Below are 57,671 nucleotides of genomic sequence, written 5' to 3' on the forward strand. Positions count from 1 at the left end.
CCGACCCCGTCGCTGGGCGGGCCGCTGCTCGTGGCCCAGCGGCCGGCGCGGTCGACAACCGGCCGGTGGAGGCCCGGCCGGACGTGCTCACCTACACCACTGGGCCGCTGCCGGAGCCGGTCGAGGTGGCCGGGCCGGTACGCGCCGAGATCCACGTGCGCAGCGAACTGTCGTACCTGGACGTGTTCGTGCGTCTGTGCGACGTGGACCGGCGCGGGCGTTCCTGGAACGTCTGCGACGGGCTGGTCCGGGTCGAGCCGGGCCGGTTCCCGCGCGATCCGTCCGGTGTGGTCGCCGTGCCGGTGACGCTCTGGCCGACCGCGTACCGCTTCGCGCCCGGGCACCGGCTGCGGGTCCAGGTCTCCGGTGGCGCCCACCCCCGGTACGCGCGCAATCCCGGCACCGGTGAGCCACTCGGCACTGCCGTGACTCTTCGTGCTGGTTGGCGAGAGATTCTCAGCGATCGTGAGCATCCCTCGGGGTTGGAGCTGCCGCTCACGCGGACACCGTCCACAGCGGGCTGATAGTCCAAAAAACCGTCCCTGAGCTGGGCACTTTTGCCTAACCGTGGTTAAGCTCGGAGCAAGTGCCCGGTGCCGTGCAGTTATCCGGCGGGGCGCGTCCGCGGATCACACGCCATCACGCGGTGTGATTGTCGTGCCCTCGCCGGTCATCGATCGGAAGGGGATCTGCCATGACGTCGGCCCCGGCGAACCTGCTGGCCGTCCGGAACCTGTTGCTCACCTATCTCAACGTCGACAAGAAGGCCGTACGCGCCGACGACCTGGAGCCGGCGGAGGTCGGCATCGTCGGCGACCCCAACCACCGGGGCGGCTACCACTGCGGATCCGACCGGGTCGTGACGAACGACTACTCGGTGGTGGAGTCCACCCGGGACCGGTCCGGCCTGACCCTGTACGCGTCCGCGTTGGACGTCGGCACGTTCTCCGTCCGCTCCGGCGGCGGTACGCACAACCTGCGGACGTTCTCCACCTGGATGGTGGCGCAGTGCGTGGCGAACGCGGCCGACACCCGGGACATCCGGGAGATCATCTACTCCCCGGACGGGCGGACCGTGCGCCGCTGGGACCGGCTGGGACGGCGCACCAGCGGCGACAGCAGCCACCTGTACCACACGCATTTCAGCTTCTTCCGTGACTCGACAAAGGCGGGGCGTGACCTGACCCCGCTGTTCCGCCGCTATCTGACCGCGATCGGAATGATCGCCACCGCGAAACCGGAGGACGACATGGAACAGACCGACCGGCTCATCAAGGACACCGGCTCGAAGAACCGCACTGTGGGCGACGTCCTGGCCGACCTGCAGAACCTGCGCAACTGGCTGATCTCGCCGGCCAACACCACCGGGCTGGTCAACCCGCCCATGCCCAACTCGCCGTTGCAGCAGATGCTGGCGATGCTGCGCGCCTGGCCGGCGCTGGTCGCGCAGGTGAACGAGTTGTCCGGCCGGGACTTCACCGACGAGCAGCAGATCGTCTCCGGTGTGCTGGCCGGGTTGCCGCCGGAGAAGATCGCCGAGGCCATCCCGCCGCAGATCGCCCGGGACGTGGCCGACGAGTTGTCCCGGCGGTTGATCGCCTGACGGTCCGGCGCCGCGACCGCGGGGTCGCGGCGCCGTCGGCCGGCGCATTCCGCAAGAGCTGTTGCGCAACAGCTCTTGCGGATGTGAGACTCGGGCGCATGGAACAGCGGACCGTCCGGCAGATCACTGACTCGCGGGTGCTCGCCGCGCTCGCCCACCCACTGCGCCGCCGGCTCATGGACGTGCTCAAGGTGTACGGCCCGTGCACCGTCGGCATGCTCGCCGACCGCACCGACCAGGCGCCGGCGAACGTGAGCCACCACCTCAAGGTGCTGGCCGCCGCCGACCTGCTGGTCGAGGCGCCCGAGCTGGCACGCGACCGCCGGGAACGCTGGTGGCGGCTGCGCGATCGCGGGGTGCGCTGGTCCAACAGCGACTTCGGCGACGACCCGGCGGCCCGGGTGGTGGCCGACGCGGCCAGCTCGCTCAACCTGGAGCGGCACGCCGAGCTGGTCCGCGCCTGGCACGCCGCCCCCGACGAGGCGCACGCCGCGTGGGGAGAGGGGCCGTTCAGCACCGACAAGTGGCTGCACCTGACCCCGGACGAGCTGGCCGAGCTCAGCCGTGAGGTGATCGCGCTGTTCGCACGGTGGGCCGACCGGCCGGCGCCCGAGGACGGGCAGCGCCGCGAGCCGGTCTTCGTGTTCGCCCACGGCGTCCCGAGCCGGCCGTGACCGTCCACCGCGTTCCGGCGCCGTGCGGGAACGCCTTACCGGGACGCCCGTCGTGACCGCCCCCGCGCGCATGTCGGGGCCGGCCGCCCCGACGCGCGGAGGGCTGTTCCGGCACCGCGACTTCCGGCTGCTCTGGACCGGCCACACGGTGAGCGCCGTCGGCAGCAACATGACCGCAGTGGCGCTGCCGCTGGTCGCGGTCGCGGTGCTCGACGCGAGCACGTTCCAGGTGGCGGTGCTCACCGCCGCGGCGTGGCTGCCCTGGCTGCTGGCCGGCCTGCCGGTCGGGGCGTGGGTCGACCGGGTGCGCCGTCGCCCGGTGATGATCGCCGCCGACCTCGCCGCCGCCGCGTTGTTCGCCAGCGTGCCGGTGGCCGCCCTGGCCGGGATGCTCACCGTCGGGCACCTGCTGGTCGTGGCGCTCGGCGCCGGACTGGCCCGGGTCTTCTTCGAGACCGCCGACCAGGTCTACCTGCCCACGCTGCTGCGTCCCGAGCAGGTGCCCGAGGCCAACGCCCGGCTGCACGCCACCCAGACCGCCAGCTACCTCGTCGGCCCGGGACTGGCCGGTCTCGTCGCCCAGCTCGTCGGCGCGGTGACCGCGGTGGCGCTGGACGCGCTCACCTTCCTGGTCTCCGCGCTCTGCCTGCGCCGGATCAGCGCGGTCGAGGCCCGGCCGCACCGGGACGCCGGGACGACGTCGCTGCGCCGCGAGGTCGCCACCGGACTGCGGTTCGTCGTCCGCGACCCGTACCTGCGGGTGCTGACGGTCTTCGGGGCGGCGAGCAACATCGGGCTCACCGGCTACCAGGCGGTGCTCGTGGTGTTCCTGGTCCGCTCGGCCGAACTCCCGGCGGGCCTGGTCGGCCTCCTGATCGGACTCGCCAGCCTCGGCGGCGTGATCGGCGCCGCGCTCGCCGCGCGCCTGGCCCGCCGGATCGGCAGCGCCCGGACGTTGCTGGTCGCCGGCGCTCTCACCGGGCCGCCCGCGCTGCTCATCCCGCTCGCCGGACCCGGCGCTCGCACGGCGTGGCTGGTGCTCGGCGGTGTGCTCGTGAGCCTGGGCGTCGCGATCGGCAACGTGGTCAAGGGCAGCTTCCGGCAGACGTACACCCCGCACCGGCTGCTCGGCCGCGTCACGGTGAGCATGCATCTGCTCAACTACGGCACCATTCCGCTGGCCGCCCTGCTCGCCGGCGCGCTGGGCGCGGCCTGGGGGCCGGGTGGCGCGATCCGGGTGATGACCGCGTGGCTGGCGCTGACCCCGCTGATCCTGCTGGCCGGGCCGCTACGGAGACGGCGCGACCTGCCGGCCGCGCCGTCCTGATGATGCGCTGCGGCGGCGGTCGGAGCCCGACCGCCGCCACCGGCACGTCACTACATCGGACGGACGTTGTCCGCCTGCGGGCCCTTCTGGCCCTGGGTCACCTCGAACTCGACCTTCTGACCCTCGTTCAGCTCGCGGTAGCCACTGCTCTGGATGGCCGAGTAGTGGACGAACACGTCCGGGCCTCCGCCGTCCTGCTCGATGAAGCCGAAGCCCTTTTCCGAGTTGAACCACTTGACCGTGCCGGTTGCCATGCGTCTCTCCCTGTTCAATGCGGGCGAGCGCCGGCCCCGCGGCCGGTGGTCGCCCTGTACCACCCCGACAGTAACCGTCCGGACCGCAATCCGCTGCCGGAAGCGCGCGGCGCGCCCGTGAATACGTGCCGCGCCGGGAAAATGACCCCGGCGCCGGGCGCGGCGCGGCATGCTTGCCCCGATGAGCACGCAGACGGCTCTGGCCGACCTGGAACAGGAGATCGCGGTGCCCGGCGCGGGCCCGGACCGCCTGCGACTGGTCGACACGCCGTTCGTGCCCGAGGTGCGCCTGCACCTGGCCGAGGACGCCATCCTGTGGTGGGCCCGGATGGAGGCCGCCGCCGGTCGGTCGCTGCCGCCGCCGTACTGGGCGTCGGTCTGGGCCGGCGGGCAGGCGCTGGCCCGGCACCTGCTCGACCACCCCGAACTGGCCGCCGGGCGGCGGGTGCTCGACCTGGCCGCCGGATCGGGGCTGGTCGCCATCGCCGCCGCGCTCGCCGGGGCGGACGAGGTGGTCGCCAACGACATCGACCCGTACGCGGTGGCCGCCGTCACTGTGAACGCCCGCGCCAACCGGGTCCGGGTAGCCGCCGACGGCGACGACCTGCTCGACGGCGTCGCGGGCGCCGACCTGCTGGTGGCCGGGGACGTGCTCTACGACGCCGGACTGGCCGCGCGGGTCCTGCCCTACCTGCGGCGCTGCGCCGACCACGGCGTCGAGGTGCTGGTCGGCGACCCGGACCGGGGTCACCTGCCGCCGGGCGGGCTGGAGCTGGTGGCCAGCTACCCGGTGCCGACCACCGAGCCCTCCGTCGACTCCCCGGTACGCCGGGTGCAGGTGCTGCGACCCCGATGACCCTCAGGGATCTCCGGGTCGGGTGTCGGGGGCCACTGGGGGATCATGCCCGATGTGCCGGGTGACCGGCGGGCCATAGCGTGCAGCTCATGAACGATCTCGTGGCCGCCGCCGGTGAGCTGCCCACCACCCTCCTGATGGGTCTGCTGGGCATCGTGATGCTCGCCGACGCCGTACCCCTGATCGGGGTGCTGGTGCCCGGCGACGCGGCGGTCCTCGCGGCGGTCGGGGCCGGTCGCCCGGCCGGCGGGGCCCTGACCGTCGCCGCGGTGGTCACCGGCTGCCTGGCCGGCTGGTCGCTGAGCTTCTTCGCCGGACGGCGCTGGGGCGGGCAGCTGCGGGAGAGCCGGGTCGGCGGCTGGATCGGCGAGTCCCGGTGGACCGCCGCCGAGACGCTGCTGCACCGCGGTGGCGGACGGATCGTGCTGGTGGCGCCGTTCCTGCCGGTGTTCAACGCGCTGCTGCCGCTGGCCGCCGGCGGGCTGCGGATGTCGTACCGGCGGTTCCTGGCCTGCGCGGCGGCGGGGGCGACCGCCTGGGCCGGGCTCTACGTGGCGCTGGGCCTGACCGCGCGGGCGCTGACCGGGCTGCTGCCCGCGGCGCTCAACCCCACGCTGCTGACCATGGCGGTCGGGCTGCTGCTCGCCGGCCCGGTGCTGCTCGCCACCCGGCGCCGCCTGCGCGCGGTCACCGGCTGACCGCGCCCGGCCCGGCCGCCACGGGGGAGGCCGGACCGGGCGTGTTCACCAGCCGCGGGCGCGCCACTGCGGCAGCGCGGGCCGCTCGGCGCCGATGGTGCTGTCCTTGCCGTGGCCCGGGTAGAACCAGGTGTCGTCGGGCAGCCGGTCGAAGAGCTTGGCCTCGACGTCGTCGATGAGCTGCCCGAAGCGCTCCGGGTCCTGGTCGGTGTTGCCGACGCCGCCCGGGAAGAGAGAGTCGCCGGTGAACAGGTGCGGGGTGCCGGAGGGGTCGCGGTAGAGCAGCGCGATCGAGCCCGGCGTGTGCCCGCGCAGGTGGATGACCTCCAGCGCGCAGTCGCCGACCGGCACCGTGTCGCCCTCGCCGAGCCGCTCGGCGGAGATGGGCAGGCCCTCGGCGTCGTCGGCGTGCACGAGCGCGCGCGCCCCGGTCTTGGCCACCACCTCTTCCAGCGCGACCCAGTGGTCCATGTGCTGGTGCGTGGTCACCACGGCGGCCAGCCCGCCGTCGCCGGCCAGCTCCAGCAGGCGCGGCGCCTCGTTCGCGGCGTCGATCAGCACCTGCTCGCCGGTGGCGTTGCAGCGCAACAGGTAGGCGTTGTTGTCCATCGGGCCCACCGACAGCTTGGTGACGGTGAGCCGGTCGAGCTCGCGCACGGCCGGCGGCCCGCCGGGCGTGACGTCTCCGGTGTAGGTCATGACGATGTTCAGATCCATTCCGGTGGGTTGGGCAGAGGGCCGTCGGGGTCGACGGTGAGCAGCTCGCCCGCGCCCCGGCCGGTCAGCCAGGCGGCGAGTTCCGGCGCGGGGCCGGTGACCGTGGGCGCCCCCTCGGGGTCACCCACGACGAGTTCGGAGGCCGCGCCGTCGAAGCGCAGCACCATGGCCGGCGCGGCCGGATTGCCGGACAGCCCGGTCACCACCTTCGTGCAGCAGCCGCTGGGCGAACGCCTCCGGCCAGTCCGCCGGAAGGTAACCGGCCGCCAGGTCGACGTGGTGGACCTCGACCTCGCGCAGCCGGCCCAGACCAGCATCGCCGCCGGCCAGGGGCCGCGCCGGGTCTGCACGGTGGCGCCCCAGGCGTCCACGGGCATCGCCGCGACCGCCGCGTCGAAGCGCTGGCCGCTGCGGCGTACGTCGTCGAGCAGGTCGGCCGGACCCCGGTCGGCGCCGGCGTCGATGTCGGCGGCGCGGGCCTGCGCCGAGGCGTACATCGGGATGTCCTCGCCGGTGCGCGCGGAGGTGAGCAGGTTGACGAACCCGTCGGCGTTGCGGGCCAGGTGGGTGAGCACGTGCGCCCGGGACCAGCCCGGCAGCAGCGAGGGCGCCGCGACGTCCGCCGCGGTCAGGCCGGACACGGTACGCAGGAGACGGTCGTTCGCCTCGGCCAGCGGGCCGGTCAGCAGCAGGGGGTCGGTGGTCATCGCGTTCTCACGGTTCGACACTAGCGGGCCCGGGCAGGGCGCGCCGCCGGGGAAATCGCTTTCGGCGCGTCGGCGCGGCACCTACCGTCGGGGCCGACGACCTGGGCCGCCCGGTCCGCGTCGTCGCCAACGCGGCACCGGGAGTCGGAGAGGAGGTGGTGTGCATGCCGGTCGCAGCGCGTGTGTTCCACCACGTATCCCTCGACGAGACCAAAGATGACACCATGACTCTCGACCTGACCGCCCTCGGCTGGGACGTCTGTTGTGGGCCCACCTCGACCGGCGCGCCGACAACGTTCCCGGGCGGGTCGCCCGAGTTGACCCGGAGCGTCTGCACCGTGCTGAGCCACCAGGAGCCGGTGCGGGCCCAGGCTCGGCGGCGCCGTGCTCGCCGCCGCCGCCCGTGACCTGAACGCGCTGCCCTGCGCGGGCGACTGGGTGCTGCTGTCCACCTGGCCGGACGGCCCGGTCACGGTGGAGGCGGTGCTGCCGCGGCGTACCGCGCTGGTGCGCCGTACCGCCGGCAAGGACGCCACGGCCAGGTGCTGGCCGCCAACCTCGACGCCGCCGCGGTGGTCGAGCCGGTGCACCCGGAACCGGACGCCGCACGGATCGAACGGCTGCTCTCCCTGGCGCACGAATCCGGGGCGCAGCCGCTCGTCGTGCTCACCAAGGCCGACCTGGCCGCCGACCCGGAGGCGGTGGCCCGGCAGCTGGCCGACCTCGCGCCGGGCGTGCCGGTGCTGCCGGTCAGCGCCGAGCGGGGCGCCGGCCTGGCGCCGCTGCGCCGGTTCGTCGGCCCCGGGCGCACGCTCGGCCTGCTCGGCCCCTCCGGCGCCGGCAAGTCGAGCCTGGTCAACGCGCTGGCCGGGGCGGACGTGATGCGCACCCAGGCGATCCGCCGCGTCGACGGCAAGGGCCGGCACACCACCACCTGGCGGTCGCTGGTGCCGCTGCCGGGTGGGGGAGCGGTGCTGGACACCCCCGGCGTACGGGCGGTCGGCCTGCTCGACGGCGCGGCCGGCCTGGACCGTGCCTTCGCCGACATCGCTGAACTGGCCGCCGGCTGCCGGTACGGCGACTGCGCCCACGATGCCGAGCCGGGCTGCGCGGTGCGCGACGCGCTGGAGGACGGCGCGCTGCCGGTGCGCCGCTGGGAGAGCTGGCGCCGGTTGCAGCGGGAGATCGAGTACGAGGGCGGCCGGCGCGCGGCCCGGCTGGCGGCCGAACGGCGGGGCGGCTGGCGTGGCGGGCGGCGACGTACCGGGCGTCCGGCGCCGCCCCCGGCACCCGGGGCATTCTGAACCTGCGCGAGCCGGTCGGGTGGGCGTGGGTGGTTCCCGCCCGACCGGCCTGAGCTGGGGGAATGTTCGCGAGACGGAAGTTGTCATACGTCGGGGCTAGAGTTGCCGAGGCGTCTTCTCTGCGCCCCGACAACCTGTGAAAACCACCCAGACCCGGCGTCTGGTGCACAGATCCGCCTCATATTCTTCTTCCGGGAGCACACGCACCGTGGCCGACCGACTGATCATCCGTGGCGCGCGCGAGCACAACCTGCGTGACGTCAGTCTCGACCTGCCCCGGGACGCCCTGATCGTCTTCACCGGGCTGTCCGGTTCGGGCAAGTCGAGCCTGGCGTTCGACACCATCTTCGCCGAGGGGCAGCGCCGCTACGTCGAGTCGCTGTCGTCGTACGCCCGGCAGTTCCTCGGGCAGATGGACAAGCCCGACGTCGACTTCATCGAGGGCCTCAGCCCCGCCGTCTCCATCGACCAGAAGTCCACCTCGCGCAACCCCCGCTCCACCGTCGGCACCATCACCGAGGTCTACGACTACCTCCGCCTGCTGTTCGCCCGCATCGGAGAGCCACACTGCCCGATCTGCGGCGAGCGGATCTCCAAGCAGAGCCCGCAGCAGATCGTCGACCGGGTCCTCGCCATGGCCGAGGGCACCCGGTTCATGGTGCTCGCGCCGGTGGTGCGCGGCCGCAAGGGCGAGTACGTCGACCTGTTCGCCGAGCTCCAGGCCAAGGGCTACGCCCGGGCCCGGGTCGACGGCGTGGTGCACCCGCTGACCGAGCCGCCGAAGCTCAAGAAGCAGGAGAAGCACACCATCGAGGTGGTGATCGACCGGCTCAGCGTCAAGCCGAGCGCCAAGCAGCGGCTGACCGACTCGGTCGAGGCCGCGCTCGGTCTCTCCGGCGGCCTGGTGCTGCTCGACTTCGTCGACCTGCCGGAGGACGACCCGGCCCGGGAGCGCCGCTACTCCGAGCACCTGGCCTGCCCGAACGACCACCCCCTCGCGATCGAGGACCTGGAACCCCGGGTCTTCTCCTTCAACGCGCCCTACGGCGCGTGCCCCGAGTGCACCGGCCTGGGCACGAAGAAGGAGGTCGACCCCGAGCTGGTCATCCCCGACCCGGAGCGCACGCTGCGCGAGGGCGCGATCCAGCCGTGGGCCACCGGGCACAACCTCGAATACTTCCTGCGGCTGCTGGAGGCGCTCGGCGAGGCCGAGCACTTCGACATCGACACGCCGTGGCGGAAGCTGCCGTCGCGGGCGCAGAAGACGATCCTGCACGGCTCCGACGACCAGGTGCACGTGCGCTACCGCAACAAGTACGGCCGCGAGCGCTCCTACTACACCGGCTTCGAGGGCGTGGTGCAGTGGATCGAGCGCCGGCACACCGACACCGAGTCGGAGTGGTCCCGGGAGAAGTACGAGGGCTACATGCGGGACGTGCCCTGCGCGGCCTGCGGCGGCGCGCGGCTCAAGCCCGAGGTGCTCGCGGTCACCCTGGCCGGCAAGAGCATCGCCGAGGTCTGCAACCTGTCCGTGGGTGAGGCCGCCGACCTGCTGGCCGGCATCGAGCTGACCGACCGGCAGAAGATGATCGCCGAGCGGGTGCTCAAGGAGATCAACGCCCGGCTGAAGTTCCTGCTCGACGTCGGGCTGGACTACCTCTCCCTGGACCGGCCCGCCGGCACGCTCTCCGGCGGCGAGGCGCAGCGCATCCGGCTCGCCACCCAGATCGGCTCCGGCCTGGTCGGCGTGCTCTACGTGCTCGACGAGCCGTCGATCGGCCTGCACCAGCGCGACAACCACCGGCTCATCGAGACGCTGCTGCGGCTGCGCGGGCTGGGCAACACGCTGATCGTGGTCGAGCACGACGAGGACACCATCCGGGTGGCCGACTGGATCGTCGACATCGGCCCGGGCGCGGGCGAGCACGGCGGCAAGATCGTGCACAGCGGGTCGGTGCCGGCGCTGCTGGACAACACCGAGTCGGTCACCGGGGCGTACCTGTCCGGGCGCAAGTCCATCCCGACGCCTGCCGGCCGTCGCCCGCAGACGCCGGGCCGCGAGCTGGTGGTGCACGGCGCGCGCGAGCACAATCTGCGCAACCTCACCGTGAGCTTCCCGCTCGGCCAGCTCATCGCGGTCACCGGAGTCAGCGGCTCGGGCAAGTCGACGTTGGTCAACGACATCCTCTACACGGTGCTGGCCAACCAGATCAACGGCGCCCGGCTGGTGCCCGGCCGGCACACCCGCATCACCGGCCTGGAGCACGTGGACAAGGTCGTCGGCGTGGACCAGTCGCCGATCGGGCGTACCCCGCGCTCCAACCCGGCCACCTACACCGGCGTCTGGGACCACATCCGCAAGCTCTTCGCCGAGACCACCGAGGCCAAGGTCCGGGGGTACGGCCCGGGCCGGTTCTCGTTCAACGTGAAGGGCGGGCGCTGCGAGGCGTGCTCCGGCGACGGCACCATCAAGATCGAGATGAACTTCCTGCCGGACGTCTACGTCCCCTGCGAGGTGTGCAAGGGCGCGCGCTACAACCGCGAGACGCTCGAGGTGCACTACAAGGGCAAGACTGTCGCCGAGGTGCTGGACATGCCGATCGAGGAGGCGGCCGAGTTCTTCTCCGCCATCCCGGCCATCCACCGGCACCTCCGGACGCTGGTCGACGTCGGCCTCGGCTACGTGCGCCTCGGCCAGCCCGCGCCGACGCTGTCCGGCGGTGAGGCGCAGCGCGTCAAGCTCGCCTCCGAGCTGCAGAAGCGCTCCACCGGCCGCACCGTCTACGTGCTCGACGAGCCGACCACCGGCCTGCACTTCGAGGACATCCGCAAGCTGCTGATGGTGCTGGAGGGGCTGGTCGACAAGGGCAACACCGTCATCACCATCGAGCACAACCTCGACGTGATCAAGACGGCCGACTGGCTCATCGACATGGGCCCCGAGGGTGGCCACCGGGGCGGCACGGTCCTCGCCACCGGCACGCCGGAGGAGGTCGCCGAGGTGCCGGAGAGCCACACCGGGCAGTTCCTGCGGCCGATCCTCAAGCTCGACGGCAAGGCCAAGGGCGCCAAGGCGGCCACCAGCCGGGCGGCCAAGGCCAACGGCAACGGCGGCGCCAAGCCGCGGGCCCGCAAGGTGCCGGCCGCGGCGCGCTGACCGACGTCCTCCATGCGATGCCCGGTACGTTGACGCGCCAGTATGAACCGTGCCCCACGCTGGTGCGTGTTTCCGCAGTAAGCCGAGAGAAAGGCCGGATATGAGTGATGATCAGGCGTTGACCCGACCGGTCACCCAGAGCCGCCGTGCCCTGCTCGCCGGAGCCGGGGCGGTCGGCGCGGCAGTGGTGCTCGCGGGCTGCGGCAGCGACGACGAGGCCTCGCCCGGGCTCGCCCCGACCAGCGGCGGCCCGCCCGGCCCCACCGCCACCGGGGACGCCGGCGGCGGCGACCGGGCCGGCAGCAACTCCGTGGCCCGCACCTCGGACATCCCGGTCGGCGGCGGCGCGGTCTTCGCCAGCCAGGGCGTGGTCATCACCCAGCCCGAGGCCGGCCAGTTCAAGGCGTTCGACCCGATCTGCACGCACCAGCGCTGCCCGGTGTCGAACGTCGACGGCGGCACGATCAACTGCACCTGCCACAACAGCCGCTTCTCCATCGTCGACGGCTCGGTGAAGGGCGGCCCGGCCACCAAGCCGCTCGCCGCGAAGGACATCACCGTCGACGGCGACCAGATCCGCCTGGCCTGACCACCCGCCGCGCCCCCGGTCACCCGGGGGCGCGGCGGCGGCCGGGTGTCAGGGGTGCGGACTAGGCTTGACAGCGTGGCTGACCCCTCGACGTACCGTCCCGCGCCCGGCACCATTCCGGAGTCGCCAGGGGTCTACCGCTTCCGCGACGGCACCGGCCGGGTGATCTACGTCGGCAAGGCGCGCAACCTGCGCAGCCGGCTCAACTCCTACTTCGCCGACCCGGTCGGCCTGCACCAGCGCACCCGGCAGATGGTCTTCACCGCCGAGTCGGTCGACTGGATCACCGTCGCCACCGAGGTCGAGGCGCTCCAGCAGGAATACACCTGGATCAAGCAGTACGACCCGAGGTTCAACGTCCGCTACCGCGACGACAAGTCGTACCCCTATCTCGCGGTCACCCTCGACGAGGAATACCCCCGGTTGCAGGTGATGCGGGGCGTGAAGCGCAAGGGCGTGCGCTACTTCGGGCCGTACTCGCACGCCTGGGCGATCCGCGAGACGCTCGACCTGCTGCTGCGCGTCTTCCCGGCGCGGACCTGCTCGTCCGGGGTGTTCAAGCGGGCCGGGCAGGTCGGCCGGCCCTGCCTGCTCGGTTACATCGGCAAGTGCTCCGCGCCGTGCGTCGGCAGCGTCACCGCCGACCAGCACCGGGAGATCGTCGACGGTTTCTGCGACTTCATGGCGGGCCGCACCGACACCATGGTCCGCCGGCTGGAGAAGGAGATGCTCGACGCCAGCGAGCAACTGGAGTTCGAGCGGGCCGCCCGCCTGCGCGACGACGTCGCGGCGCTGCGCCGGGCCATGGAGAAGCAGACCGTGGTGCTCGGCGACGGCACCGACGCCGACGTGGTCGCCTTCGCCGACGACCCGCTCGAAGCCGCCGTGCAGGTGTTCCACGTCCGCGGCGGCCGGGTGCGCGGCCAGCGCGGCTGGGTGGTGGAGAAGACCGAGGAGCTGAGCACCGGCGACCTCGTGCACCACTTCTGCACCCAGGTGTACGGCGGCGAGCAGGGCGAGGCCGACGTGCCCCGCGAGCTGCTCGTGCCCGAGCTACCCGGCGACGCCGACGCGCTCGCCGACTGGCTCTCCACCCGCCGGGGCAGCCGGGTGTCGCTGCGGGTGCCGCAGCGCGGCGACAAGCGGTCGCTGCTGGAGACCGTCGAGCGCAACGCCAAGGACGCGCTGGCCCGGCACAAGCTCAAGCGGGCCGGCGACCTGACCACCCGCAGCCAGGCGCTCGACGAGATCGCCGACGCGCTCGGCATGAACACCTCGCCGCTGCGCATCGAGTGCTACGACGTCTCCCAGATCCAGGGCACCGACGTGGTCGCCAGCATGGTCGTGTTCGAGGACGGGCTGCCCCGCAAGAGCGAGTACCGCCGCTTCATCGTGCGCGGCGCCACCGACGACCTGTCGGCCATGTCCGAGGTGCTGCGGCGGCGCTTCGCCCGCTACCTCGACGCCCGCGCCGAGACCGGGGAGCTGGGCGAGGAGACCGCCTCCGACCCGGACCGCCCCGGCATCGACCCGACCACCGGGCGGCCGCGCAAGTTCGCGTACCCGCCGCAGCTCGTGGTGGTCGACGGTGGCCCGCCGCAGGTGGCCGCCGCCGCGAAGGCGCTCGCCGAGCTGGGCATCGACGACGTGGCGCTGTGCGGGCTGGCGAAGCGGCTGGAGGAGGTGTGGCTGCCCGACGACGAGTTCCCGGTGATCCTGCCCCGCACGTCCGAGGCGCTCTACCTGCTGCAGCGGGTCCGCGACGAGGCGCACCGCTTCGCCATCACGTTCCACCGGCAGCGGCGCTCCAAGCGGATGACCGAATCGGCGCTGGACAACGTCCCCGGCCTCGGCGAGGTACGCCGCAAGGCGCTGCTGCGGCACTTCGGCTCGCTGAAGCGGCTGTCGTCGGCCACCGTGGAGGAGATCACCGAGGTGCCCGGGGTGGGCAGGCGTACGGCCGAGGCGATCCTGGCCGCGCTGGACGGCTCCACCGACGCCACCACGGCCGCCCCCCGTTCCTGACCCTTCGCCTGCTCGCGCCTGCTCGCGCTGGTCGCGCCTGCCGCCGTGGGCCCCCGGCCGCTGTCCAGCGTGCGTCAACAAACGCCCGTTGTCCGGCCCGCCGGCCCGCCACCGCCGTCGCGTGCCGTGGGTGGAACGCTGTGGGTGTCTCGGGCTGCTTTTGACACCCATGCCGCTCCAGTCGCCGTCGCCAGGTGCCTCGGGTGGAACGCCATGGGTGTCTCCGCCCGCCTTTGACACATACGGCGTTCCAGCCAATGCCTGTTCCCGGTGGGCGGAACCGTCCACCTTGCAGTTCGTGCCTAACGTATGACCGCTTTGTGAGGCTTATCCGGGGGCCGACTGCAAGGTCTGCCGTGCGCGTGCACCGCGAAGGCGCCGCCCAGCGCGCCCTGGGGCCGGTGTCCGGTTTGCCGGGGTGGCGCGTTGTGGTCGGCGCCATGCCCACGGCGGAATCCGGGGTGGGGTGCAGGCGTTGTACATGGCTGACCGCCCAGGCGCCAGGGCCGAGCGCTCAACCCGGTCCGCCCGGCGCCACGGGTCAGGTCACGGGAATCGCCCCGGCCCGGCCGTCGTTACATCCCCCGACGACGAGCACCCCCGCCGGCGGGAATGACCCCGGCCCGGTGGTCGTTACATCCCCGAGCCGCGGAGCAGCCCCTTTCGGGTCGCCCGCGCGCCAGCCCGCTCGACGGGCACCCCCCAAGACTTTCCCCCTTCGCGGCACCCCTGCCGCGTATCCCCCATTTCAGGGAGGCAACCATCATGGCTACCACTCTGCTGCGCAAGACCGTTCTGACCGCTGCCGGTGTCGTCGCCACCGCCGGTGGCATCGCCGGCCCCGCGATCGCCGCCCACGCTGCCCCGGCCGAGAAGGCCGCCATCGTCGCCGACCGCAAGAGCGGTCATGGCGAGCGTGAGCTCGACGTGCGCTACGAGGCCCAGCCCAACTTCTACTTCTGCGGCCCCGCCGCCGCCCGCAACGCGCTGAGCGTGCAGGGCAAGAACATCGACGTGCACGCCATGGCCCGCGAGATGGGCACCACCGAAGCCGGCACCAACTCCATCAACGACATCACCCCGGTGCTGAACAAGGAGACCGGCGCCAAGGACGCCTACAAGTCGGTCGAGATCAGCACCCCCAAGGCCGACGACAAGCAGACCGACAAGCTGCGCGCCGACGTCGTCAAGACCGTCGACGCCGGCCGTGCCGTGGTCGCCAACATCGCCGGCACCGCCACCGACACCGACGGCACCACCCACTCCTTCGAAGGCGGCCACTACATCAGCGTCATCGGCTACCGCGACGACGGCAAGACCGTCACCATCGCCGACAGCGCCGACCCCAACACCGCCACCTACCGGATGAGCATCGACAACCTCGCCGACTGGATCGCCACCCGCGGCTACAGCACCAGCTAAGACCAACACCGCCGCACCCATGGCTGCAGAGCAAGAACAGGCAGCACGCACACCGGAAGGGCCCGACCCCCACCACAGGGGGTCGGGCCCTTCCGCGCGTACGTCAGGACTCGGCGAGGACGGCCAGGATCGCCTCGCCGTACTTGGCGAGCTTGTTCTCGCCCACCCCGCTGACCCGGGACAGTTCGGCCAGGGAGGCGGGCGGCTCGGCGGCGATCTGCCGCAGCGTCGCGTCGTGGAAGATGACGTACGCCGGGACGCCCTGCTCCTTGGCGGTGGCGGCGCGCCACGCGCGGAGCCGCTCGAAGACCGGCGCGGCGGCGGGGGAGAGGTCGGCGACCACAGTGGCCGCGCCCCGGGGCTTGGCGGACCGGCCGGCCGCCGGCCGCTCCGGCTCCTTGCGCAGCGTGACCGTACGGCGGCGGCCGAGCACGTCCGCGCTGGCCTCGGTCAGCGCCAGCGTGCCGTAGTCGCCCTCGACGGCGAGCAGACCCTCGGCGAGCAGTTGCCGCACCACGCCCCGCCACTCGGTCTCGCGCAGCTCGGTGCCGATGCCGAACGTGCTGAGCGAGTCGTGGCCGTACTGGTCGATCTTGTCGGTGTGCTTGCCGAGCAGGATGTCGATGCTGTGCCCGGCGCCGAAGCGCTGGTTGCGTTCGCGGTCGAGCCGGTAGACGGTGGAGAGCAGCTTCTGCGCGGCGACAGTGCCGTCCCAGGACTCGGGCGGGTCGAGGCAGGTGTCGCAGTTGCCGCAGGCGGCCACGCCGGTCTCGCCGAAGTATTCGAGCAGCTGGGCGCGGCGGCAGCGGACCGTCTCGCAGAGCGCCAGCATCGCGTCCAGGTGGGCGGCGAGGTTGCGCCGGTGCGCCAGGTCGCCCTCCGACGTCTCGATCATCTTGCGCTGCTGCACCACGTCCTGCAGGCCGTACGCCAGCCAGGCGGTGGACGGCAAGCCGTCGCGCCCGGCGCGGCCGGTCTCCTGGTAGTAGCCCTCGACCGACTTCGGCAGGTCCAGGTGGGCGACGAAGCGTACGTCGGGCTTGTCGATGCCCATGCCGAACGCGATGGTGGCGACCATGACCAGCCCGTCCTCGCGCAGGAAGCGCTGCTGGTTGGTGGCGCGGGTCGTGGCGTCCAGCCCGGCGTGGTACGGCAGCGCGGGGATGCCGTTGGCGACCAGGAACTCGGCGGTCTTCTCCACCGAGGCCCGGGACAGGCAGTAGACGATGCCGGCGTCGCCCGGGTGCTCGTCGCGCAGCAGGCTGAGCAGCTGGCGGCGGGGCTCCCGCTTCGGCACGATCCGGTACTGGATGTTGGGCCGGTCGAAGCTGGCCACGAAGTGCCGGGCCTCGGTGAGCCGCAGCCGGGTGGCGATCTCGGTGCGGGTCGCCCGGGTCGCGGTGGCGGTCAGCGCGATGCGCGGCACGTCCGGCCAGCGTTCGTGCAGCATCGACAGGTTGAGGTAGTCGGGGCGGAAGTCGTGCCCCCACTGCGAGACGCAGTGCGCCTCGTCGATCGCGAACAGCGCGATCCGGCCGCGTTCCAGCAGGCCGAGCGTGGACCGCACCGCCAGCCCTTCCGGGGCCAGGTAGAGCAGGTCCAGCTCGCCGGCCAGGTAGGCCGCCTCGACCCGGCGCCGCTGCGCCGGGTCCTGCGTCGAGTTGAGGAAACCGGCGCGTACGCCGACGGCGGTGAGCGCGTCGACCTGGTCCTGCATGAGCGCGATCAGCGGGGAGACCACTACCGCCACGCCGTCGCGGACCAGCGCGGGGATCTGGTAGCACAGCGACTTGCCGCCACCGGTGGGCATGAGCACCAGCGCGTCGCCGCCGGACACCACGTGTTCGACGACGTCCTGCTGGAAGCCGCGGAAGGCGTCGTACCCGAAGACCCGCCGCAACACGTCGAGCGCGTCGCCGGTCGGTGGGGAGCCGGCCGGTGCGGAGGTGGTCCGCTCGTCGGTGGGGGAGACCATCCGCGCAGTCTACGAGCGTCCCCCGACAGCGCCCGTCCGGCGAGCCGGTCCGGGGGTGGCGACATGTTCCGGTGGTCACCCCGTGGAATCCCGGACGGGGTCGCAGCCGTTAGAGTCGCTGATTGACCATGCGCGGCCGACCGGCCGCGGCGCCACGGCTGGGGGTAGCGGGTGAGCGAGGCGCGTACAGCGGGTGACCTGGGGCCGAGCGAGGCGGAGACGGCGCCGGCCGAGTCGGACACCTCACTGGTGGTGGTGACCGGGCTCTCCGGCGGCGGGCGCAGCACGGTGGCCCGGGCGCTGGAGAACGTCGGCTACTACGTGGTCGACAACCTGCCCCAGGCGCTGCTGCTCGACATGGCCGAGCTGGCCTTCAAGGCCGGCGGCGCGGCCCGGCGTACGGCGATGGTGCTGGACGTGCGCTCGCGCGCCTTCTCCACCGACCTGGCCGGGGCGATCCGGGAGCTGCGCGAGCGCGGCTTCTCCCCCCGGGTGGTCTTCGTCGACGCCGACGACGAGGTGCTGATCCGCCGGTTCGAGAGCGTGCGCCGCTCGCACCCGCTGCAGGGCGACGGGCGGCTGGCCGACGGCATCGCCGTCGAGCGGACGCTGCTGGAGGAGGCACGCGAGCAGGCCGACGTGATCATCGACACCAGCCACCTGAACGTGAACCAGCTTCGGCGCCGGGTCGAGGAGCTGTTCGGCGGCGAGGACGCCCGCCGGCTGCGGATCACCGTGATCTCGTTCGGCTTCAAGTACGGCCTGCCGCCGGACGCCGACTTCGTGATGGACGCCCGGTTCCTGCCGAACCCGTACTGGGTGCCGGAGCTGCGCGAGCACACCGGCCGGGAGGAGGCGGTCAGCGCGTACGTGCTGGGCCAGGAGGGCGCGGACGCCTTCGTGGCCGGGTACGCCGACCTGGTCAACGCCACCACCGCCGGTTTCGAGCGGGAGGGCAAGCGCTACCTGACCGTGGCGGTCGGCTGCACCGGCGGCAAGCACCGCAGCGTGGCGATCGCCGAGGAGCTGGCCGCCCGGCTGCGCCGCTCCGGTATCGCCGCCAACGCCCAGCACCGGGACCTGGGGCGGGAGTGACCCCGACCAGGGTGGTCGCCTTCGGTGGCGGGCACGGGCTCTCGGCGTCGCTGCGGGCGCTGCGGCACTGCGTACCCGAACTGGACCTGGACATCACCGCGGTGGTCACCGTCGGCGACGACGGCGGGTCCAGCGGGCGCCTACGCGCGGAGCGCGGCGGCCTGCCCCCGGGTGACCTGCGTCAGGCGCTCGTGGCGCTGGCCGGCGACCATCCGGCCACCCGGCGCAGCGCGGCGCTGTTCCAGTACCGTTTCACCACCGCGACGCCGCCCCCGCCGACGCTCGCCGCGCCGGTTCCGGCCGCCCGCGCCGGCGACTCGCTGGCCGGCCACGCGGTCGGCAACCTGTTGCTGCACGGCCTGACCGAGCTGCTCGGCGATCCGGTGGCCGCGCTCGACCACGCGGGCGCGATGCTCGGCGCGGTGGGGCGGGTGCTGCCGATGTCCCGTCAGCCGGTGGGCATCGAGGCCCGGGTCCGCGGCGCGGACCCGGCCCATCCGGACGAGGTGTCCACCGTGCGCGGCCAGCACCAGGTCGCGGTCACCCCGGGCACCGTCGAGTCGCTGCGGCTCAACCCACCCGCGCCGGCCGCGTGCGCCGAGGCGGTGACAGCGGTACGCGCCGCGGACTGGCTGATCTTCGGGCCGGGCAGCTGGTACACGAGCGTGCTGCCGCACCTGCTGGTGCCGGGCCTGGCCGACGCGATCGTCTCCAGTCCGGCGCGGCGGCTGGTGACGCTCAACCTGGTGGCGGAGAAGGAGACCTCCGGGCTCTCCCTGCCCGACCATCTGGACACGCTGCGGCGCTATCTGCCCGAGCTGAAGGTGGACCGGGTGCTGGCGGACTCCACGGCGGTGGGTGATCCCGCGGCGGTCGAACGTGCGGCAGAATCGCTTGGTGCCCGGCTGGTCCTCGCTCCCGTCGCCGTCCTCGACGGCACGCCCCGTCATGATCCAGCCGCACTGGGCGCCGCGCTGGTGCCTGTCCTGCGCGCCGATCGTTAGACACGTACGTAATCACCGGCGACACGCCGGAACCGGTCCGTGAGGGGGCGCACTATGGCGATGACGGCTGCGGTCAAGGACGAGCTGAGTCGGGTCGACGTGCCCAAGCCCTGCTGTCGGCGGGCGGAGATGGCCGCCCTGCTGCGTTTCGCCGGCGGCCTGCACATCGTGTCCGGCCGCGTCGTGGTCGAGGCGGAGCTGGACACCGGCGCGGTGGCCCGCCGGCTGCGGCGGGAGGTGGCCGAGGTCTACGGCTACCCGAGCGAGATCCACGTGCTCGCCTCCGGCGGCCTGCGCAAGGGCAGCCACTTCATCGTGCGGGTGGTCAAGGACGGCGAGGCGCTCGCCCGGCAGACCGGCCTGCTCGACGTGCGGGGCCGCCCGGTGCGCGGCCTGCCGCCGCACGTGGTGGCCGCGAACGTCTGCTGCGCCGTGTCGGCCTGGCGGGGCGCGTTCATGGCGCACGGCTCGCTGACCGAGCCGGGCCGTTCCAGCGCGCTGGAGATCACCTGCCCCGGCCCGGAGTCGGCGCTGGCGCTCGTCGGCGCGGCCCGCCGCATCGGCATCACCGCGAAGAACCGCGAGGTGCGCGGCGTGGACCGGGTGGTGGTCAAGGACGGCGACGCGATCGCCGCGCTGCTCACCCGCATAGGAGCGCACTCCAGCGTGCTGGCCTGGGAGGAGCGGCGGGTACGCCGGGAGGTGCGCGCCACCGCCAACCGGCTGGCCAACTTCGACGACGCCAACCTGCGCCGCTCGGCCCGGGCCGCGGTGGCCGCCGCCGCCCGGGTGACCCGCGCGCTGGAGATCCTCGCCGACGACGCGCCCAACCACCTGACCTCGGCCGGCCGGCTGCGGCTGGAGCACCGTCAGGCGTCCCTGGAGGAGCTGGGCGCGCTCGCCGAGCCGCCGCTGACCAAGGACGCCATCGCCGGCCGGATCCGCCGGCTGCTCGCGCTGGCCGACAAGCGCGCCCGCGACCTGGGCATCCCGGATACGGAAGCGGCAGTCACGCCCGACATGCTCGTGGTCTGATAGGACTCGGGCGGCGAGCACGCGAGCGGGATCACCACCCGCCGCAGCGCGACGCCGCACGCTCGGATATGGTCGCTGCGTACGGCAAGGGGGCCGCGCACAGGCATCCCTCGCCGTGCTCACCGCCTCGGGCGGTCAGGTCTCCGTGACCGCGGCGGGGTGGCCGAGATGACATGTCGACGGCCGGCTCCAACGGTCGGCGCACACACCTCCGCCGGCCCCGGTCTGGCGCCGGCGGACCAGAACGCGAGGAGATGGGACCTGTGACCATCCGGGTTGGCATCAACGGCTTCGGCCGGATCGGCCGCAACTTCTTCCGGGCAGTGCTGGCGTCCGGCGCTGACATCGAGGTCGTGGCGGTCAACGACCTGACCGACAACGCGACGCTCGCCCACCTTGTCAAGTACGACAGCATCCTGGGCCGCCTCCCGCACGAGGTGAAGGCCACCGCCGACGAGATCACCGTGGGCGGCAAGACCATCAAGGCGTACGCCGAGAAGGACCCGGCGAACCTGCCGTGGGGCGAGGTCGGCGCCGACGTCGTCATCGAGTCCACCGGCTTCTTCACCGACGGCACCAAGGCGAAGGCGCACCTCGACGGCGGGGCCAAGAAGGTCATCATCTCCGCGCCGGCTAAGAACGAGGACGTCACCGTGGTCATGGGCGTCAACCAGGACCAGTACGACCCGGCCAAGCACAACATCATCTCGAACGCCTCCTGCACCACGAACTGCCTCGCGCCGATGGCGAAGGTGCTGCAGGACACGTTCGGCATCCAGCAGGGCCTGATGACCACCATCCACGCGTACACGCAGGACCAGAACCTGCAGGACGCGCCGCACAAGGACCTGCGCCGGGCCCGCGCCGCCGCGCTGAACATCGTGCCGACCTCGACCGGCGCCGCGAAGGCGATCGGCCTGGTGCTGCCGGAGCTGAAGGGCAAGCTGGACGGTTACGCGCTGCGCGTGCCGATCCCGACCGGCTCGGCCACCGACCTGACCGTCACGGTCGGCCGGGAGACCACTGTGGACGAGGTCAACGCCGCGCTCAAGGCCGCCGCCGAGGGCCCGCTGCGGGGCATCCTCACCTACAACGAGGACCCGATCGTCTCCGCCGACATCGTGACCGACCCGGCGTCGTGCATCTTCGACGCGCCGCTGACCAAGGTGATCGGCAACCAGGTCAAGGTCGTCGGCTGGTACGACAACGAGTGGGGCTACTCGAACCGCCTGGTGGACCTGGTCAAGCTGGTCGGTAGCTCGCTGTGAGCATCCGCAACCTCGACGACCTGCTCGCCGAGGGGGTGTCGGGTCGGCGCGTGCTGGTGCGCGCCGACCTGAACGTCCCGCTCGACAAGCAGACCGGTGAGATCACGGACGACGGCCGGATCCGGGCCGTCCTGCCGACGCTGAGCGCGCTGGTGCAGGCCGGCGCGAAGGTGGTCGTCTGCTCGCACCTGGGCCGCCCCGAAGGGCGCGCCGGACCCGCAGTTCAGCCTCCGCCCGGTCGCCGGGCGGCTCGGTGAGCTGCTCGGCGCCCCGGTGGCCTTCGCCGAGGACACCGTCGGTGACTCGGCGCGGTCCACCGTGGCCGACCTGGCCGACGGCCAGGTGGCGCTGCTGGAGAACCTGCGGTTCAACAAGGGCGAGACCAGCAAGGACGACGCGGAGCGGGGCGCGTTCGCCGACCATCGCCGCGCTCGGCGACGCCTACGTGGACGACGCGTTCGGCGCTGTGCACCGCAAGCACGCCAGCGTGCACGACGTGCCGGCCCGGCTGCCGCACGTCGCCGGCCGGCTGGTGCTGCGCGAGGTCGAGGTGCTCAGCCGCCTCACCGGCTCCCCGGAGCGGCCGTACGTGGTGGTGCTGGGCGGCTCGAAGGTCTCCGACAAGCTGGCCGTGATCGAGGCGCTGCTGCCGACCGTGGACCGGCTGCTCATCGGCGGCGGGATGTGCTTCACCTTCCTCAAGGCCCAGGGCCACGAGGTGGGCACGTCGCTGCTGGAGAAGGACATGGTCGAGACCTGCCGCAACCTGATGGAGCGCGCGCCCGGCAAGATCATGCTCCCGGTCGACGTGGTGGCCGCCGACGCGTTCGCGCCGGACGCCGCGCACGACACCGTGCCCGCCGACGGCATCCCCAGCCACCGGCTGGGCCTGGACATCGGCCCGGAGACGGTGGCCGGCTTCGCGGCCGCGCTGTCGCAGGCGAAGACCATCTTCTGGAACGGCCCGATGGGCGTGTTCGAGATGGCGGCGTTCGCCAACGGCACCCGGGGCGTGGCCGAGGCGATCACCAAGGCCGACGCGTTCAGCGTGGTCGGTGGCGGCGACTCGGCCGCGGCGGTGCGCGCGCTGGGCCTGGACGAGTCCTCGTTCGGGCACATCTCCACCGGCGGTGGCGCCTCCCTGGAATACCTGGAGGGCAAGACCCTCCCCGGCATCGCGGCTCTGGAGAACTGAATGGCGAGCACGACCCGCCGGCCGCTGATGGCCGGCAACTGGAAGATGAACCTGAACCACCTCGAGGCCAACCTGCTGGTGCAGAAGCTGGCCGCGAGCCTGAACGAGAAGCAGCTCACCGACGTCGAGTGCGTGGTGCTGCCGCCCTTCACCGACCTGCGTACCGTGCAGACCGCGGTGGACGGCGACAAGCTGCTGATCGGCTACGGCGCGCAGGACCTGTCGCCGCATCCGTCCGGCGCGTACACCGGTGACATCGCCGGGCCGATGCTGGCGAAGCTGGGCTGCGGCTACGTGGTGGTCGGCCACTCCGAGCGGCGGCAGTACCACCACGAGGACGACGCGCTGGTCAACGCGAAGGTGTCGGCGGCGCTGGCGAACGGGCTCACCCCGATCCTCTGCATCGGCGAGGGCCTGGAGGTCCGGGAACAGTCGGGGCAGGTGCGGCACTGCTGCGACCAGCTCGACGGCGCGCTGAAGGGGCTCACCGCCGAGCAGGTCACCAAGGTCGTCGTCGCGTACGAGCCGGTCTGGGCGATCGGCACCGGCAAGACGGCCACGCCGGAGGACGCCCAGGAGGTCTGCGGCGCGGTGCGCAAGCGCATCGCCGAGACCTACGACGAGGGCACCGCCGAGCAGGTCCGGATCCTGTACGGCGGGTCGGTCAAGGCGTCGAACGTCGCCGCGATCATGGCGCAGCCGGACGTGGACGGGGCCCTGGTCGGGGGCGCCAGCCTGGACGCGGAGGAGTTCGCGCAGATCTGCCGGTTCCCGGAGCACACCGCCCGCTGATCGCTCGCTATCCTTGACGCTGCCCGTCCACCGGCCGGTGCCGCAGTGCCCGACAGGTCCGGGCAGTGATCGCAACGAGAGGACTGACCCCCGCCATGCCGATCTGGTTCGCCTACACGATGATCACGTTGCTGGTCATCACCAGCGTGCTGCTCGTCCTGCTGATCCTCCTGCACCGCGGTAAGGGCGGCGGGTTGTCGAGCATGTTCGGGGGCGGCGTCAGCTCCAGCCTGGCCGGTTCGTCCGTGGCCGAGAAGAACCTCGACCGCTACACCGTTCTGGTGGGAATCGTCTGGTTCGCCTGCATCATCGGGCTCGGGCTCTGGCTGCGGTTGCAGATGGCCAACGGCACCTGAGTCGGCGCTGAGAAGCGTACAATCTGCGCGCGGTCCGTCACGGACCGCGCGCAGTTTTGTTTCTCCGCGCGTCGCCCGTCGCCCACCCCCTCCGGCGGCGGTCCCCTCCGACGACAGGGAGCGAGCAACCGTGCCCAGCAACAACGTCATCCGCGGCACCCGGATCGGGTCCGCCCCCGAGCGCTTCGACCAGCGCGTGGAGCCCGCGCCGCGCCGCCCGGTCGTCTACTGGTGCCGCCACGGTCACCGGGTCGAGTTCCTGATCGCCGCCGAGGCGGAGACGCCGGCCACCTGGGAGTGCCCCCGCTGCGGCGAGCCGGCCGGCCCCGACCCGGGCGACCCGCCGGGCCGCCAGCGCGCCGAGCCCTACAAGACCCACCTGGCGTACGTGCAGGAGCGGCGCACGCCGGAGGAGGGGGAGGCGCTGCTCGCCGAGGCCCTCGACGCGCTGCGCCGACGTCGTGGCCGCGACTGAGCCGAGGCGTTAAGAAGGGGCCCCTTCTCTACCGGAGACGTTAAGAAGGGGCCCTTCCTTACACCTCAGCGGAGGCTGCGCAGGCGCGGCGGCACGTTGGCCGCCGCGGCCCGGTCGAGCAGCCAGAGCGTACGGGAGACGCCCTGCACCCCGGCGGCCGGCAACTGCACCGGCCCGGCCCCGGCCAGCGCCATGCCCACCGCCCGGGCCTTGTCCGCCCCGGCGGCGATCAGCCACACCTCCTCGGCCGTGTTGATCGTCGGCAGGGTCAGCGTGGTACGCACCGGCGGCGGCTTCGGGCTGCCCCGTACCGCGCTGACCGGGCGGTTGTCGTGGTGCACCGGGTGCTCCGGGAACACCGACGCCACGTGCCCGTCCTCGCCGACGCCGAGCATCAGCACGTCGAAGTGGGGCACGATCGCGTTCCCGGGCCGGGCGGCGGCGGCCAGCTCCCGCGCGTACCCGGCGGCGGCCGCCTCCGGGTCGTCACCGGCCGGGCCGTCGGACGCCGGCATCGGGTGCACCCGGGCCGGGTCCAGCGGCACCGCGTCCAGCAGCGCCGCCCGCGCCTGCGTCTCGTTGCGCTCCGGGTCGCCGGCGGGCAGGAACCGCTCGTCGCCCCACCACACGTCGACCCGGGACCAGTCGACCGCGTCCCGGGCGGGCAGCTGCCCGACCGCCCGGTACACCGCAGCGGCGATCCGCCCGCCGGTCAGCACCACCGACGCCTGGCCGCGCTCGGCCTGCGCGTCGAGCAGCTTCACCACCAACCGGGCCGCCACCGCCTGCGCCAGCAGGTCGGGGTCGGCGTGTACGGCGACACTCGCCTCAGTCATCCGTCGAGCCCTCGTGTTCCGACCGCCCACCGGCGGTCACCTGTGCCTCCGACCACCCGGTCCGGGCGGTCACTCGTTCGCGGTCGCGCCCGCGTGCGCGGTCACGCCGGCCTCGGCCCGCTGGGCGGTCGCCGGATCCTTCCACACGTGCACCCGCTGGGCGGGCCGCTGGTCGAGTCCGGTGATCCCGGCCGCAGCGCCGAGCGCCTCCGCGTACACCTGGTCGGCGTCGAGGCGGCGCAGCTCCTCGGCCAGCTCGTCACCGAGCGGCCGGCGCACCAGCGGCAGCGTGCGGTCCTCCTGCCCGGTACGCCGGAACACCGCGATGCTGTCGTCGCGGGTCAGCGTCAGCTCGTCGCCGTTGGCGCAGCGCAGCTGCACCTGACGCATGCGCGGGAACTCGTCGGTCCGCTCCCAGGTCGGTTCGATGCCGAGCCGGGCCTTGAGCCACCCGCTCATCAGCGCGGCCGTCGGATCCGACGGGGGCGCCACCACGCTGGCCTCGGTGACCCGGGCCTGGGTGGTGTCGAACGCGCCCGCCACCAGCGTGCGCCACGGGGTGATCCGGGTCCACGCCAGGTCGGTGTCGCCGGGGGCGTAGTCGTGGGCCCGCTGCCGCAGCGCGGCGATCGGGTCGGCCGCCTGCGCCGAGTCGGTGATCCGCCGGTCGGCCACCACACCGAGGAAGTCGGTGGCGATCTCCTCCGGCGGCTCGCCGTGCCACCACGTCACCACCGGTACGTCCGGCACCAGCAGCGGCATCACCACGGATTCGGCGTGCAGCGCGAGCCGCCCGTACATCCGGGTCACCACCGCCTCGCACGGCCCGAGCCGGCCGCCCACGACGATCTCCGCGTCCAGCCGGTTGCGGTCGCGCTCCACGTCGGAGCGGACCACCACGAGCAGGCGGCAGGGGTGCGCCGCCGCGGCGATGGTGGCGGCCGCCTCGGCCTCCCGGACCCGCTTCTCGTCCACCACCACGATCAGCGTGAGCGCCATGCCGCTGGCCACCCCGCCCGCGCTGCGCCGTTCCGCGGCCAGCGCCTTGACCACCTCGTTGCCGGTGGTGTCCCACAGCCCGATCAATGGAGCCTCCTGGTTCGCTCGCAGTGCTCGCTCACGCTCTCCGCCAAGCCCGGCCCTCGCGGGCCAGCATCTCGTCGGCGGCCCGGGGTCCCCACTCGCCGGCCCGGTACGGCTCCGGCGTCGTGCCCTCCCAGGCGTGTTCCAGCGGGTCGACGACCTGCCAGCTCTGCTCGACCTCGGCGGCGTCCGGGAACAGCGTCCGGTCGCCGATCAGCACGTCCAGCACGAGCCGCTCGTACGCCTCGGGGCTGGACTCGGTGAACGCCTCGCCGTACTGGAAGTCCATCGCGATGTCGCGGACCTCCATCGTGGTGCCCGGCACCTTGGAGCCGAACTTCAGCACCACGCCCTCGTCCGGCTGCACGCGGATGACGAGCTGGTTGGGACCGAGGGACTCCATGTCGGCGGCGTTGAACGGCAGGTGCGGCGCCTTCTTGAACATGATGGCCACCTCGGTGACCCGCCGGGGCAGCCGCTTGCCGGCCCGGATGTAGAACGGCACCCCGGCCCAGCGCCGGTTCTGGATGCCCAGCTTCACCGCCACGTACGTCTCGGTGGTGGAGCCCGCCGGGACGCCCTCCTCCTCCAGGTAGCCCTTGGCGCGCTCGCCGCCCACCCAGCCGGGCAGGTACTGGCCCCGCACGGTGTCCTCGGAGACGTCGTGCGGCACGGTGATCGCCTTGAGCACCTTGAGCTTCTCGGCGCGGATCTCGTCGGCGTCGAAGCTCGTCGGCTCCTCCATCGCGACCAGCGCGAGCAGTTGGAGCAGGTGGTTCTGGAGCACGTCACGGGCGGTGCCGACGGAGTCGTAGAAGGCGGCCCGGGTGCCGATGCCGACGTCCTCGGCCATGGTGATCTGCACCGAGTCGACGTACTTGGAGTTCCACAGCGGCTCGAACAGGTTGTTCGCGAACCGCAGCGCCAGGATGTTCTGGACCGTCTCCTTGCCCAGGTAGTGGTCGATCCGGAACACGTCCTGGCGGGTGAAGACGTCGTCGACCAGGTCGTTGAGCGCCTTGGCCGAGGGCAGGTCGTTGCCGAACGGCTTCTCCACCACCACGCGGCGCCAGCCGCCGGACCTGTCGTTGTCCGCCATGCCGGTGCGGGCGAGCTGCTTGAGCACCACCGGGAACGCCGCCGGGGGGATGGAGAAGTAGAAGGCGGCGTTGCCGGCGATGCCGTGCGAGTCGCGCAGCTCGTCGAGCGTGGCGGCGAGCTGGTCGAACGCGGCGTCGTCGTCGAACGAGCCGCCGACGAACTTGATGTTGCCGGCCAGCCGGGCCCACACCTCCTCCCGCCACGGGGTGCGGGCGTGCTTCTTGGCCGCCTCGTGCGCCACCGACTCGAAGTCGCCGTCGCCCCAGTCCCGGCGGGCGAAGCCCAGCACCACGAAACCGGGCGGCAGGAGCCCCCGGTTGGCCAGGTCGTAGACCGCCGGCAGTAGTTTCTTGCGGGCCAGATCGCCGGTCACCCCGAAGATCACCAGGGCACACGGCTCGGGGATCCGGGGCAACCGCCGGTCCTGGACGTCGCGCAGCGGGTTCACCGGGCCACCTCCTCCTGCGTCTCGGTCCGCTGATTCCAGGTCATTGATCGTCACGTGCGTGTCCGTCCGGCCGTATCCAGCAGCTGGGCGACGCCAGCCGCCCGCTTGGTCAGGTGCAGTCGCAGCACCGGTCGTTCCCGGCCGGCCAGGGCCCGCCGGTCACCGGCGGCCTGGGCCGCCTGGAGCTGCGCGAAGGTGTACGGACGACCGGGCACTTCCAGATCATCGGTGACCGCACCGGTGATCTGGAGGTGCCGGCCGCGGGTGTCCGTGTGCTCCGGCCGGCGCGGTCCCCAGGTGAAGGTGACCGGCCGCCGGGTGTGCCGTGCCAGCAGCGGGCGCAGCCCGGCCAGCGCCGCGTCGGCCCGCGGGTCGAGGTACGCGGTGACCGCGAGGTGTTCCCGTTCGCCCAGCCCGTCGAGCAGCCAGCACAGCGCGCCGGTCAGGTCGGCCGGCGCGCCGCTCGGGGCGTACACCTCGATCGCGTCCTCCACCGACGACGGCGGCCCGCTGTCCGCCTCGTCGTCGGCCGCCGCGGCGGCGGGCGCCGCGAACGGGTCGGTCCGCAGCGTCACCGCGGCGGTCGCGGCGGCGTAGGTCCAGGTGAGCAGGTGCGCGCCGAGCGGCCCGTTGACGGCGACGTCGGCGGCCACGCCCGGGCCGACGCCCGCGCCGAGGGCGCCGCCGAGACCGACTGTGAGCACGCCCGGCCCGGTGGCGCCGGGGGAGTCGGGGGACTCCACGGCCACCGGCAGGAGCCGTCCGCCGGTCGCGTCGGCGAGCAGCGCGCCCGCCCAGCGGCCCAGGCCGTCGAGTCCGGTGCCGTCGGGGACCAGCGCTACCGTGTGCCGGCCCTCGCCGGGCGCCGCGCCCAGGGCCGCGCCGAGCGCGAGGCCCGGGTTGTCCCGGTCCCGGTCGAGCGCGGCGGTGAGCGCCTCCGCCTCGTCCAGCACCTCGGCGACCGGCGCGCCGGCCAGCGCCGCCGGGACCAGGCCGAACGCGGTGAGCGCGGCCCACGGCCCGACCACGCCGGGCTCGGCCGGGAGCACCACCGCGCCCAGCTCGTCGGCGCGCGCCGCGAGGTCCGTGCCGGGCTCGGTGACCACCACGACGTGCCGGGCGGCATTCGGGCCCTCGTCCGCCCACGCCTGCCGGTAGGCCGCAGGTGGGCGTCGGTGGTCCGGTCCAGGCCGTCCGGGCGGCGAGCACCAGGAGGGTACGCGCCGGGCGGTCGGCGAGCGCGGCCCGGACCGGCCCCGGATCGGCGGTGTCGAGCACCGTCACCGGCCGGCCCAGGCATTCGGCCAGCACCTCGGCGGCGAGCGTGTCGCCGCGGGCGCCGGCCAGCACCACGTGGTCCAGGTCGCTCAGCTCGGCGGCCAGCTCGGCGAGCTGGGGGAGCAGGTCCCGGCTGCGCCGGTGGGCGTGCAGCCAGCCCAGCCGGTCGAGGGCCGCCGACTCGGCGGCGGGCCCCCAGAGGGCCGGGTCGGCGGCGGCGAGCCGGGCCGGGACGTCGTGGGCGACGAGCGTGGCGCGCGCCGACGCGCCGAGGGCGTCCGCGCCGCGCACGGCCAGACCGGCGGCCATGTCGGCCCGCCCGGCCAGCAGGTCACTCACGGTGCCGCCCCTCACCCAAACCACGGTACGGCGCGACGCGTCCCGGGGCCGGGCCCCGGGACGCGTCGGACGCCGTCTGTCACGCGTTGCCGCCGGCCTGCTGCGCCGCCTGCGCGTTCTTCCCGGCGGCCCGGTGCGGGCTGCCCGAGCCCTTGGCCGCCTCGGCGAGGGACTTCTTGACCCCCTCCAGCAGCTCCACCCAGCTCGCCTCGAACTTCTCCACGCCCTCGCGCTCCAGCGTGGCGATCACGTCGGACAGGTCAACGCCCACCGCCAGCAGGTCGGCGAAGACCTGGCGGGCGTCGTCGTACGCGACGGTGACGGTGTCCGGCTTCGTCTCGCCGTGCTCGGCGTAGGCGTGGATCACCGGCTCCGGCATGGTGTTGACGGTGCCGGGCGCGATCAGCTCCTCGACGTAGATGACGTCCCGGTAGTCCGGGTTCTTCGTCGAGGTGGAGGCCCACAGCGGGCGCTGCGGGTGGGCGCCCGCGTCGGCCAGCTTCTGCCAGCGCGCCGAGGAGAACACCTCGCCGTAACGCTCGTACGCCAGCCGGGCGTTGGCGACAGCGGCCTTGCCGCGCAGCGCCTTGGCCCGGTCCGAGCCGATCTTCTCCAGCCGCTTGTCCACCTCGGTGTCGACCCGGGAGACGAAGAACGAGGCGACCGAGCCGATCTTCGACAGGTCGTGCCCGTTGGCCTGCGCCTGCTCCAGTCCGGCCAGGAAGGCCTCCATCACCTGCGAGTACCGGTCCAGGCCGAAGATCAGCGTGACGTTGACGCTGATCCCCTCGGCCAGCGTCGCGGTGATCGCGGGCAGGCCCTCCTCGGTGGCCGGGATCTTGATGAACAGGTTCGGCCGGTCGACCAGCCACCACAGCGCCTTGGCCTCGGCGACGGTCTTCGCCGCGTCGTGCGCCGAGCGCGGGTCCACCTCGATCGACACCCGGCCGTCCACGCCGCCGCTGGTCTCGTACGACGGGCGCATCACGTCGCAGGCCCACCGCACGTCGTACGTGGTGAGCATGCGGACCGCCTCCTCGACGTCCACACCACGTACGGCGAGGTCACGAAGCTGCCAGTCGTACTCGCCGGCGTCGCTCAGCGCCTTGGCGAAGATCGTCGGATTGGTGGTCACCCCGGCTACGTGGCTCTCCCGGCGCAGCTTGTCCAGCCCGCCGGAGCTCAGCCGTACCCGGGAAAGGTCGTCGAGCCAGATCGCCACCCCGGCGCCCTGGAGCTCCTTCAGCCTGTCCGTCATGCCGTCCACGCTCCCCTCAGTTGCCGGTCGTGAAACCGGTGATGTCGCCCACCCGGGTCAGCGCCGCGTGCGCGGCGGCCACGATCCGGTCGGGGGTGAACCCGAACTGCTCGAAGAGCACGGTGTGCGGCGCGCTGGCGCCGTAGTGCTCGATGCTCACGCACTCGCCGCTGTCGCCGACGATCGCGCGCCACGACATCGCGATGCCCGCCTCCACGCTCACCCGTGCCTTTACCCCGCGCGGCAGCACCGACTCCCGGTACGCCTCGTCCTGCGCGAAGAACCACTCCTGGCAGGGCATGGAGACGACCCGGGTGGGGGTGCCGTCGGCCTCCAGCCGCTCCCGTGCGGTGAGGCAGAGCTGCACCTCGGAGCCGGTGCCGACGAGGATCACCTGCGGCTTGCCGTTCGACGCCTCGGCCAGCACGTACCCGCCCTTGGCGACGCCCTCGGCGCCGGCCAGGTCGGTGCGGTCGAACGTCGGCAGCGCCTGGCGGCTGAGCGCCAGCGCGGTCGGCCGGTCGGTGTGCTCCAGCGCCTGCCGCCACGCCCAGACCGTCTCGTTGGCGTCGGCCGGGCGCACCACGTCCAGGCCGGGGATGGCCCGCAGCGCGGTCAGGTGCTCGATCGGCTGGTGCGTCGGGCCGTCCTCGCCGAGGCCGATCGAGTCGTGCGTCCAGACGTACGTCACCGGCAGCTTCATCAGCGCGGCCAGCCGCACCGCCGGGCGCATGTAGTCGCTGAACACCAGGAACGTGCCGCCGTACGGGCGGGTGCCGCCGTGCAGGGCGATGCCGTTGAGGATCGCGCCCATGGCGTGCTCGCGGATGCCGAAGTGCAGCGTGCGGCCGTACTCGTCACCGGGGAAGTCCTTGGTGGCGTGCGCGGCCGGGACGAACGACGGCTCGCCCTTCATCGTGGTGTTGTTGCTCTCGGCCAGGTCGGCCGAGCCGCCCCACAGCTCCGGCAGCACCGGCGCCAGGGCCTCCAGGATCTTGCCGGAGGCGGCCCGGGTGGCGACGCCCTTGGCATCCGCCGGGAAGGTCGGCAGCGCGTCGGTCCAGCCGGTCGGCAGCGTACGGGTGGCCATCCGGTCCCACAGCGCCTTGCGCTCCGGGTTGGCCTGCGCCCAGGCGTCGAACCCGGTGGTCCACTCGGCCTGCTCCTGCGCGCCACGCTCCAGCACCTGACGGGCGTGCTTGAGCACCTCCTCGTCGACCTCGAAGGTGCGCTGCGGGTCGAAGCCGAGGATCTCCTTGGTGGCCTTCACCTCGTCCGCGCCGAGCGCCGAGCCGTGGATCTTGCCGGTGTTCTTCTTGTTCGGCGCGGGCCAGCCGATGATGGTGCGCAGCGCGATGAACGACGGCCGGCCGGTCTCCGCCTTGGCGGCCAGCAGCGCCTGGTACAGCGCCTCCACGTCCTCGTGGTAGTCGCCCTGGTCGGCGTCGCCGCTGCGCCAGTCGACGGTCTGCACGTGCCAGCCGTACGCCTCGTAGCGGGCCGCCACGTCCTCGCTCTTGGCGATGCGGGTGTCGTCCTCGATCGAGATCTCGTTGTCGTCGTAGATCACGCAGAGGTTGCCGAGCTGCTGGTGACCGGCGAGCGCGCTGGCCTCGTGGGTGATGCCCTCCTCGATGTCACCGTCGGAGGCGATGCACCAGATGTCGTGCCGGAACGGCGAGTCGGCGCGGTCCGGCTCGCTGTCGAACAGGCCGCGCTCGCGGCGGGCCGCCATCGCCATGCCGACCGCGTTGCCGAGGCCCTGGCCGAGCGGCCCGGTGGTGGTCTCCACGCCCGGGGTGTGGCCGTGCTCCGGGTGGCCCGGGGTGAGCGAGCCCCACTGGCGCAGCGCCTTGAGGTCGTCCAGCGACAGCGGGTAGCCGGAGAGGAAGAGCTGGATGTAGAGCGTCAGGCTGGAGTGGCCGGCGGAGAGCACGAACCGGTCGCGCCCGGCCCAGTTCGGGTCGGCGGGGTTGTGCCGCATGACCCGGTTGAAGAGCAGGTACGCCACCGGGGCGAGGCTCATCGCCGTCCCCGGGTGGCCGTTGCCGGATTTCTCCACGGCGTCCATGGCCAGCACGCGGACCGTGTCGACGGCCCTGCGGTCGAGGTCGGACCAGTTGAGAGCGGGAAGCTCGGGTCGGTTGGCAGCCACGATGGTTGTGCTCCTCGGCAGATGGGCGGAACCCTCACTGATGACCCTATCGAGCGGTGCTAAACGTCCGCCCGGGGATCTCAGCATGCTGTTCTGTACGGATCGCGGACGTCCGGTCGTTCAACCCCAGGTGTGACGGCTCGCACCGTTGCCGGGTCTGCGGGGCAGCCAAAACGACGCCGCGTAGTGTGTGGGGCGGTGTGTGGACCTCGACGGGTCCGGGCCGAACGACCTCCCCCCGCCGATGCCGGAAGGTGGCAATCCGTGAGCATGATCACCGAGCGCCCCGTCAGCAACCCTGCCGGGCAGCCGCCGGTGGGCGCGGTGGCGGAGGCGCCGGCGAGCGGCCGGCGGGACGTACGCGCCGTGGTGGCGGCGTACGTGGCGCTGACCAAGCCGCGGATCGTCGAGCTGCTGCTGGTCACCACCGTTCCGGCGATGATGCTCGCGGACGGCGGCATGCCGTCGCTGTGGCTGGTCGCCGTCGTGCTTGTCGGCGGCTCGCTCGCGGCCGGCGCGGCGAGCGTCCTGAACTGCTACATCGACCGGGACATCGACCAGCTCATGCGGCGCACCAAGCGCCGCCCACTGCCCGCGCACACGGTTTCTCCGCGCAGCGCGCTGATCTTCGGTCTGGTGCTGGCGGCCGTCTCGGTGGCGCTGATGGCGGCGACCACCAACTGGCTGGCGACGGTGCTGACGCTCGCCGCGATCGCCTACTACGACCTGGTCTACACGCTGTGGCTGAAGCGGACCACCGCCGCCAACACGTTCTGGGGCGGTATCTGCGGGGCCGCGCCGGTGCTGATCGGCTGGGCCGCCGTCACCGGCTCGCTGGCGCCGGCCGCGTGGGGCCTGTTCGCCGTGGTCTTCTTCTGGCAGATGCCGCACTTCTACGCGCTGGCCATCAAGTACAAGGCCGACTACGCGCGCGCCGGCGTGCCGATGCTGCCGGTGGTGGCCTCGGTCCGGCGGGTCAACGCCGAGATCATCGGGTTCTCCTGGCTGACCGTGCTCTCCTCGCTGGCGGTCTGGCCGCTCGGGATGAGCCCGATCTACGGTGTCACCGCGCTCGTGGTCGGCGGGATCTTCCTCGTCGAGGCGCACAAGCTGTGCCGTCGCGCGACGCGGGGCGAGGCGGTCAAGCCGATGCGGCTGTTCCACTGGTCCACCACGTACCTCACGATCCTCTTCGCGGCCGTCGCGCTCGACGCGCTGCTCTGACGCGCCCGTCCGGCGGTTCATCAGAAATTTTTTTCGGGCTTCCCCGGAGGGGTTCAACCCGGACAGATTGTGACGATCTCGCCCGCCCGCTTCGCCCAGATATAAGCGACATATGCAGGCGAATTACCTGTGGTTCTTCTTAAACCGGCGGGTAATTGGCATCACATTCAGTTCATGGTTCTCGCACATCCGGGTGGAACTCTGCTTAGGCTTCGCGTCATGGCAGATGGTTCCGATACGACGCTGACGGCTGACAAGACCGCGGAGCAGGCCCCCAACGGCCTGGTCGCGGGCATCAAGTCGTTCGCCGCCGGACACGGCGGCGCGAAGGCGGTCATCGAGTACGTCGGCAAGCGCGGCGCACGGATCGTCCTCGTGGGTTCCGACGGGGTATGGGCAGACCAGTTCGCCGACGGCACCGACGTCGCGCGGCAGGCCTGCGCGAAGGCCGGGGTCGACGTCGAGAACGCCTGGGAGCGTGAACTGATGGACCAGATGCGTCCGAGCAACGACCTGTGGCGGTCGATGGCCCGGCGCACGATGGCCCGTTGACATAACCGAATGACCAACCACCACCAGTCGACCCGGGGGAGACCCCGGGTCGCTTTCGTCACCTGCGCCGAGCTGCCCGACCTCGACCCGGACGACCGGCTCGCGCTCGGCCCGCTCGCCGCCCGCGGGGTCACCACCGAGATCGCGGTCTGGGACGACCCGGCCGTCGACTGGTCCGGGTACGACCTGGTCGTGATCCGCTCCCCGTGGGACTACGCGCGGCGGCGCGACGAGTTCGTGGCCTGGGCGCGTACCGTGCCGGCCCTGGTCAACCCGGCCGACGTGGTCGCCTGGAACACCGACAAGCGCTACCTGTCCGAGCTTTCCGCCGCCGGAGCGCCCACCGTGCCGACGCAGTGGGTCGAGCCCGGGCGGGAGTGGACCCCACCGGCAGGCGGCGAGTACGTGATCAAGCCGGCGGTCAGCGCCGGCAGCCAGGACACCGGCCGCTACGACCTGACCGACCCGGAGCACCGGGAACTGGCGGTGGCCCACGTACGGCGGCTCTCCGACGCCGGGCGGGTCACCATGGTCCAGCCGTACCTGGACGCGGTGGACACCGCCGGGGAGACCGCGCTGCTGTTCCTGGCCGGGCCCGACGGCCTGGCGTTCAGCCACGCGATCCGCAAGGGTCCGATGCTGACCGGGCCGGACCTGGGCGAGGCCGCGCTCTACAAGGAGGAGCGCATCGACGCGCGCACCGCCACCGCGGAGCAGCGCGCGGTGGCCGAGAAGGTGCTGGCAGCCGTGCCGGGCGGCCCGGACCGGCTGCTCTACGCCCGGGTCGACCTGATCCCCGGCCCGGACGGCACGCCGGTGCTGGTCGAGCTGGAGCTGACCGAGCCGAGCCTGTTCGTCGGGTACGCCGACGGCGCCCCGGACCGGCTCGCCGACGCGGTGCTCACCCACTTGACCCCCCGCGCCTGACCCGTCCCGCCTGGCGGTGGCCGTGGCCGTGGCCGTGGCCGTGGCGAGCGTGCCGGCCCTGGCGGCGTCCGGGCTTTGGCAGCGGGCCCGGGACCGCGACCCTCCCGGCTGCGGACGCACCTCGCCGACCCACCCAACGCGGTGCACGCAACGCCAGGCTGTCTCAGGGCTCGAGGCACCCACGGTGTTCCACTCGCTGTCTGCCGGGGCCCTGGGTGGAACACCATGGGTGTCTCAGGGCTGTCCAGGTACCCATGGTGTTCCACTCGCGATCCGTCCGTGCCGTGAGTGGAACGCCATGGGTGGCACGAGGGGGCGCGTTTCCACTCGGGCTGGCGGCGCGTTGGCCGGCCGTCGCCGCCATCGTGGCGTCGGCGGCTTTCGCCGGGGCCCACCGGGCCGCGTCTTCGATACCATCAGCGCGCGCTGCTCGGCCTGCACGTCGCCAAGCTGCTGCACCGCGACGGCGATCTCTGGGTGCTGATCGTCGCGTACGCGGTCAGCAACGGCAGCTTGGTCATGCTGGCTGTCACCACCGACGCCGGCCCGGCTGAACCGGAGCCGCCCGAGCCGCCGGTGCCGCCCGCGCCGCCGGGAGGTCAGTCGCGGTCGCTGTGGTTGCGTGTCCAGCGGCCGCCGATCGGCGGCGTGTCCAGCCGCAGCGCGGCCTCGGCGCCGGCCAGGTCGTTGTCCTCGAACGCGCAGGAGACGCAACTGCCCGCCTCGGTGACCCAGATGCCGTACGCCTGGGTGTCGGCGTCCCGGTGCCAGATCCGGTTGGCGCGCACGGTGGCCGAGTCGAACGGCGCGGCGATGGTGATGCCGCCGCAGGCCGGCGGGCCGTCCGGCAGCTCGTACCTCGTGCCCGGCCCCGGGGTGGCCTCGTTCCAGCCGGTGGTGCCGTCCGGGCGTACCTCGGCCAGGGAGAGCCGGGTGGCGCTGTTGTCGGACACCACCGCGTCCCGTGAGCCGACCCGGACCACCTTGCCCCGGTGCCCGCCGTCGGGCCAGTCCGCGTTGCCGTCGGTGAGCTCGCGCGGGCCGTAGCGCACCGCCTCGCCGGAGCCGGAGCAGGCCGGGGCGGAGCGGCGGCCGTTGTCCCGGATCCGGTTGCCCACGATCGAGGTGTCCAGCATCGGCCGGTCGATCCGGATGCCGTCCAGCGCGTTCTCCCGGATGTCGTTGTCCTGGATCACCACGTCGGCCGCCGCGCCCCGGTAGCCGTGGCCCAGGTCGTGCTCGTGGTAGCCGAAACCGCCGTTGCGGCTGATCCGGTTGCCCTGCACCGTGTACGGGCCGGGGGTGTTGCCCATGCTGATCCCGTCGCCGACGTTGGCGTCGATCACGCAGCCGGTGAGCAGGCCGCCGCGCCCGGCCACCCCGGCGGTGCCGTTGCCGGACACGTCGAAGCCGGCCTCCAGGTTGTTGGTCATGGTGCAGCCGGAGACGATCAACCCGTCGGCGCCCCAGTCGGAGATGCCGAACCGGTTGGCCTGGCTGTGGCAGCCGATGATCCGGAAACCGCGCGGTGGGGTCCAGTAGTCCTTCTGCAACTCCAGGAAGATCCCGTTGGTGCCGTTGCCGATGGTGGTGCAGTTGGCGATGGTGAGGCGCTCCACGTCGCCCCAGCCGCCGATACCGACGCCGATCCCGGCGCCGCCCATCTGGTCGCCGTTGTCCAGCCGGCCGCACCCGACCACGACCACGCCGTCGATCAGGCTGTCCTGGAGGAAGTCACAGCCCAGGCCGGTCGCCCCGGTGTGGTGGATGTAGAGGTTGCGGAACACGCCGCGCACCACGTACTGCAGGCCCAGCCCCTTGGCCAGGTAGTCGTAGGAGGTCTGGGCGACCCCGGAGCCGTCGATCTCGAAGTCGGCGAACGTGCAGTCGGCGATGTGCCGGTCCCGGTCCGCGCCGTGCTGGACGGTGGTCCAGTACGCCAGCGGGACCGGTGCGCTGCGGTCGCCCTCGTTGCTGAGCAGGAACCGGGTCGCGGCCGGTCCGGCGCCGATCAGCGAGACACCGCTGCGCCAGACGGTGCCGGCGTCGCGGATCGAGTACAGGCCGGGCGGACAGTAGATCACCCGGGCCCGGCCGTCGGCGTCGTACCCGGCGCCGAGCCGGTCCACCAGGGCCGCCAGCGCCGGCTGGTCGTTCGTCACCCCGTCGCCGGTGAGGCCGTGCTCGTGGGCGTCGCACCACAGCGGCGCGCCGGCGACCGGCGTCAGCCGTTGCGGCGTGGTGGTGGCGAGGCTCTTGCGCGGCACCGGGAACTCCCCTCGGGCGTACGGTCCGTGGCCCGGACTGCTTTCCCGTTCCCGTCGCGCGATAACGCCCCGCTCAGGCGCCGGCGCCCACCGGCTCGGCGACCGGCTCGGCCGGGGCCGGCGGGGCGGCCGGCAGCCGCTCCCGGGTCGCGAACAGGACGCCGAGCGTGGCCAGCAGCACCAGGCAGGAGCCGAGCATGTGCGCGCCGACCAGCACGCCCGGCAGGTGGGTGAAGTACTGGACGAAGCCGATCACGCCCTGGCCCAGCTCGACCGCGATCAGCACCGCGGCGGCCCGCGCCGCGCGCTCCGCGCCGACCGCCCGGAACGCGAAGTACAGCGCCACCGAGAGACCGATCAGCAGGAAGACGCCGTCGGCGTGCACCTGCGAGATCTGCGTCGGGTCCAGGCCGTTGCGGGCCGCGCCGTGGTCGCCGGCGTGCGGGCCGCTGCCGGTCACCCAGGTGCCGACCACCAGCACCGACGCGCTCACCGCCGTGGTGATCCAGGCGAGGGTACGCAGCGGCGCCGGCACGGTCGGGCTGACCGGCCCGTCCGGCTCCTTGATCCGCCGCCAGAGCGCGTACGCGGCGGCGATGACCGCCATCGAGGCGAGGAAGTGCAGCCCGACCACCCACGGGTTGAGGTTGGTCAGCACGGTGATGCCGCCGATGACCGCCTGGGCCGGGATGCCGAACAGCACGCCGACGGCCAGCGGGAGCAGCCCGCGCCGGCGGGGACGGTGGGCCAGCACGGCCAGCACGACGGCGAGTGCGATGATCCCCACCGCGAAGGTGAGCAGCCGGTTGCCGAACTCGATCACCCCGTGCACCCCCATCTCGGCGGTCGTGGTGTAGGAGTCGTCGGTGCACCGGGGCCAGGTGGGGCAGCCGAGGCCGGACGCGGTGAGCCGGACGGCCCCGCCGGTGACCACGATCGCGACGTTCGCGATGATCGAGGCGAGCGCGAGGCGGCGCAGCAGCGTGGACGAGACCGGGAACCGGACGGAACGCTTCACGGAGCGAATCCTACGCACCGTAGTTGATCCCGATCGGGTGACTCCGCCACCCCGGTGGTCGGAATCACCGGACCCGGGTTTGCGAGCCCCGGACGATTTACGTAACGTTGCCGTTGTGAAAAACGCGGCGGCGCTGTCCCGGGCGTCGGTGACCGGTGCGGTCACCGGCGGTTCGCGGTCGCGTCGTGGCACCCGGCACGTCGAGCGGGAGTCCGCTCCGGCCGACCTGTCGACCCGTGACCGGGTCACCCAGCTCCTGCTGGAGCGGGGCGCCACCACCGCAGCGCAGCTCGGCTCGGCGCTCGGCCTCAGCCCGGCCGCGATCCGCCGGCACCTCGACGCCATGCTCGCCGACGGCGACGTGGTCGCCCGCGACCAGGTCGTGCGCGGCAGCCGGGGGCGGGGCCGACCGGCCAAGGTCTTCGCGCTCACCGAGGCGGCCCGGGGCCGCTGCGGCACCCACCACTACGACAACATGGCCACCGCCGCGCTGCGGTGGATCGCCCGCACCGGCGGCGCCGAGGCGGTCGCGGCGTTCGCGGCCGAGCAGGTCTCCGCGCTGGAGACCCGCTGCCGGGCGGCCATGGAGGACGCGGGAGACGCGCCGCTCGCGCGGGCCGAGGCGCTCGCCGGGGCGCTCACCGCCGAGGGTTACGCTGCCAACGCGTCCACGATCGCCTCCGGCGGCCAGCTCTGCCAGCACCACTGCCCGGTGGCGCACGTGGCCGCCGAGTTCCCTCAGCTGTGCGAGGCCGAGACCGAGGTCATCTCCCGTCTGGTCGGCACCCACGTACAGCGCCTGGCCACCATCGCGCACGGCGACGGCGTGTGCACCACGCACATTCCCGCCCAGTCCGGTTCCACCGTCACCACTGTGAGGACAGATAGATGACCGAGCAGATCGTTCAGCCCCTGACCCAGGAGGAGCAGCTCGCGGCCCTCGGTCGTTACGAGTACGGCTGGGCCGACCCCGACGTCGCCGGGGCGTCCGCCCAGCGCGGCCTCAGCGAGGCGGTGGTGCGGGACATCTCGGCCAAGAAGAACGAGCCGGCCTGGATGCTCGACCTGCGGCTCAAGGGCCTGCGGCTGTTCGGCCGCAAGCCGATGCCGAACTGGGGCGCCGACCTCACCGGGATCGACTTCGACAACATCAAGTACTTCGTGCGGTCCACCGAGAAGCAGGCCACCTCCTGGGAGGACCTGCCCGAGGACATCAAGAACACCTACGACAAGCTCGGCATCCCGGAGGCGGAGAAGCAGCGCCTGGTCGCCGGTGTCGCGGCGCAGTACGAGTCCGAGGTGGTCTACCACCAGATCCGTGAGGACCTGGAGGAGCAGGGCGTCGTCTTCCTGGACACCGACACCGCGCTCAAGGAGCACGAGGACCTGTTCAAGGAGTACTTCGGCACGGTCATCCCGGTCGGCGACAACAAGTTCGCCGCGCTGAACACCTCCGTCTGGTCCGGTGGCTCGTTCATCTACGTGCCGAAGGGCGTGCACGTGGACATCCCGCTGCAGGCCTACTTCCGGATCAACACGGAGAACATGGGCCAGTTCGAGCGGACGCTGATCATCGTCGACGAGGGCGCGTACGTGCACTACGTCGAGGGTTGCACCGCGCCCATCTACTCCTCCGACTCGCTGCACAGCGCGGTCGTGGAGATCATCGTCAAGAAGAACGCCCGGTGCCGGTACACGACCATCCAGAACTGGTCGAACAACGTCTACAACCTGGTCACCAAGCGTGCCGTGTGCCACGAGGGCGCGACCATGGAGTGGGTCGACGGCAACATCGGCTCCAAGGTCACCATGAAGTACCCGGCGGTCTACATGACCGGCGAGCACGCCAAGGGCGAGGTGCTCTCGGTGGCCATGGCCGGCGAGGGCCAGCACCAGGACGCCGGCGCCAAGATGGTGCACGCCGCGCCGCACACCTCCTCGACCATCGTGTCGAAGTCGATTGCCCGGGGCGGCGGCCGCACCTCGTACCGCGGTCTGGTGCAGGTGCTGGAGGGCTCGACCAGCAGCAAGAGCACGGTCAAGTGCGACGCGCTCCTGGTCGACACGATCTCCCGCTCCGACACGTACCCGTACGTCGACATCCGCGAGGACGACGTGTCGATGGGGCACGAGGCGACCGTCTCCAAGGTCAGCGAGGACCAGCTCTTCTACCTGATGAGCCGGGGCCTGAGCGAGGACGAGGCGATGGCGATGATCGTGCGCGGCTTCATCGAGCCGATCGCCAAGGAGCTCCCGATGGAGTACGCGCTGGAGCTCAACCGCCTGATCGAGCTGCAGATGGAGGGCGCGGTCGGCTGACGCCGGCCGCCCGCCCTCCGCCTCACCTGACACCTCGTCGTAGAACAGACCAAGGAAGAGATGACTACCCAGGCTTCCGCGCCGCCCACGACCAAGTCGCAGGCGCTCCGCTCGTACGACGTCGCCGACTTCCCGGCCCTGACCGGCCTGGAGGAGGAGTGGCGCTTCACCCCGCTCAAGCGCCTGCGCGGCCTGACCGGGTCGGCGCAGGGCGCGACCGGCGCGGTCCGGCACGAGTACGGTGACCTGCCCGAGGGCGTCACCGTCGACCGGATCGGCCGGGACGACCCCCGGGTCGGCAGCGTGCTCACCCCGTTCGACCGGGTCAGCGCGCTCGCGTACGGCGGGGCCGACGGCGCGCTGCTGGTGCGCGTCGACCGCGACGCGGTCGTGGAGGCGCCGGTGCGCCTGCGGGTGGTCGGCGAGAACGCCGAGGCGCTCGCCTTCGGTCACACGTTCGTCGAGGTGGACCGGTTCGCCGAGGCCACCGTGGTGGTCGAGCACGTCGGCTCGGCCACGCTGGCCGACAACGTCGAGGTGACTGTGGGCGACGGGGCGAAGCTGACCCTGGTCACCGTCGCCGACTGGGCCGACGACGCGGTGCAGGCGCAGCACCTCAAGGTACGGCTGGGCCGCGACGCCCGGATCCTGCACGTGCAGGTCAGCCTCGGCGGCGACCTGGTCCGGCAGTACACGTCTGTGGAGTACACCCAGCGTGGCGGCGAGGCCGAGCTGTACGGCGTCTACTTCGCCGACTCCGGCCAGCACCTGGAGCACCGGCAGCTGGTCGACCACACCGTGCCGGACTGCCGCAGCAACGTCGGCTACCGGGGCGCGCTGCAGGGCGACGACGCGCACACGGTCTGGGTCGGCGACGTGCTGATCCGCGCCGAGGCCACCGGCACCGACACGTACGAGATCAACCGGAACCTGCTGCTCACCGACGGCGCGCGGGCCGACTCCGTACCCAACCTGGAGATCGAGACCGGCGAGATCGCCGGCGCCGGGCACGCCAGCGCGACCGGCCGGTTCGACGACGAGCAGCTGTTCTACCTGATGGCCCGGGGCATCCCGGAGGCCGAGGCGCGGCGCCTGGTGGTGCGCGGCTTCTTCGCCGAGCTGATCAACAAGATCCCGGTCGAGGACCTGCGCGAGCGCCTGGGCGACGCCATCGAGGCCCGGCTGGCGAAGGCCGGCGCCTGATGCTCAAGATCTGCTCCACCGAGGACGTGCCGAAGGGCACCGTGATCAGCGCCGACGTGGACGGCGTGCAGGTCGCGATCGTGCACGGCGAGGACGACGTGTTCTACGCCGTGCACGACGAGTGCTCGCACGCCGCCGTGGCGCTGTCCGAGGGCGAGGTCGAGGGCTGCACGCTGGAATGCTGGCTGCACGGATCCCGTTTCGACCTGCGTACCGGTGAGCCCACCGGCCTGCCCGCGACCGAACCCGTACCCGTCTATCCCGTCGAAGTCCGCGACGGCGACATCTACCTTTCCGTGGACGGCGACGGCCGTCCGCTGCCGAGCAATGGAGTGACCCGCTGATGAGCACCCTGGAGATCCGCGACCTGAAGGTGTCGGTCAAGCTGCCCGAGGGTGAGCTCAAGCCGATCCTGCACGGGGTCGACCTGACCGTGCGCTCCGGCGAGACGCACGCCATCATGGGCCCGAACGGCTCCGGCAAGTCCACGCTGGCGTACTCGATCGCCGGTCACCCGAAGTACGAGATCACCGGCGGCGAGGTGACCCTCGACGGCGAGGACGTGCTGTCCATGTCCGTCGACGAGCGGGCCCGCGCCGGTCTCTTCCTGGCCATGCAGTACCCGGTCGAGGTCCCCGGCGTGTCGGTGGCCAACTTCCTGCGTACCGCCAAGACCGCCATCGACGGCGAGGCGCCGAAGCTGCGCACCTGGGCCGGCGAGCTGCGCGGCGCCATGGAGAAGCTCCAGATGGACCCGGCGTTCGCCCAGCGCAACGTCAACGAGGGCTTCTCCGGCGGCGAGAAGAAGCGGCACGAGATCGTGCAGCTGGAGCTGCTCAAGCCGAAGATGGCGATCCTCGACGAGACCGACTCCGGCCTGGACGTGGACGCGCTGCGCGTGGTCAGCGAGGGCGTGAACCGGGTGCGCGACACCGGTGACACCGGCCTGCTGCTGATCACCCACTACACGCGCATCCTGCGCTACATCAAGCCGGACTTCGTGCACGTCTTCGTGGCCGGCCGGATCGTCGAGCAGGGCGGCCGGGAGCTTGCCGACAAGCTCGAGGAAGAGGGCTACGAGCGCTACGTCGCCGGAGCCGGCGCGGCGCGGGCCTGAGACTCGACATGACCTCGATGGCCATCCCGGCGGGCATGCCGCAGTACGACGACGTGCCGCGCTTCGACGTGGCGAAGGTGCGGGCCGACTTCCCGATCCTCGACCGGGAGGTCAACGGCCACCCGCTGGTCTACCTCGACAGCGCCAACACCTCGCACAAGCCGCGGCAGGTGCTCGACGTGCTCGCCGAGCACTACGCGCTGCACAACGCCAACGTGTCGCGCTCGGTGCACACGCTGGGCACCGAGGCGACCGAGGCGTACGAGGGCGCGCGGGCGAAGATCGCCGCGTTCATCAACGCGCCGAGCGTGGACGAGGTGGTGTTCACCAAGAACTCCACCGAGGCGATCAACATCGTGGCGTACGCCTTCTCCAACGCCTCGCTGCGCGCGGACGGCGACCCGCGGTTCCGGCTCGGCCCTGGTGACGAGATCGTGATCTCCGAGATGGAGCACCACTCGAACATCGTCCCGTGGCAGCTGCTCGCGGAGCGTACCGGCGCGACGCTGCGCTGGTTCCCGGTCACCGACCAGGGCCGGCTCGACGAGTCCGGCCTGGACGACCTGGTCACCGAGCGGACGAAGATCGTCTCGCTGGTGCACATGTCGAACATCCTCGGCACCGTCAACGCCACCGCGCGGATCACCGCGCGGGTCCGCGAGGTCGGCGCGCTGCTGCTGCTCGACTGCTCGCAGTCGGTGCCGCACCTGCCGATGGACGTGGTCGACTACGACGCCGACTTCATCGTCTTCACCGGGCACAAGATGTGCGGCCCGACCGGCATCGGCGTGCTCTGGGGCCGGGGCGAGCTGCTCGCCGCGATGCCCCCGGTGATGGGCGGCGGCTCGATGATCGAGACGGTGACCATGGGCGGCTCGACGTTCGCCGCGCCGCCGGCCCGGTTCGAGGCGGGCACCCCGCCGATCGCCGAGGCGGTCGCGCTCGGCGCGGCGGTGGACTACCTCACCGCGATCGGCATGCCGGCCATCCAGTGGCACGAGAAGGAGCTGACGGCGTACGCGCTGGACGCCCTCGCCACCGTGCCGGACCTGCGGATCTTCGGCCCGACGGTGCCGGTGGGCCGGGGCGGGACGATCTCGTTCGCGCTCGGTGACGTGCACCCGCACGACGTCGGGCAGGTGCTCGACTCGCTCGGCGTGCAGGTGCGGGTGGGTCACCACTGCGCCCGGCCGGTGTGCACCCGGTTCGGGGTGCCGGCCACGACGCGGGCGTCGTTCTACCTCTACACCACCACCGCGGAGATCGACGCCCTGGTGGCGGGTCTGGAGCGGGTGCGGAAGGTGTTCCAGTGATGCAGCTCGAATCCCTCTACCAGGAGATCATCCTGGACCACTACAAGCACCCGCACGGCCGTGGCCTGCGGGACGCGGCGGACCCGGCCGCCCGGGTCGGCGAGGCGCACCACGTCAACCCGACCTGCGGCGACGAGATCACCGTACGGGTGGCGACCGACGGCACGGTGTTCACCGACATCTCGTACGACGGGATGGGCTGCTCGATCAGCCAGGCGTCGGCGAGCATCCTGCACGAGCTGCTGCGCGGCAAGGCGGCGAGCGACGCCGCGGTGGTGCACGAGGCGTTCGTGGAGTTGATGTCCGGGCGGGGCCAGGTCACGCCGGACGAGGACGTGCTCGGAGACGGGGTGGCGTTCGCGGGTGTCGCGCGCTACCCGGCCCGGGTCAAGTGCGCGCTGTTGTCGTGGATGGCGTTCAAGGACGCCGCGGCACGCGCCGGGGTGGGCGTGAGCCCGGAGGTGAAGGCATGAGCGACGAGAACATGACCTCGGAGACCGGCGCGGTGGCGACCGACGGCGCTGTTGCCGGTGGCGCGGCCGTCAACGGGGCTGTCGCTGACGGCGCGGCCGCGGGTGCGGGTGCGTCTGCGCCGGCCGGCGGCAAGGCCGCGATCGGTGACATCGAGGAGGCGATGAAGGACGTCGTCGACCCCGAGCTGGGCATCAACGTGGTCGACCTGGGCCTGGTGTACGGCGTCCACGTCGACGACGACAACATCGCCACCCTGGACATGACGCTGACCTCGGCGGCCTGCCCGCTGACCGACGTGATCGAGGACCAGGCCCGGCAGGCGCTGACCACCGGCCCCGGCGGCGGTCTGGTCAACGACATCCGGATCAACTGGGTGTGGCTGCCGCCGTGGGGCCCCGACAAGATCACCGACGAGGGGCGCGACCAGCTCCGCTCGCTCGGCTTCAACGTCTGACCGTTCTCCCGGTCACCGCCGCGGGCGCGGCGCCCCTGAGGGGGTGCCGCGCCCGTTCGGCATGATCGACACCGTTACGCCGAAGTGGTGTGGTCGGTGTGGGTCTGATGCCGCTACATCGGGGTAGTGGAGTCGATCATGGTGGGTTGACGGCACTGCCCACCGGTGTCGGTGCCAGGAAAGCGAGATCTTGGTACGAGATCGGCCCTTGGGCGGCCGTTTCCTTCCCGATTTCCCCTTCTCCCTCATGCCAGGATCCGCCTCCCTCATTGTGGGAAACCGTCCGCCTGTTCGGCATGATCGACACCGTTACGCCGAAGTGGTGTGGTCGGAGTGGGTCTGATGCCGCTACATCGGGGTAGTGGTGTCGATCATGGTGGGCTGGCAGCGCCGCCCACCGGTGTCGGTGTCCGGAACGGCGCGATCTTGGTACGAGTTCGCCCCCGTGGGGGCAGATTCGTACCAAGATCTCCAGCCCAGCTCAGCCGTGGAAAAGCGGTCGCGGGATGGGGGAGCGTGGGCGCAGGATGAGCGGGTGATCGAGGCGTACCCGAAGCAGGCTCCTGTCCGTGCGGCCACTGCCGCGCGTCGACAGCGCACCCTGCCCTCGGCCGCCTCGCCCCACCTCCCGTCGTCGTGACCGGGGCGTTCCTCGCCGGCCTTGTCGCCGGCTACGGCGTCGCCATCCCGGTCGGCGCGATCGCGATCCTCATTCTCGGACTCAGCGCACGTACCTCGTTCCGGGTCGGTTCGGCGGCGGCGCTCGGCGTGGCCACCGCCGACGGGCTCTATGCGGCCGTCGCGGCGCTCGGCGGGGCCGCGGTGGCGAGCGGGCTCGCGCCGTTCGCGGGTCCGCTGCGGCTGGTCGCCGCGGGGGTGCTGTTGGCCCTCGCCGGCTTCACCGCCTGGCGCGCGCTGCGCCCATCCGCCCCGACGCAGGAGCCGAGCTCACCCGCCCCGACGCAGGAGCCGAGCCCGCGGGGTGGGCTGGACACGCCGGCGCGGGCGTTCGCCGCGGTTCTCGCGCTGACCCTGCTCAACCCGGCCACCGTCGTCTACTTCGTGGCGCTCGTCCTCGGCCGGGGCGACGTGCTCGGCTCGAGCCCGGTCGGCGCGGCCGCCTTCACGACAGGCGTTTTCCTCGCCTCGGCCAGCTGGCAGCTGCTGATCGCCGGGGGCGGCTCGTTGATCGGCCGGGCCCTCACCGGTCCCCGGGGGCAGCGGGTCACCGCGCTGCTGTCCAGCGTCATCATCGCCGCCCTCGCGGTCGCCACAGTGCTCGGCGTCTGACCGAAGGAGACAGCAGCACCGAAGGAGACAGCAGCACCGGAGGGACAGCAGCGCCGAAGGGGACAGCAGCACCGGAGGGGACGGCCGCGATGTGTCGGCCGGTTCATGAGCTTTATCCGGGGCCCGGCCGTACCGGCAGTTGCGGATGACGGATGACATCGATCGGGTCCCGCGAGCCGGGCCGACCCGAAGCACCGTCCAGACAGAACCGCATCATCTTTGCGGGTGATGTTCGGGCTCGCGAGGGGTCCTAGGGTCACGGAACAATCCGTGGACCGCTCACGTACATCCGGTCATCCCCGCCGGTCGTGCGTCGATCCACACCGGACCCAGCAGGGAGAAGACTTGAGGATCACCCTGTGGCGTCCGCCGCGCGACCGGCAACCCGCCCGGCGCGGACGGACCGCTGCCCTCCTCGTCGCCGCGCTGGCCGCGGCGACGCTTCCCGTTCTCGCGGCGCCCGCGCCCGCCTCCGCCGCACCCGGCGTCCACGGACCGTGGCAGAAGGTGGACGGCAAGCCGGCGGCCACGAAGGCGGGCCGCAAGGCTGCCGTCAAGGCCAAGCGGCTGGCCGCGTACAAGCTGGACCGCGGCACCATGAAGGGCCTCCTGGACAAGGCGCCGGCCGAGAAGCGCGTGGCGGTGGCCCGGGTGGCGAAGCAGGTGGTGTCGCTGCCCGCTCCGGACGGCACGTTCCAGCGCTTCGAGCTGGTCGACTCGCCGGTGATGGAGGCCGGCCTGGCCGCGAAGCACCCGGAGATCACCACGTACGCCGGCAAGGGCCTGGACGACCCGGCCGCGACCATCCGCGCGGACCTCACCCCGCTCGGGTTCCACGCCTCGGTCCGGTCGGCCAAGGGCAACTGGTACATCGACCCGTACTACCAGGGCGACCAGAGCCTGTACGCGAGCTACTTCGCCCGCGACCTGGAGCACCCGGAGGGCGAGTTCGTCGAGCGTGAGGACGTCACGCAGGAGGCGCACGCGCTGGCCGAGGAGATCGCCGAGGCGGAGGTCCCGGCCGGGCCGCTGGTGAAGCTGCGCACCTACCGGGTGGCTCTGGTGACCGACCCGTCGTACGCCACCTACTTCGGCGCGGAGAACGTCACCGCCGCGAAGGTGACGCTGATGAACCGGGTCACCCAGATCTACGAGGACGAGACGGCGATCCGGCTCGTGCTGATCAACGACACCGACAAGACGAACCTGAACACGCCAGCCCTGGCCACCGAGCCGAACGGGCCGTGCGGCGCGGCGGCCTGCTTCACGCCGGCGCAGCTCACCTCCTGCGGCGGCGGCACGCTCAGCCGTAACCGGATCGTGCTCGGCCAGCTGGTCGGCGCGAGCAACTACGACGTGGGCCACGTCGGCCTGGGCGTCAACGGCGGCGGCGTGGCCAGCCTCGGCGTGATCGGCGGCAACGGCAAGGCGCAGGGCTGCACCGGCCTGCCGACACCGGTCGGCGACTTCTACGCGGTCGACTACGTCTCGCACGAGATGGGTCACCAGTTCGCCGGCAACCACACCTTCAACGGCACCCAGTACAACTGCTCGGGCGGCAACCGCAGCGCGGCCAACTCGTACGAGCCGGGCAGCGGTTCGTCGATCATGGCGTACGCGGGCATCTGCCAGCAGGACAACCTCCAGCCGCACAGCGACCCGTACTGGTCGCACCGCAGCTACACCGAGATCACCAACTACGTCACGTCGAACCGCCCGGCCATCAACGAGGTGCAGAACGTCTCGCTGTACGGGTTCGACGCCGACGGTGACTCGTTCACCATCAGCTACGCGGGCAGCGACTCGGCGCCGATCACGCGGGGCGTCAACTACACCACCGCGGGCATCAAGGCGGCCATCGAGGGCATCGCCGGCTGGCCGGCCGGCGCGACGGTCACCGTGGCCGCGTTCGGTGGCAGCGGCACGCTCAACGACAACGGCTTCCAGGTGACGTTCGGCGGCACGCTGGCCACCACCAACGTGGCGTCGCTGGAGCTGACGAACGCCTCCGGCGCGTCCGGTTTCGTCGGCGAGACGGCCAAGGGCGGCGCCATCGACAACGGCGGCTGGCTGGTCGAGGAGACCACCAACCACGCCCCGGTGGTCACCGTCCCGGAGACCGTCACCATCCCGGTGCGTACGCCGTTCGCGCTGACCGGCAGCGCCACCGACGCCGACGGCGACACCGTCACGTACCTGTGGGAGCAGAACGACAGGGGCGCCACGACCGGCACCGCGCTGACGAACAACACGAAGGTCAACGGTCCGCTGTTCCGGGTGTTCGGCGAGGCGGCGATCGTGTCGCCGACGGACACGCTGAAGTACTACTCGCCGGGGCTGAACGCGGTCACCACCGACTCGACCCGGGTGTTCCCGGACATGCGGCAGATCCTGGCCGGCAACACCAACGCGGCCACCGGCGCCTGCCCGGCTGCCCCGGCGCCGCCGGCCACCGGTGGCGCGTCGAACGTGCCGGCCGAGCTTGTCGACTGCTACTCCGAGTTCCTGCCCACCCGCGACTGGGTCGGCATCGCGGGTGACCGGACCCTGCACTTCAAGCTCACCGCCCGGGACGGGCGGCTGGGCGGCGGCGGCATCGGCAGCGGCGACGTCGACGTGGTGCTGGCGCCGGACGCGGGTCCGTTCCTGGTGACCTCGCAGGGCGCCGCCGCCGTCCTGGACGGCGGCTCGACCCAGACCGTGACGTGGGACGTGGCCGGCACCGACGTGGCGCCGGTGAACGCCGCGCAGGTGAAGATCTCGCTGTCCGCCGACGGCGGGCTGACCTTCCCGTACGTGCTGGCGGAGCAGACCGCCAACACCGGCTCGGCGACGGTGACGCTGCCGAACGTGGCGACCGGGAAGGCCCGGATCAAGATCGAGGCGGTCGGGAACGTCTTCTTCGACGTCAACGACGCCGACTTCACGGTCCGGTCCGCCCCGGCCGTCACCAGCACCGCCCCGGACGGCGTGAGCGTCCAGTACAGCGACGCGCTCTCGCCTGCCGTCACGGTCACCGCCACCGACGGCGACACCACGGGCGCGGACCTGACCGCCGCCGCCACCGGGCTGCCCGCCGGCCTGTCCCTGGCCGTCACGAGCACCTCCGCGGCCGACGCCCGGCCGGGCTCGCGTACCTGGACGGTCGCCGGCACCACCACGGCGGCCCCGGGTGCCTATCCGGTCACGGTGACCGTCTCCGACGGTTCCGGGCTGACCGGCAGCACCTCGTTCACGATCACGGTCACCGCCGAGGACGCGGCGGTCAGCTGGGCCGGTGACACGCTGGTGAACACCGCGACCGGCGGCGCCTCCGGCAAGGCCCTGCTGCGGGCCGTGGTCCGGGACAGCTCGGTGCTGCCCGGCGCGACGGACACCACAGCCGGTGACATCCGGACCGCCACCGTCACCTTCACGAAGGACGGCGTGACGCTCTGCGCCGCAGTGCCGGCCCTGCTGGGCACGGCCACCACGAGCGCGTCCGCGGCGTGCGAGGCCACGCTGCCGAAGGGCACGCACACCGTCACCGCGACAGTGGGCGGCAACTACACGGGCAGCACCACCGCGCAGGTGACAGTCGCCGTCTCCGACGGCGGGTTCCTCACCGGTGGCGGTCACCTGACCGCCACCCGCTCGGCGGGCACCTACCCGGCCGACGTGAACTCCACCGTCGAGGTGGAGCTGAACGCGAAGCCGGGCAAGGCGAACAAGCCGGCCACCGGCAAGGCCGAGATCGAGTTCCGCTCCGGCGGGAAGGCGTACACGATCAAGGCCGGCACCGTCGACGCGCTCGGCGTCACCTCGGCGGGCAAGGTCGCCCAGGTGCGCTACCAGGCCGCCCTGTACGACAACAAGGGCAAGCTGGTGGCCTCCGGCCTGACCCTGGCCGTGACGGTGACCGACCGGGGCGCCCCCGGCAGGAACGACACCGTCGGGGTCACGCTGTGGAAGGGCGGTGCGCTGCTCTTCTCGTCCGACTGGACGGGCGGCGGCACCGCCGAGGTCACGCTGAAGGGCGGCAACCTCACCGTCCACTGATCCACCCGGTAGACGCGGGAGGGCACCGGTCACGGTGTCCTCCCGCGCTGCGTTGCGGGGCCCGCCGATGCCGTACCGTCGGGCCATGAGCAGCCGACCCGCCGCCGGCGGCGGCCGGTGGGTCGAGGTCGACCCCGGCCGCGTCGCCCGCTGGGTCGAGGGTTTCACCGACCGGCACGGCCCGCCCACGACCACAGTCCAGGAGTACGGGCTCCTCCTCACCGCCCCGGACGACGCCACCGCCGAGCTGCACACCCCGCCCGGGGCGAGCGCGTCGGCGGACGTACCCGGATTCGTCGCCTCCGCCACCGCGGCCCGCCGGATCGGTCTGCTGCTGGCCCGCAAGGGCGCTGTCGCGGTCGGCATCGCCGACGGCGCCGACCTGGTGGTCTCCAAGGTGGACACCCGGTACGTGCAGGGGCGTACCGCGGCGGGCGGCTGGTCCCAGCAGCGGTTCGCCCGGCGGCGCGACAACCAGGCGAAGGCGGCCCTGGGCGACGCGGCCGAGCTGGCCGTACGCCTGCTGTTGCCGGAGGCCGGAACGCTGTCGACGCTGGTGTGCGGCGGCGACCGGCGCGCGGTGGACACGGTGCTGACCGACCGACGGCTGGCCCCGCTGGCGGCGCTGCGCGCGCCGCGCCTGCTCGACGTGCCGGAGCCCCGGCACGCGGTGCTGGTGGCCGCCGTCGCGGCCGCCCGGGCGGTCCACATCCTGGTCCGCTGAACAGGAAAGATCACCTCAAGACGGCGCAATCCCGCTCCTCGATGGTGCATCGAATCGACTCGATGCCTATCGTCGGTGTCACGAAGCGGCGGGTCTCCGGGCGACCCGCAGGGGCAGCTTCGCCTCCGCCATCACGCGCCGACATCGTTGGGAGACAACAACTTCATGAGCGGATATCAGGACGGCCGGCTGCGAGCCCGGTGGCGCCGTGCGACGAGACTCCTCGTCGCGGCGGCGGCAATGAGCGCCGGAAGCCTCGTGCTCACCGCCACACTCACCGCCGGTACGGCGAACGCGGGCCCGGCGCAGCGCGCCGCGCTCGCCGCGCCCACCGTCAGCAGCGTCACCGCGGGCGGCGCGCACACGTGCGCGATCAGCACCGACGGGGGACTGTGGTGCTGGGGCTCGAACTACGGCGGTCAGCTCGGCGACGGGACCACCACGAACCGCAGCGCCCCGACGCGGGTCGGCACCGCCACCTGGACGAACGTCGACGCCGGCACCGGCCACACCTGCGCGGTCCGCACGGACGGGACGCTGTGGTGCTGGGGCTCGAACTTCCGGGGCCAGCTCGGCGACGGGAGCACCACCAGCCGCAGCGCCCCGGTGCAGGTCGGCACCGCGACCACCTGGGCCCGGGTCGACGCCGGCCCCCAGCACACCTGCGCGATACGCACCGACGGCACGCTCTGGTGCTGGGGCTTCAACCGGACCACCCAGCTGGGCGTCGGCGCCTCGCCGTACGTCGCGAACACCCCGCTGCAGGTCGGCACGGCCACCGACTGGGTGAGCGTCTCGACCGGCTACGGGCACACCTGCGGTATCCGGACCGGCGGCACGCTCTGGTGCTGGGGGGCCAGCTCGGACGGCCAGCTCGGGCTCGGCAACCTGACGCCGCAGACCGCGCCCGCGCAGGTCGGCACCGCGACCGGGTGGACCGGCGTCGCGGCCGGGTACGCGCACACCTGCGGGGTCCGCGCCGGCGGGCTGTGGTGCTGGGGTGAGAACGGATACGGCCAGCTCGGCGTGAGCGGCTCGTACCGGACCGCGCCGGTGCAGATCGGCACCGCCACCACGTGGAACCGGATCGCCGCGAGCAGCGACACGTCCTGCGCGTCGCGTACCGACGGGACCCTCTGGTGCTGGGGCAAGAACTCCGCCGGCCAGGTGGGCGACGGCAGCACCACCCACCGGTCCGCGCCCGCGCAGGTCGGCACCGCCACCAGCTGGACCGGCGGGCTCGCGGTCACCGACCACGGCTGCGCGATCCGTACCGACGCCGGCCTGTGGTGCTGGGGCGACAACAGCGGGGGCCAGCTCGGTGACGGGACGACCGTCAACCGGTCCACTCCGGCTCAGGTGACACTGCCGGCCTGACCGGCCCCGGAAACGACATCGGCCCGCACCGCCGTCCGTGGCGGTGCGGGCCGATGCGCCGAGCGGGGATCAGGCCCCGGCGCCGAAGGTGTCGCAGGACTTCGGGTCACCGGTGGTGAAGCCCTTGGTGAACCACTGCTTGCGCTGCTCCGAGCTGCCGTGGGTGAACTCGTCCGGGTTCACCGGCCGACCGGAACGCTCCTGGATCGCGTCGTCGCCGATCTTCTCGGCGGCGTCGATGGCCTGGGAGATGTCCTCCTCGGTGATGCTCTTGAAGATCTTCTGCCCGCGCTCGTCGGCGGTGCCGGTGGCGTTCTTCGCCCACGCGCCGGCGTAGCAGTCGGCCTGCAGCTCCAGCTTCACCGACAGCGCGTTCGCGCTCTGCGGGTCACGCTCCTGCTGGCGGCGCATCTGCGCCTCGGTGCCGAGCAGGTCCTGCACGTGGTGGCCGTACTCGTGGGCCAGCACGTACGGCTGGGCGAACTCGCCCTTGGCGCCGAGCTGGTCGGCCAGCAGCCGGTAGAACGTGAGGTCGATGTAGACCTGGTCGTCGGCCGGGCAGTAGAACGGGCCCACGCCGGAGTCGGCGGCGCCGCAGGCGGTGCTGACGTTCTGGCTGAAGAACACCGTCTTCGACGGCTTGTACTGCTCGCCGAACGCCTCCGGCATCGCGGTACGCCAGTACGCCTGGATCGAGTTGACGTAGAGGGTGTTGCGGCAGTCGAGCTGCTCCAGCGCGTCCTGCGCCGAGCACTTCTGCTCCAGCGAGGTGTTGTCGCCCTGCTCGGAGCCGCCGCCGTTGGTGGCGGCGTTGAGGCCGAAGCCGCCGCCCACCAGGGCGACGAGCACGGCGATGATGATGCCCACGATCCCGCCCCGGCCGCCGCCGATCGGGATCGGAATGCCCATCCCGCCGCCTCCGCCGGACCCTCGCCGGTCGTCCACCTGGCTGGTGTCGACCCGCGCGTTCTCGTTCAGCTCCATGTTGACCCCGATCACCGATGTGTCCGTTTGTGATGGTTGCGGTACCGGACCGGGTCCGGACGGCGGATTTCGTACCCGATGATCTTGCACGGTAATCCGGCGGAAGGGGCCCGCGGGGACCGGTACACTTGCCCCCGTGCTGCGCTGCGAAGGCTGAACCGCCCCGCGCCGACGGGAAAACACCACCCGCCGGCGCTTTCGCGTGCCCTGAGTCAGCCCTTCCGGACCCGAGAGCGAGTACTCCGAGATGATCACTGCCACCGGCCTGGAACTGCGCGCCGGTTCCCGGATCCTGCTGTCCGACACCACCCTGCGGGTGCAGCCGGGGGACCGGATCGGCCTGGTCGGGCGCAACGGCGCCGGCAAGACCACCACGCTCAAGGTGCTCGCCGGCGAGGGACAGCCGTACGGCGGCCAGATCGACCGGCGCAGCGCCATCGGCTACCTGCCGCAGGACCCGCGCACCGGCGACCTGGACGTCACCGGACGGGACCGGGTGCTCTCCGCCCGCGGTCTGGACGTGCTCATGGCGCAGATGAAGGAACTGGAGAACAAGCTCGCCGAAGGCGCCGACGACGAGCGGCTGGTCCGCCGCTACGGCGCGCTGGAGGACCAGTTCGCCTCCCTCGGCGGCTACGCGGCCGAAGCCGAGGCCGCCCGCATCTGCGCCAACCTCGGCCTGCCCGACCGCGCCCTGGCGCAGACCATCGGCACGCTCTCCGGCGGTCAGCGCCGCCGCATCGAGCTGGCCCGGATCCTGTTCCGCGACGCCGGCGAGAACGGCGGCGGCATCCTGCTGCTCGACGAGCCGACGAACCACCTCGACGCCGACTCGATCACCTGGCTGCGCGGCTTCCTCGCCAACCACAAGGGCGGCCTGATCGTGATCTCCCACGACGCCTCGCTGCTGGAGGCGGTGGTCAACAAGGTCTGGTTCCTGGACGCCACCCGGTCCGTGGTCGACACGTACAACCTGGGCTGGAAGGCGTACCTGGAGGCGCGGGAGACCGACGAGCGGCGCCGCCGCCGGGAACGCGCAAACGCCGAGAAGAAGGCCGGCGCGCTGATGGCGCAGGCGGACAAGATGCGGGCCAAGGCCACCAAGACCGTCGCCGCCCAGAACATGGCCCGGCGCGCCGAGCGCCTGCTCTCCGGCCTGGACGAGGTCCGCGTCGCGGACAAGGTCGCCAAGGTACGGTTCCCGAGCCCCGCCCCGTGCGGCAAGACGCCGCTGACCGCCACCGGCCTGTCCAAGTCGTACGGGTCGCTGGAGATCTTCACCGACGTCAACGTGGCGGTGGACCGGGGTTCCCGGGTGGCCATCCTCGGCCTCAACGGCGCCGGCAAGACCACGCTGCTGCGGATGCTCGGCGGGCTGCTGGAGCCGGACACCGGCGAGGTACGCCCCGGGCACGGGCTGCGGCTGGGCTACTACGCCCAGGAGCACGAGACGCTCGACGTGGACCGGACGATCCTGGAGCACATGCGCAGCGCCGCGTCCGACCAGACCGACACCGACCTGCGCAAGATCCTCGGCGCGTTCCTCTTCTCCGGCGAGGACGTGGACAAGCCGGCCGGCGTGCTCTCCGGCGGCGAGAAGACCCGGCTGGCGCTGGCCACGCTGGTCTGCTCCGGCGCCAACGTGCTGCTGCTGGACGAGCCGACGAACAACCTCGACCCGGTCAGCCGCGAGCAGGTGCTCGACGCGATCGCCCGCTACCCGGGCGCGATCGTGCTGGTCACGCACGACCCGGGCGCGGTGACCGCGCTCAAGCCGGACCGCGCCATCCTGCTGCCCGACGGCGACGAGGACGCCTGGTCCGACGACCTGCTGGAGTTGGTCGAGCTGGCCTGACCCGCCCTCTTTTCCCCGTGGGCCGGGTCGGGGCGGGTCGGGTCGGTCAGGTCAGGAGATCGGCAAGGTAGGGGAGGACGCCGGAGGTGAGCAGGATGGTCGCGCCGATGACTATGAAGATCACCGGCACCAGCCAGTGGCCGGCGCGGCCGACCAGGGCCACCACCCGGGGGTGCCCGCCGAGCGCGGCGGCGACCGCGCACCACACGGCCACCAGTAGCGCGAACACCAGCAGCCAGACCAGGCCGGTGGCCGGGTCGAGGGAGCGGAACACCGGCACGTAGACGGCGATGTTGTCGGCTCCGTTCGCCACGGTCACCCCGGCGACGCCGAGCAGGCTGCCGACCACCGCCGGCGGCTCGTCGTCGTCGCCACGGGACATCAGCGCGCGTACGCCGAGCGCGATCGGCAGCAGGCCGAGCAGGCCGGGCCACGGGTCCGGCACCACGAGCAGCCCGGCGGCGGCCATCACCGCGACCGCGACGAGCGCGCCGATGCCCGCGTACTGCCCGGCGACGATCTGCCAGGGCCGGGGGCGTCCGGTGTGCCGGAGGGCCACGAACAGCACCGTGAGCACGACGATGTCGTCGAGATTGGTGGCGGCGAAGACACCGGCGGCACCCGCCGCGGCCGTGATCACGTCAATCACCCCGGGCACGATACGGCCCGCCGCGCCGGCCATCGCATGATCCACACCAGTTCGCCGAAGTGGAGGTGTCCGGAGCACGGTGATGCAGCCACTTCGGGGAGGTGGTGTCGATCATGGGGGAGGATGCGCTCGTCCGGCGGGGCGGTACGGATCAGCCGGTCGGAAGGATCACTCTATCGGGAAGCTGACATTGCGTAGCGTGTCGGTTGGCGAATAGTTGATATCTGGCGCATGATCGTCCGAGGCGGTCTAATAGGTGGGACCGTATCCGAACCGCACAGTCTGGGACGTGAGGGATCAGCATGGCAGCCACCGGCACAGCCACCAGCACTGAGAAGGGTCGCCGGATCGTCGGAGCCGAGCGTCAGACGCTCGCCAAAGACCTGGTAAAGCGGTACACCGGGGGTGAGAGCATCCGTGCTCTGGCGGCCTCTACCGGCCGTTCCTACGGGTTCATCCACCGTGTGCTCACCGAATCCGGCGTGCAGCTGCGGCAGCGCGGCGGCGCCCGGCGCCGGAAGAAGGCGTGACCCGCCGCCCAGCGTCGTCCATCAGCGCAGTGTTCCGGGGCGTCCGGTGACCGCCGAGACGACCGGAGTGCGCTTCGACTGCGACGGGCCGGTTGCGACGGTGACGTTGTGCCGGCCCGACGTGCTCAACGCCCAGACCCCGGCGATGTGGCGGGCGATGAGCGACTTCTCCCGCGACCTGCCCGGCGACGTCCGCGTCGTCGTCGTACGCGGCGAGGGGCGCGCCTTCTCCGCGGGCCTGGACCTGGCGGTCGCCGGTGCCACCGGGCCGGGCTCCTTCGCCGAGCTGGCCGCGCTCCCGGAGGCGGAGTGCGCCGACCGGATCGCCGA

At 72.4% G+C, this 57,671-nt stretch carries 48 protein-coding genes and 3 pseudogenes (1 of these 51 cut by a window edge); 37 read left to right on the forward strand and 14 right to left on the reverse strand.

What is annotated here, in order from left to right; genetic code table 11:
* The 4 genes from MCBG_RS29390 to MCBG_RS29405 form a co-directional block, all read left to right on the forward strand.
* Window positions 1-524, forward strand: a 524-nt coding sequence (locus MCBG_RS29390) for a CocE/NonD family hydrolase (protein WP_223201374.1), incomplete at its 5' end; no start/stop codon positions are given.
* A gap of 170 nt (window positions 525-694) precedes the next feature.
* The gene (locus MCBG_RS29395) at window positions 695-1,603 is read left to right on the forward strand and encodes a hypothetical protein (protein WP_043329608.1); all 909 of its coding nucleotides are present in this window, start codon (window positions 695-697) and stop codon (window positions 1,601-1,603) included.
* Window positions 1,604-1,701: 98 nt separating this feature from the next.
* The gene (locus MCBG_RS29400) at window positions 1,702-2,277 is read left to right on the forward strand and encodes an ArsR/SmtB family transcription factor (RefSeq protein ID WP_043329610.1); all 576 of its coding nucleotides are present in this window, start codon (window positions 1,702-1,704) and stop codon (window positions 2,275-2,277) included.
* Window positions 2,278-2,329: 52 nt separating this feature from the next.
* Window positions 2,330-3,604, forward strand: a complete 1,275-nt coding sequence (locus MCBG_RS29405; protein ID WP_043329612.1) for an MFS transporter — start codon at window positions 2,330-2,332, stop codon at window positions 3,602-3,604.
* A 50-nt stretch (window positions 3,605-3,654) separates the two neighbouring features.
* Here MCBG_RS29405 and MCBG_RS29410 read toward each other — a convergent pair whose 3' ends face one another.
* A complete protein-coding gene (locus MCBG_RS29410; RefSeq protein WP_013287480.1) occupies window positions 3,655-3,858 on the reverse strand; it encodes a cold-shock protein in 204 nt (67 codons plus the stop codon).
* Window positions 3,859-4,039: 181 nt separating this feature from the next.
* On the opposite strand from MCBG_RS29410, the gene MCBG_RS29415 reads away from it, so the two are divergent.
* Together MCBG_RS29415 and MCBG_RS29420 are read left to right on the forward strand one after the other, a co-directional pair.
* The gene (locus tag MCBG_RS29415) at window positions 4,040-4,714 is read left to right on the forward strand and encodes a class I SAM-dependent methyltransferase (protein ID WP_043331125.1); all 675 of its coding nucleotides are present in this window, start codon (window positions 4,040-4,042) and stop codon (window positions 4,712-4,714) included.
* Between the two features lie 89 nt (window positions 4,715-4,803).
* Complete coding sequence (locus tag MCBG_RS29420; protein ID WP_043331128.1) at window positions 4,804-5,412, forward strand: DedA family protein; 609 nt, start codon at window positions 4,804-4,806, stop codon at window positions 5,410-5,412.
* Window positions 5,413-5,457: 45 nt separating this feature from the next.
* On the opposite strand, the gene MCBG_RS29425 is transcribed toward MCBG_RS29420, so the two are convergent.
* Window positions 5,458-6,111 carry an MBL fold metallo-hydrolase gene (locus MCBG_RS29425; RefSeq protein WP_043331130.1) on the reverse strand — a complete coding sequence of 218 codons (654 nt, stop codon included), beginning with the start codon at window positions 6,109-6,111 and terminating at the stop codon, window positions 5,458-5,460.
* Window positions 6,112-6,119: 8 nt separating this feature from the next.
* Window positions 6,120-6,836: a maleylpyruvate isomerase family mycothiol-dependent enzyme gene (locus MCBG_RS29430; RefSeq protein WP_223201375.1), complete on the reverse strand. Its 717-nt coding sequence runs from the start codon at window positions 6,834-6,836 to the stop codon at window positions 6,120-6,122.
* Window positions 6,837-7,060: 224 nt separating this feature from the next.
* Here MCBG_RS29430 and rsgA point away from each other — a divergent pair.
* The 5 genes and pseudogenes from rsgA to MCBG_RS29455 all read left to right on the forward strand — a co-directional run bounded on the left by rsgA (window position 7,061) and on the right by MCBG_RS29455 (window position 15,333).
* Window positions 7,061-8,140 (forward strand): annotated as a pseudogene (gene rsgA / locus MCBG_RS29435) (ribosome small subunit-dependent GTPase A).
* A gap of 208 nt (window positions 8,141-8,348) precedes the next feature.
* Window positions 8,349-11,297, forward strand: a complete 2,949-nt coding sequence (gene uvrA / locus MCBG_RS29440; protein WP_043329614.1) for an excinuclease ABC subunit UvrA — start codon at window positions 8,349-8,351, stop codon at window positions 11,295-11,297.
* Between the two features lie 100 nt (window positions 11,298-11,397).
* Complete coding sequence (locus tag MCBG_RS29445) at window positions 11,398-11,886, forward strand: Rieske (2Fe-2S) protein (protein ID WP_043329616.1); 489 nt, start codon at window positions 11,398-11,400, stop codon at window positions 11,884-11,886.
* Window positions 11,887-11,961: 75 nt separating this feature from the next.
* Complete coding sequence (uvrC, locus tag MCBG_RS29450; protein WP_043329617.1) at window positions 11,962-13,911, forward strand: excinuclease ABC subunit UvrC; 1,950 nt, start codon at window positions 11,962-11,964, stop codon at window positions 13,909-13,911.
* Between the two features lie 765 nt (window positions 13,912-14,676).
* Window positions 14,677-15,333: a C39 family peptidase gene (locus MCBG_RS29455; RefSeq protein WP_043329619.1), complete on the forward strand. Its 657-nt coding sequence runs from the start codon at window positions 14,677-14,679 to the stop codon at window positions 15,331-15,333.
* A 103-nt stretch (window positions 15,334-15,436) separates the two neighbouring features.
* On the opposite strand, the gene recQ is transcribed toward MCBG_RS29455, so the two are convergent.
* Entirely contained in the window at window positions 15,437-17,308 is a 1,872-nt protein-coding gene (gene recQ / locus MCBG_RS29460) for a DNA helicase RecQ (protein ID WP_043329621.1), read from the reverse strand.
* A 171-nt stretch (window positions 17,309-17,479) separates the two neighbouring features.
* Between recQ and rapZ the strand changes: the two genes are divergently transcribed.
* The 8 genes and pseudogenes from rapZ to MCBG_RS29500 all read left to right on the forward strand — a co-directional run bounded on the left by rapZ (window position 17,480) and on the right by MCBG_RS29500 (window position 24,528).
* Window positions 17,480-18,403 carry an RNase adapter RapZ gene (gene rapZ / locus MCBG_RS29465; protein ID WP_043329622.1) on the forward strand — a complete coding sequence of 308 codons (924 nt, stop codon included), beginning with the start codon at window positions 17,480-17,482 and terminating at the stop codon, window positions 18,401-18,403.
* The gene (locus MCBG_RS29470; protein ID WP_043329623.1) at window positions 18,400-19,407 is read left to right on the forward strand and encodes a gluconeogenesis factor YvcK family protein; all 1,008 of its coding nucleotides are present in this window, start codon (window positions 18,400-18,402) and stop codon (window positions 19,405-19,407) included. Before rapZ ends, MCBG_RS29470 begins: the two co-directional genes overlap by 4 nt.
* A gap of 54 nt (window positions 19,408-19,461) precedes the next feature.
* Complete coding sequence (whiA, locus tag MCBG_RS29475) at window positions 19,462-20,442, forward strand: DNA-binding protein WhiA (RefSeq protein ID WP_030503240.1); 981 nt, start codon at window positions 19,462-19,464, stop codon at window positions 20,440-20,442.
* Window positions 20,443-20,705: 263 nt separating this feature from the next.
* On the forward strand, window positions 20,706-21,710 hold the full coding sequence (gap, locus tag MCBG_RS29480) for a type I glyceraldehyde-3-phosphate dehydrogenase (RefSeq protein WP_043329624.1): 1,005 nt from the start codon (window positions 20,706-20,708) through the stop codon (window positions 21,708-21,710).
* A pseudogene (gene pgk / locus MCBG_RS29485) lies at window positions 21,707-22,905 on the forward strand (phosphoglycerate kinase). The gene gap and the pseudogene pgk overlap by 4 nt, the downstream one beginning before the upstream one ends.
* Entirely contained in the window at window positions 22,906-23,697 is a 792-nt protein-coding gene (gene tpiA, locus MCBG_RS29490) for a triose-phosphate isomerase (RefSeq protein WP_043329625.1), read from the forward strand.
* A 95-nt stretch (window positions 23,698-23,792) separates the two neighbouring features.
* Entirely contained in the window at window positions 23,793-24,053 is a 261-nt protein-coding gene (gene secG, locus MCBG_RS29495) for a preprotein translocase subunit SecG (protein ID WP_043329626.1), read from the forward strand.
* Between the two features lie 130 nt (window positions 24,054-24,183).
* Window positions 24,184-24,528 (forward strand): RNA polymerase-binding protein RbpA, encoded by a 345-nt coding sequence (locus MCBG_RS29500; protein ID WP_043329627.1) that lies wholly within the window; start codon window positions 24,184-24,186, stop codon window positions 24,526-24,528.
* A gap of 65 nt (window positions 24,529-24,593) precedes the next feature.
* Here the strand turns inward: MCBG_RS29500 and pgl are convergent, their stop codons facing one another.
* The 6 genes and pseudogenes from pgl to tkt all read right to left on the reverse strand — a co-directional run bounded on the left by pgl (window position 24,594) and on the right by tkt (window position 33,026).
* The gene (pgl, locus tag MCBG_RS29505; protein WP_043329628.1) at window positions 24,594-25,364 is read right to left on the reverse strand and encodes a 6-phosphogluconolactonase; all 771 of its coding nucleotides are present in this window, start codon (window positions 25,362-25,364) and stop codon (window positions 24,594-24,596) included.
* A 69-nt stretch (window positions 25,365-25,433) separates the two neighbouring features.
* On the reverse strand, window positions 25,434-26,450 hold the full coding sequence (locus tag MCBG_RS29510) for a glucose-6-phosphate dehydrogenase assembly protein OpcA (RefSeq protein WP_043329629.1): 1,017 nt from the start codon (window positions 26,448-26,450) through the stop codon (window positions 25,434-25,436).
* Between the two features lie 31 nt (window positions 26,451-26,481).
* Window positions 26,482-27,996, reverse strand: coding sequence for a glucose-6-phosphate dehydrogenase (gene zwf / locus MCBG_RS29515; protein ID WP_043329630.1), 1,515 nt, complete (start codon window positions 27,994-27,996; stop codon window positions 26,482-26,484).
* A gap of 50 nt (window positions 27,997-28,046) precedes the next feature.
* Window positions 28,047-29,613 (reverse strand): annotated as a pseudogene (locus tag MCBG_RS29520) (glucose-6-phosphate isomerase).
* Window positions 29,614-29,692: 79 nt separating this feature from the next.
* Complete coding sequence (gene tal / locus MCBG_RS29525; protein WP_043331133.1) at window positions 29,693-30,871, reverse strand: transaldolase; 1,179 nt, start codon at window positions 30,869-30,871, stop codon at window positions 29,693-29,695.
* A 16-nt stretch (window positions 30,872-30,887) separates the two neighbouring features.
* Window positions 30,888-33,026, reverse strand: a complete 2,139-nt coding sequence (gene tkt, locus MCBG_RS29530; protein ID WP_043329631.1) for a transketolase — start codon at window positions 33,024-33,026, stop codon at window positions 30,888-30,890.
* A gap of 264 nt (window positions 33,027-33,290) precedes the next feature.
* Between tkt and MCBG_RS29535 the strand changes: the two genes are divergently transcribed.
* The 3 genes from MCBG_RS29535 (at window position 33,291) to MCBG_RS29545 (ending at window position 35,729) form a co-directional block, all read left to right on the forward strand.
* Window positions 33,291-34,250, forward strand: a complete 960-nt coding sequence (locus tag MCBG_RS29535; RefSeq protein WP_043329632.1) for a heme o synthase — start codon at window positions 33,291-33,293, stop codon at window positions 34,248-34,250.
* A 219-nt stretch (window positions 34,251-34,469) separates the two neighbouring features.
* Complete coding sequence (locus tag MCBG_RS29540; RefSeq protein ID WP_013287454.1) at window positions 34,470-34,802, forward strand: hypothetical protein; 333 nt, start codon at window positions 34,470-34,472, stop codon at window positions 34,800-34,802.
* Between the two features lie 9 nt (window positions 34,803-34,811).
* A complete protein-coding gene (locus MCBG_RS29545) occupies window positions 34,812-35,729 on the forward strand; it encodes an ATP-grasp domain-containing protein (RefSeq protein ID WP_043329634.1) in 918 nt (305 codons plus the stop codon).
* A 599-nt stretch (window positions 35,730-36,328) separates the two neighbouring features.
* On the opposite strand, the gene MCBG_RS29550 is transcribed toward MCBG_RS29545, so the two are convergent.
* Together MCBG_RS29550 and MCBG_RS29555 are read right to left on the reverse strand one after the other, a co-directional pair.
* Complete coding sequence (locus MCBG_RS29550) at window positions 36,329-37,996, reverse strand: right-handed parallel beta-helix repeat-containing protein (protein WP_043329635.1); 1,668 nt, start codon at window positions 37,994-37,996, stop codon at window positions 36,329-36,331.
* A 73-nt stretch (window positions 37,997-38,069) separates the two neighbouring features.
* Window positions 38,070-39,032 carry a COX15/CtaA family protein gene (locus MCBG_RS29555; RefSeq protein WP_181373768.1) on the reverse strand — a complete coding sequence of 321 codons (963 nt, stop codon included), beginning with the start codon at window positions 39,030-39,032 and terminating at the stop codon, window positions 38,070-38,072.
* Window positions 39,033-39,240: 208 nt separating this feature from the next.
* Between MCBG_RS29555 and MCBG_RS29560 the strand changes: the two genes are divergently transcribed.
* The 12 genes from MCBG_RS29560 to MCBG_RS29615 all read left to right on the forward strand — a co-directional run bounded on the left by MCBG_RS29560 (window position 39,241) and on the right by MCBG_RS29615 (window position 53,323).
* The gene (locus MCBG_RS29560) at window positions 39,241-39,906 is read left to right on the forward strand and encodes a helix-turn-helix transcriptional regulator (RefSeq protein ID WP_223201463.1); all 666 of its coding nucleotides are present in this window, start codon (window positions 39,241-39,243) and stop codon (window positions 39,904-39,906) included.
* Window positions 39,903-41,333 carry a Fe-S cluster assembly protein SufB gene (gene sufB, locus MCBG_RS29565; protein ID WP_013287447.1) on the forward strand — a complete coding sequence of 477 codons (1,431 nt, stop codon included), beginning with the start codon at window positions 39,903-39,905 and terminating at the stop codon, window positions 41,331-41,333. The genes MCBG_RS29560 and sufB overlap by 4 nt, the downstream gene beginning before the upstream one ends.
* A 60-nt stretch (window positions 41,334-41,393) precedes the next feature.
* Window positions 41,394-42,536, forward strand: a complete 1,143-nt coding sequence (sufD, locus tag MCBG_RS29570) for a Fe-S cluster assembly protein SufD (RefSeq protein ID WP_043329641.1) — start codon at window positions 41,394-41,396, stop codon at window positions 42,534-42,536.
* Window positions 42,536-42,880 (forward strand): non-heme iron oxygenase ferredoxin subunit, encoded by a 345-nt coding sequence (locus MCBG_RS29575; protein WP_013287445.1) that lies wholly within the window; start codon window positions 42,536-42,538, stop codon window positions 42,878-42,880. The genes sufD and MCBG_RS29575 overlap by 1 nt, the downstream gene beginning before the upstream one ends.
* Window positions 42,880-43,653 (forward strand): Fe-S cluster assembly ATPase SufC, encoded by a 774-nt coding sequence (sufC, locus tag MCBG_RS29580; protein WP_013287444.1) that lies wholly within the window; start codon window positions 42,880-42,882, stop codon window positions 43,651-43,653. Before MCBG_RS29575 ends, sufC begins: the two co-directional genes overlap by 1 nt.
* A gap of 8 nt (window positions 43,654-43,661) precedes the next feature.
* Window positions 43,662-44,966 (forward strand): cysteine desulfurase, encoded by a 1,305-nt coding sequence (locus MCBG_RS29585; protein WP_030503257.1) that lies wholly within the window; start codon window positions 43,662-43,664, stop codon window positions 44,964-44,966.
* Complete coding sequence (sufU, locus tag MCBG_RS29590) at window positions 44,966-45,439, forward strand: Fe-S cluster assembly sulfur transfer protein SufU (RefSeq protein WP_043329643.1); 474 nt, start codon at window positions 44,966-44,968, stop codon at window positions 45,437-45,439. The genes MCBG_RS29585 and sufU overlap by 1 nt, the downstream gene beginning before the upstream one ends.
* An 11-nt stretch (window positions 45,440-45,450) precedes the next feature.
* Window positions 45,451-45,894 (forward strand): metal-sulfur cluster assembly factor, encoded by a 444-nt coding sequence (locus MCBG_RS29595; protein WP_030503259.1) that lies wholly within the window; start codon window positions 45,451-45,453, stop codon window positions 45,892-45,894.
* A gap of 636 nt (window positions 45,895-46,530) precedes the next feature.
* Entirely contained in the window at window positions 46,531-47,184 is a 654-nt protein-coding gene (locus tag MCBG_RS29600; RefSeq protein ID WP_043329644.1) for a LysE/ArgO family amino acid transporter, read from the forward strand.
* Window positions 47,185-47,529: 345 nt separating this feature from the next.
* Window positions 47,530-51,222 (forward strand): M12 family metallo-peptidase, encoded by a 3,693-nt coding sequence (locus MCBG_RS29605; RefSeq protein WP_043329645.1) that lies wholly within the window; start codon window positions 47,530-47,532, stop codon window positions 51,220-51,222.
* Window positions 51,223-51,307: 85 nt separating this feature from the next.
* Window positions 51,308-51,946 (forward strand): acVLRF1 family peptidyl-tRNA hydrolase, encoded by a 639-nt coding sequence (locus tag MCBG_RS29610; RefSeq protein ID WP_051611431.1) that lies wholly within the window; start codon window positions 51,308-51,310, stop codon window positions 51,944-51,946.
* A gap of 165 nt (window positions 51,947-52,111) precedes the next feature.
* Window positions 52,112-53,323: an RCC1 domain-containing protein gene (locus MCBG_RS29615; protein WP_043329648.1), complete on the forward strand. Its 1,212-nt coding sequence runs from the start codon at window positions 52,112-52,114 to the stop codon at window positions 53,321-53,323.
* A gap of 69 nt (window positions 53,324-53,392) precedes the next feature.
* Here MCBG_RS29615 and MCBG_RS29620 read toward each other — a convergent pair whose 3' ends face one another.
* Entirely contained in the window at window positions 53,393-54,307 is a 915-nt protein-coding gene (locus MCBG_RS29620) for a KPN_02809 family neutral zinc metallopeptidase (RefSeq protein WP_043331134.1), read from the reverse strand.
* Window positions 54,308-54,554: 247 nt separating this feature from the next.
* Between MCBG_RS29620 and MCBG_RS29625 the strand changes: the two genes are divergently transcribed.
* A complete protein-coding gene (locus MCBG_RS29625) occupies window positions 54,555-56,162 on the forward strand; it encodes an ABC-F family ATP-binding cassette domain-containing protein (protein WP_043329650.1) in 1,608 nt (535 codons plus the stop codon).
* A gap of 46 nt (window positions 56,163-56,208) precedes the next feature.
* On the opposite strand, the gene MCBG_RS29630 is transcribed toward MCBG_RS29625, so the two are convergent.
* Window positions 56,209-56,811 carry a cadmium resistance transporter gene (locus MCBG_RS29630; RefSeq protein WP_223201376.1) on the reverse strand — a complete coding sequence of 201 codons (603 nt, stop codon included), beginning with the start codon at window positions 56,809-56,811 and terminating at the stop codon, window positions 56,209-56,211.
* Window positions 56,812-57,113: 302 nt separating this feature from the next.
* On the opposite strand from MCBG_RS29630, the gene MCBG_RS29635 reads away from it, so the two are divergent.
* Both MCBG_RS29635 and MCBG_RS29640 read left to right on the forward strand, forming a co-directional pair.
* Window positions 57,114-57,341, forward strand: coding sequence for a helix-turn-helix domain-containing protein (locus MCBG_RS29635; RefSeq protein WP_007072022.1), 228 nt, complete (start codon window positions 57,114-57,116; stop codon window positions 57,339-57,341).
* Window positions 57,342-57,387: 46 nt separating this feature from the next.
* Window positions 57,388-57,671: the start of an enoyl-CoA hydratase/isomerase family protein gene (locus MCBG_RS29640; RefSeq protein WP_043329652.1), read on the forward strand. It continues 484 nt past the right edge of the window; only the first 284 of its 768 coding nucleotides appear in the window; its start codon is at window positions 57,388-57,390; the stop codon falls past the right edge of the window.

Origin of the sequence: Micromonospora sp. M42 (assembly GCF_000568915.1) — a bacterium.
GTDB lineage: Bacteria > Actinomycetota > Actinomycetes > Mycobacteriales > Micromonosporaceae > Micromonospora > Micromonospora chalcea.

Coding starts and splice junctions, on each gene's coding strand:
- MCBG_RS29395 (WP_043329608.1), top strand. CDS start 695: ATGACGTCGGCCCCGGCGAACCTGCTGGCCGTCCGGAACCTGTTGCTC.
- MCBG_RS29400 (WP_043329610.1), top strand. CDS start 1,702: ATGGAACAGCGGACCGTCCGGCAGATCACTGACTCGCGGGTGCTCGCC.
- MCBG_RS29410 (WP_013287480.1), bottom strand. CDS start 3,858: ATGGCAACCGGCACGGTCAAGTGGTTCAACTCGGAAAAGGGCTTCGGC.
- MCBG_RS29415 (WP_043331125.1), top strand. CDS start 4,040: ATGAGCACGCAGACGGCTCTGGCCGACCTGGAACAGGAGATCGCGGTG.
- MCBG_RS29420 (WP_043331128.1), top strand. CDS start 4,804: ATGAACGATCTCGTGGCCGCCGCCGGTGAGCTGCCCACCACCCTCCTG.
- MCBG_RS29425 (WP_043331130.1), bottom strand. CDS start 6,111: ATGACCTACACCGGAGACGTCACGCCCGGCGGGCCGCCGGCCGTGCGC.
- MCBG_RS29430 (WP_223201375.1), bottom strand. CDS start 6,836: ATGACCACCGACCCCCTGCTGCTGACCGGCCCGCTGGCCGAGGCGAAC.
- MCBG_RS29445 (WP_043329616.1), top strand. CDS start 11,398: ATGAGTGATGATCAGGCGTTGACCCGACCGGTCACCCAGAGCCGCCGT.
- MCBG_RS29455 (WP_043329619.1), top strand. CDS start 14,677: ATGGCTACCACTCTGCTGCGCAAGACCGTTCTGACCGCTGCCGGTGTC.
- recQ (WP_043329621.1), bottom strand. CDS start 17,308: ATGGTCTCCCCCACCGACGAGCGGACCACCTCCGCACCGGCCGGCTCC.
- whiA (WP_030503240.1), top strand. CDS start 19,462: ATGGCGATGACGGCTGCGGTCAAGGACGAGCTGAGTCGGGTCGACGTG.
- tpiA (WP_043329625.1), top strand. CDS start 22,906: ATGGCGAGCACGACCCGCCGGCCGCTGATGGCCGGCAACTGGAAGATG.
- secG (WP_043329626.1), top strand. CDS start 23,793: ATGCCGATCTGGTTCGCCTACACGATGATCACGTTGCTGGTCATCACC.
- pgl (WP_043329628.1), bottom strand. CDS start 25,364: ATGACTGAGGCGAGTGTCGCCGTACACGCCGACCCCGACCTGCTGGCG.
- tal (WP_043331133.1), bottom strand. CDS start 30,871: ATGACGGACAGGCTGAAGGAGCTCCAGGGCGCCGGGGTGGCGATCTGG.
- MCBG_RS29540 (WP_013287454.1), top strand. CDS start 34,470: ATGGCAGATGGTTCCGATACGACGCTGACGGCTGACAAGACCGCGGAG.
- MCBG_RS29545 (WP_043329634.1), top strand. CDS start 34,812: ATGACCAACCACCACCAGTCGACCCGGGGGAGACCCCGGGTCGCTTTC.
- sufB (WP_013287447.1), top strand. CDS start 39,903: ATGACCGAGCAGATCGTTCAGCCCCTGACCCAGGAGGAGCAGCTCGCG.
- sufD (WP_043329641.1), top strand. CDS start 41,394: ATGACTACCCAGGCTTCCGCGCCGCCCACGACCAAGTCGCAGGCGCTC.
- MCBG_RS29575 (WP_013287445.1), top strand. CDS start 42,536: ATGCTCAAGATCTGCTCCACCGAGGACGTGCCGAAGGGCACCGTGATC.
- sufC (WP_013287444.1), top strand. CDS start 42,880: ATGAGCACCCTGGAGATCCGCGACCTGAAGGTGTCGGTCAAGCTGCCC.
- MCBG_RS29585 (WP_030503257.1), top strand. CDS start 43,662: ATGACCTCGATGGCCATCCCGGCGGGCATGCCGCAGTACGACGACGTG.
- sufU (WP_043329643.1), top strand. CDS start 44,966: ATGCAGCTCGAATCCCTCTACCAGGAGATCATCCTGGACCACTACAAG.
- MCBG_RS29595 (WP_030503259.1), top strand. CDS start 45,451: ATGACCTCGGAGACCGGCGCGGTGGCGACCGACGGCGCTGTTGCCGGT.
- MCBG_RS29610 (WP_051611431.1), top strand. CDS start 51,308: ATGAGCAGCCGACCCGCCGCCGGCGGCGGCCGGTGGGTCGAGGTCGAC.
- MCBG_RS29615 (WP_043329648.1), top strand. CDS start 52,112: ATGAGCGGATATCAGGACGGCCGGCTGCGAGCCCGGTGGCGCCGTGCG.
- MCBG_RS29620 (WP_043331134.1), bottom strand. CDS start 54,307: ATGGAGCTGAACGAGAACGCGCGGGTCGACACCAGCCAGGTGGACGAC.
- MCBG_RS29625 (WP_043329650.1), top strand. CDS start 54,555: ATGATCACTGCCACCGGCCTGGAACTGCGCGCCGGTTCCCGGATCCTG.
- MCBG_RS29635 (WP_007072022.1), top strand. CDS start 57,114: ATGGCAGCCACCGGCACAGCCACCAGCACTGAGAAGGGTCGCCGGATC.